Consider the following 46,066-nt stretch of genomic DNA (forward strand, 5'->3'; position numbering starts at 1 on the left):
CACGGGGTTCGGAAATCGCCGCGCCATAATCATAGCTGGTGAACACCACCGGGCCGGGCAACCAGCCCCAGCTTGTGCCGCCATAGGTCATGTAAAAGCTCTGGATGCCGATGCCGTTGGCCAGGTTCGTGCCATAGAAGACCCGCTGAAACCGCTTGCCGCGCTGGATCGCGTTGCACTCATAGCCGCCGTTCGACCCCCAATAGTCGAACCAGCCGCCACCGAACTCAGCCGCAAATCCCGGCGTATCGGGCGAGGCCGACGCGCCGCCCTTCGCCCCGCCCGTGCCATAATAGCCCCAATCGGGCGCGGCGACATCGCGTGTCGGCTGGCCGGTGACGGTGCAGGTGCCGCCGGGATAGCCATCGAACGCATACATATCATTGGGGCCGGTTACGACCTTCTCGACCGTCGAGGATTCCGGCGTCCAATAGCCATTGCGGCCCTGATCATTGTGGAAGATCGGCACGGTGATGCCGTCGGCACGCGCCTTGGCATAGAGATGATCCATATAGCGCCGCTGTGCAGGCGTGGTGAGCGCCAGTTCGTTTTCGATCTGGTGCAGGATGACGCCGCCCTTGCGCCGCTTGTCCGTATTGATCTGGTGCCGCGCGATGATCGGGTTGATCTGGTCCAGCCATTCATCGACCGCCTTGAGATAATCCGGGTCGTCGGTGCGCGCACGCGCGCGCTGGTTGACCAGCCAGCCAGGAAAACCACCGCGCGACAGTTCGGCATTCACATAGGGACCGGCGCGGGTAATGACGTAGAGACCTTCCTCTTCCGCCATGGTGAGCAGCCGGTCGAGGTCGCGGATGCCGGTAAAGTCGTACACGCCCTGCTTGGGACTATGATAGCCCCAGTCGAAATAGAGGGCGACGGTATTGAACCCGCTCGCCTTCATCTTCTGCAAGATGTCGCGCCACAAGTCGGGCGAGGGCAGGCGGAAGGGGTGGAATTCCCCGCCCCAGATGATCTTGCGCTCGCCATCGATCATCAGCGATCGCGCATCATAGGAGACGCGGCCGAAGCTCTTGACCGGAGCGGACAGGTTGGCGGTAGGCTTGGCAACCTGCGCCATCGCAGGGATAGCCAGGGCCGAGCCCAGCAGCAGGGCGGCAAAGAAGGAGCGCATCGGTCGGATCAATCCATGTGGAACAGCAGGGGGAGCGGCCATTCCTTGGGCCGGTTGTCCGGCTCGACCTCCATCAATGGTGCCATATAGGCCCACCATTTCTGCATCACCGGATGATCGGGCAGCGTCTCGCGCTGATTCTCCGCCGCCAGCGTCAGCACCGCGAACAGGCTGAGTGTATCTTCATCCAGAAAGATGGAATAATCGGAGATACCCGACCGGCGCAGCACGTCGGTCAGTTGGGGCCATATTTCGTCATGGCGGCGACGATATTCGTCCACGACGCCGGGCTTCAACTGCATCTTGAAGGCGTGGATCGACATCTCGGCTCTTCCCTTATAAACCACATTATGGAACCTGTGACCTATATTTGGTAACATCGTCCCTATTGTTCGTCAACGTCACAGCCATGGGATTTGTATTGAGAAGGTGGTCAGTGGTTTGGCTCACTTCCCGGCGGGGCGCTGATCGCTGTGGATCAGGCTGGGGGCGATAGCGATCTGCTCCGCGGCCGGCGGGTGGGTAGGGACGAAAGTATCGGCGGTGACATGCGGAGCCAGCGCCGGGATGCCGTCACGGATGCGCTGAGCCACGGTGCTGGCCAGCAGCCACGCGCCATAATTATTATGATGGGTCTTGTCTCTGCCATCATCGTTGAAAGCGGCGGGTGCCCGATCAGGACCAAGCGCCTCATAGATGGCTCGGCTATCCGCGTTCAGGTCGATCAGCGGCACGCCGTCCTCCACCGCCACCTTCCGCACCGCTGCCGCATAGTCGCCCAGCGTATCGACGATCTTGCCCTGCGCATCGAAATTGCGCCGTTCGGGCGATGTCACCAACACTGGCTGCGCGCCGCGCCGCCGCGCTTCGGCGATATAGGCGCGCAGATAGGTGGGGTAGGTCGAATCCGCTGCGACCCAGGTCTGCGGCCATTGCTGCTTCTGGTCATTATGGCCGAACTGGATGAACAGCCAGTCGCCCGGCCGCATCGCCGACAGCAATTTGTCGAAACGCAAGCTGGTCAGGAAGGATTTGAGCGTCTCACCCGACTTGGCGTGATTGGCGACGACGATCCGGTCATCCAGCATCGCGGGCAGCATCTGGCCCCAACTCGCCGCGGGTTCCGCATATTGATCGGTGACGGTGGAATCACCCGCCAGAAAGATGGCCGGGGCCGTGACCGGCTCGATGCGGATCGACCGGACCGCCGGTTGGCCGAGGAACTCCAGCGTCAGCTTATCGTCCCAGGTAAATTCCTGCGCATCACGCGCATCGATCCGCGCCCGGTCGCCACTCGGTGCCGTGGGCGGTGGCGGCGGCAGCGCGGGCGTGCGGACATCCACCAGGAAGCGGCGCTCGACCTCTTCCCCCCTGCGGGTGCGTACAGAGCGCAGCATCAGGCGGCGCGCCTCGGCCTTGACCGTCGTATCGCCCGCCCGTGCCTGGTCTCCCAATTGCAAGGTCACGCGATAGCGACCTTCGGGCAGTGCGATGGAATAGGCGAAGCCCTGTGCACTGCCGCCCGGCTCGACGCCGTGGTTTGCCGCCTGATAGGGTTGCAGCGAGTCGCGGTTAAGGTCGATCGTCTGCCCCCCGGCAGCGGCCGCCAGCATCAGGAAGAGCGCAGCGCTGGACGGCATGACATGACCCTTTGCAGACGTGCAAGAGCGGGGGAGCGCCGCGAGAACGCCACGCTCCCCCCAGAATATCGGCCCGTGCAGAAGCCAATATAAACCCTATAAGTAGGATTATAGTCCATATATAGGGATAAAAACAGGGGTAACGGCCTTTTTAATGCAAATAATTATATCCCACAATGTGGATAAGAAAATCACATTATGATTTCCCTTCCCATCTTAGGGCTTGCAGTATAGAATGATACCACAATCCACATAGTGGGACATTCTGGCGTCGTCGTATGATGGCGATCGGTCAATAGGGGAGGAAGTCATGTTGCACACCCGTTCCGCATTTGCGCGCTGCAGTTCGGCGATCGCGATTGCCACCACGCTGCTTGTGGCGGTCCCCGCCATCGCCCAGGATCAGCCCGTCGCGGATCAATCCGAAACCGCCGATATCGTCGTCACCGGCTTCCGCGCCTCGCTCGACAGCGCGCTCGGCATGAAACGCCGTGAAGCGGCAGCGATCGATTCGATCGTGGCCGAAGACATCGGCAAATTCCCCGACTCTAACCTCGCTGAATCGATGCAGCGCGTGCCCGGCGTGGCGCTTGCGCGCGGCGATGGTGGCGAAGGCCGCAACATCTCGGTTCGTGGCCTGGGTGCCGGGTTCACCCGCGTCCGCATCAACGGCATGGAAGGCACGGCCCAGACCGGCGGCTCGGACATTTATGGCGCGGGCAATAATGGCCGCAGCTTCGACTTCAATGTCTTCCCCACCGAAATCTTCTCGGCCCTCTCGGTGCGCAAGACACCCTCGGCCGATATCGAGGAAGGCTCGCTCGGTGCGACCGTCGATCTGTCGGCACCCAAGCCCTTCGATCAGAAGGATGACTTCGTCCTCTCGATGACGGCGCGCGGCGTCTATAACGAATTGTCGAAAAAGGTCGATCCGCGCGCCTCGCTGCTGGTTTCCAAGCAGTTCGGCGATAGTGGTTTCGGCATATTGGGGTCGGTCGCCTATCAACAGCGCAACCTGCGTGAAGTCGGCTATTCCGCCGTCGATCTGCTGCCTGCCAATATCAATGGCGGCTTCTGTTCACCGCTGGGCGCGCCGATCAATACGGCAGGCCAGACGCCTGAACAATTGGCGACGCGCGGCGTAACGGCCGCAAATTGCAGCAACGGCAACCCGCGCACCAGCACGCAGGCGGCCTATGACACGATCCAGAATCTGCGCCGCGAGGGCGCGGAAGGAACACCAGGCAGCGGCGCCTTCTTCCCCCGCCTGCCGCGCTATCTCAACAGCGAACAGAAGCAGGAACGGATCGGCGGATCGTTGACCCTGCAATATCGGCCGGACGACCAGACCGATATCTCCGTCGATTTCCTCTATTCGCGGTTCGAAGTGACCCGTCGCGACAATTATATCGCCGCCGTGTCCTTCGCGCGTAATGCCTCGAACCTGGGTCAGCCGATGACATCGGTGCGCGAGATCGAATTCGACGAGAATGGATCGCTGGTCCACGGCGTATTCGACGGCGTCGATGTCCGCTCCGAAGGTCTGGTCGACAATTTCGTCTCGACCTTCAAACAGGCCAATGTCAATTTCAAGCGCGAGCTGAACGACAGCCTGACCGTCGACGCGATCGTCGGGTTCAATCGCTCGATCTGGAACGGCAAGAAGCGCCTGCAGACCTTCATGGATGCCGTCGATGTCGATGGTTTCTCGATCGACTTCCGCGACGGCGGCAGTACGCCGGTGCTTGGCTTTGGCACGGACGTCAATAACCCCGCCAGCTTCGCCTATGCGCCGCCGCTCGCCGATGGGACCGTACGCGGCGGCTTCAGCTTCCAGGGCAAGCCGTCCCGCAACAAGACCGATAATCTCACCGCTGGCGCGAACCTGACGTGGAAGGCGAGCGAAGCCTTCTCGATCCGGGCGGGCGGCCAGTATCGGCGCAGCGACTTCCTCTCCACCTTCCTGCGGCCCTTCAATGCCGACACGGTGGTCCGCGCCCTGCCTGCTGGCACGACGCTGGCGGACATCACGACCACCATCGGCGGCGTCGACAAGCTATGGGGCAATGGTGCGCCCAGTGGCTGGGCAGCGATAGATGCTGATAAATGGGCCGATACCTTCGGCTTCGACGCGGTACGTTATTGCGGCGTCGAATGCGGCGGTGGCCGTAGCCGGGTCCGCGAAGAGGTCACAAGCGGCTATGTAATGGCCAATTTCGACCTTCAAGATGCTATCGGTTTCAGCGTGCGCGGCGATGCAGGCGTGCGCTACGTCAAGACCGACATGTTCTCGTCGGGCTATATCCAGGTCGCCAGCGCCACGACGCCCACCGGCCTTGCCGGACGGTTCGCTGCTGCCCGTAATGTCTATGACGACTGGCTGCCTTCGGCCAATATCGTGATCGAACCCGTGCAAAATCTGCTGGTGCGCTTCTCCGGTGCCAAGGTGCTGGCGCGCCCGGAATTGGGCCTGTTGACCCCCACCAGCGGCGTCAACCCGGTCACCCGCGTCGGCAATATCAACAATCCCTTCCTCGACCCGATCCGTGCCAACACGTTCGACGTCGCGGTGGAATGGTATTTCCGTCCCGGCTCGCTGCTGTCCGCCGCCTTCTTCTACAAGGACATCAAGAGCTTCGTCCAGAATGTGAACAGCCTCATTCCGTTCAACCAGTTGGGCCTGCCCAATGGTCTGCTCGAAAACAGCAACACCGACCCCAGCGAACCCTTCAACGTGTCGCAGCCGTTCAATACGCCGGGCGGCCCGCTCAAGGGCATCGAACTCAACGCGCAGATCCCCTTTACCTTCTTCGACGGTTTCCTCGGCAATTTCGGCATGTTGGCGAACTTCACCCATGTCACGTCGAAGATCGACTATATCCTTGCCAGCGTAAACGGTGTGCCGACGGTGACCACCACGGCGGACCTTGTCGGCCTGTCGAAGAACACGGCGTCGGGCACGCTCTATTATGAGGATGAGAAGTTCAGCATCCGCACCACGGGCAATTTCCGCGACAAGTTCATCCGCGGCATCCCCGCCTCGCCGGGCAGCGATCTGGTCGGCAATGCCAAGACCTTCTACATGGACGCATCGGCCTCGTTTGCCGTGACCGATCGGCTCAAGTTCATCGTCGAGGCCCAGAACCTGACCGATGAACAGAACCGCCTCTATACCGACAGCGTGCGGCAGGACACCTTGTTCGAAACGCGCATCGGCCGGACCTTCACCTTCGGCGTGACCTACCGGATGTAAAGACACTCTCCTCCCCCAACCTAAAGGGCGCGATCATCACAATGATCGCGCCCTTATTGTTTACGGGGGCTACATTCGGCTCAGCGGGGGCCGTTATATCCCACAGCGGCACCGATCTGCTCGGCCGATCGCATCACCTGTGGCGCCAAAGTCGCGCGGACTTCGTCGGTCAGATAATGGGCGGCGCTGGCGATCGAGATGGCGATACAGATCTGACCCTTCGCGTCGCGGACCGGGGTTGCGATCGAACGTACGCCATCGCCCAGTTCGCTGTCGTGCCACACTTCGCCGCGCGCCTTATGCGCCCGCATTTCGGCAATGAAGCTATTGATTGCCGCGCGCGATGGCTTGCCACCCTTGGCCGCAACATAGAGCCGCTCCCACGTCGCCTCATCCTCGTCCAGCAACAAGGCCTTACCCAGGCCCGTCTCCGCGATCGGCCGACGATCGCCCGGTGCCGTCGCCACGCGCAGTCGCTGCGTTCCCGTCACCCGGTCGAGATGGCGGGAAAAATCCCCCTCCCGCTTGCCCACGAACACGCAAAAACCGCTGCGTTCGGACAATAATTCCATGAACGGCCGGGCAATCCGCACGAAGTCGATCTGCTCGGTCGCCAGCACGCCCAGTTGCAGCAATTTCGGGCCAAGCGCGAAACCATCAGGTGTTACCGCCAGATAATTGCGGGACTTAAGCGCCTGCACCAAGCGGTGGGCGGTGGTCTTGCTCATCCCCAGCTTGCGTGCCAGGTCGGCGGCACGGATCGGCCCGTCAATCACCTCGTCCATGATGTCGAGCGCGCGCATCAGCGTTTGCGTGCCCTTGACGCCCGGTTCCTTGCTGTCGTCGCTATCGCTCATATCTTGCCCGTCACCCGTCCCAAATAAAGGAACGTCTATCCTTCAAATCGGCCCGCCTGTCAGCAGCTTTTATGTAAGGTCCGCTCACGCCCGATAGTCGAGCGCGCCCCGCCTTGCCAGCTCCCCGCTCGCCGGATCAAAGAGCATGTTGAGCACCAGCCCCGCTGCCAGTATCGCCGCAAACAGCGTCGCAAGATAAAAGCCATAAATGGCATCGCCGAAATAATCGCCGATCAACCCGATCGCCAGCGGCGCGATCACCGCACTGACGCAGGTAAAAAACAGGATCACACCCGAAATCGCACCATGCTGCGGCTTGGGAAAGCAGCTAATGCCTTTGGAATTGAGCGTCGGATACAGCACCGACATGAACAGGCCCGACAAAGGCAGCGACATCACCGCCATCGGCCGCCCGCCAAAAATGGCCAGCGCAAAGCAGAGCAGGATCGCAACGCCGCAAAAGGCCAGTACCGCGGTCCAGTTGAATCGCTCCAGCAGCCAGAAACCTGCAAAACGGCCGATAACGCGCAGGATGAAGAAGATCGACAGCGCATAGGCTGCCCATTGCCAGCCCGGCCCCGCATAGCCCGCCAACAATGTCGGCATCCACACATAGATGGCGGTCTCCACGCCCACATAGAGCATGATCCCGCTGCTGAAGGCCAGCGCATAGCGATTGCGCATCATTGCCAGCATGTCGGCCATCGGCGCGCTTTCCGTCCTCGCCTGCACGGGCGGGTAGGGGACGCGCCAGGCGAGGATCATGAGCAACCCGCACAGCGCGGCGGCGATCAGATAGAGCCATTTCCACGACGCATCATGCGACAGCAGATAGGCGACGATCGCTGGCCCGATGATCGCGCCGATGCCGAAAAACCCCTCGACCACATTCATGGTCGCCGTATGCGCGCGCGTCGATGTCGATATGTCGCCGATCAACGCCAGCGCCGCCGTCTTGAAAATGCCGACCGCAAGCCCGCCGACAAACAGCAGGACCAGGAACAGGCCGAAACTGCTGACCCAGGCGAACAGGGATGCGCTCAGGCCGAACAGCGCCAGGCCGACCAAAATCGTCGGCTTGCGCCCGAACCGATCCGCCAGCGATCCCAGCAACACGCCGCCCAGCGCAATGCCGCTCATCGTCGCATAGTGAAAGGCACCGCCCGCCGTCATGCCCAGGCCAAATTGCCGGATCACCGACGGAATGATCACCCCAACCGATTCCGATGTCATCGCGAACATCAGGAACATCAAATAGGTGAGCCAACGAATGCGTGCCATCTGTCTGCGGTCCTAAACCAGCTTGTACATGCGTATGCGCACGGCGGGGCTGTCCATCTCCGGCACTGCGCCAACGGTTCCCACGAACACGGCTTCGTTCAGCCAGGCATGCGGCCCATTCGGCACTTCGAACACGGCGGCGGTCCTTGCATAGTCCTTGCCCGCCACGCCCCTGTTGCGGATATGGATCACGGTGCCGTCGGCCTCCCGCATCAGATAGGCCGCCTCCAATTCGGTCATCCCGTCCGGGCGGATCAATTGCCAGTCCATGCCTTCGGGGAAAATGGTGCCGCTGATCCGTGGCCCCTTGAACGTGCCGCCGATGATGGGAATGCGCACACGCTTGCCATGCGGCGTCTCGCCAATCTCTTCGGGCGGCCCCAATGTCACGATCGCCTCATAGACGAATTCCGCCTTGGGAATGTCCTCTGCCACGGGCGCAGGCGCGGCCGCTTTTGCCATGACGGGAACGGCCGCCAGTCCGCCAGCGGCCAACAACACACTGCGGCGCGTCTGCGGGTCGCTCGGGAATTGCGTGTCGGCCATGATGCTACCCTTTCCGAAAAAAATGGGACGTCCCTCTGGGACGCCCCATCTTAGCTTAGAATTGCATGCCGAGCCGCACGCCATAGGTACGCGGCGGATCATAGTTGGCGGTGGTCGAACTCCACACCGTCACCAGATTATTGGCCACGCGCTCATTCTCCAGATTGTTGACGAAGCCGGTGATCGACAATTGCCCATCTTCGGTTTCATACCGCAGGTTGAGGTCGGTCTTGGTATAGGAGGCCCGGCGGCTCTGCGCATAATTTTGAATGTCGCTGAACGTCCGCGACTGAACGTAGAAATCCACGCTCGGCGTCAGGCTACCCGCACCGCCCAGATCGAAGATATGCGCATAGCTCACCCGCGCGCTCCACTTGGGCGCATTGGGCAGTTCATTGCCCGACACGTCACGCACGACGTTGGTGGGCAGGGGCAGGTTGCCGAACGCGCCCGTGACGCCGTTATAATTGCCGCTGGCCGAATTGAGATTATCCGATGCCGTCGGGAACGACCGGATCTTCGCGTCGAGATAGGATACAAAGCCGCTGATCCGGTCATTGCTCGTCGGCCGGACGATCGCTTCCAGTTCGATCCCGCGCAACCGCGCCGTCGCGGCATTGGTCGTTACCGCCGACACCTGATTGGTCAGCGGATTGAGCACGATGCTCGATACCTGCAGATCCTTATAGTCCATGTTGAACGCCGTGGCGGCAAGATAGAGCTTGCCTCCCATTAGCGAGCTGCGTGCGCCGATCTCATAATTGGTGACGGTTTCGGGCTGATATTGCCGGAACTGCGGCGCGTTGCCGGTGGCTTCCAACCCGCCGCCGCGAAAACCCGTGCCAACGCTGGCATAGACCAGCGTTTCCGGCGTCACTTCATAATTCACGCCCGCTTTCCAACTGACATTGGAAAATTTGGCCTCCGGCCGGTTGGTGTCGTCGGACAGGGCATAGACGAAGGGGATGCCGGGGCAACTCGTCGCGCTGATATTTTCCAATGTGATCGTGTCGCCGGGGCAAACCAGTTCGATATTGCGCTGGTTGACCTGCTCCCAAGTCGACCGCACGCCGCCCAGGATTTTCAGGCCCGGTGCCAGTTCATAGGTGCCTTGGCCGAACACCGCCTGAGACTTGGTGCCCTGACCGCGATAAGAGGTCACGACATCGACGCCGCTGATGGTCGTGATATTATCGCCTGTGCCTGCGACCTTGGCGAGCCCAGCCGCATTGAGGACACTGCCGAACGGCGCCGGCGCGGTGTCGCCGGCATGCAGCAGGCGCGTGCCCGACGGCTGCTTGTCCTGATAGAGGAAGCCGCCCAGCACCAGGTCGAACCGGCCCGCATTATAATTGACGTTCAGTTCATGCGACTGGGTTTCGGTACGGCGGTTGATATTCTGCTGCGTGAACACGCCGGTCGCGGAATCCACGCCATTATTCTTCAGCACCGAATAGCCCGCCAGATAGGTGAGCGACAGCGCGTCCGTCGCCTGCCAGGTCAGGCGCGACCGGGCGGCATAATATTTCAGGTCCATCTGATTATCGGTGACCAGATCCTGCCCCGGATTGATGACCTCATCATAGATGGTCTGGATCGGGCCGAAGACCCCGGCCGCAATATCCGCGTCGGGATAGACGTTGCGGCTGCGCATATAGGTGAGCGGGATCGTGCCCTTATTTTCCCCATAGTTGAGCGACAGGCGCCAGGTCAGGCTGTCGCCCAGACGCAGGATGCTGTTGACGCGCAAGCCGGCCTGGTCGGTCTTGTTGTAATTCTGCCGAGCGCCATATTTGCCTTCGAACCCGTCATCGACTTGGCGATAGGCGGCGATGCGCAGGGCGAAAGCATCGCTGATCGGCAGGTCAACGGCGGCGCGGGCGCGCACTTCGTTGAACCGGCCATATTGAATATCGGCATTGAAGCCCAGATCCTTGCCCGGATCGGCGGTATTGATATTGACGACGCCTGCGGTCGCATTGCGGCCATAAACGGTGCCCTGCGGCCCGCGCAGCACTTCGACGGAACCAAGGTCGAACAGGCCGAGCGTCAGCACGGCGGCGGACGGATCATAGATGCCGTCAATCTGCGTCGCGACCGTCGAATAACCGCTGAAGCTGTTGTTGCTGCCGATGCCGCGAATGGCAAAGCCGTTCTGGCTTGATTGCAGGCCGGGCACCGTGCTGGTCAGCGCCGCGGCGGAATCAATGCCCTGGCGGGTCAGGCTATCCTGCGACACCACGCTGATGGCGACCGGCGCTTTGGACAATTTTTCGGACGTCTTTTGCGCGGTAACGATGATGTCGCCGCCATAATTGTCGGCCATGTCCGCTTGCGCCTGAGGGGCCGCTGGATCTTGGGCAAATGCTGGGCAGGACAAGGCGGCGATGCTCGCGCCGACGAACAGAAATGAGAAACGATGCACGATACTCTCCCTAGATTTTAGCCGGGATCGTTATAAAAAATCGACCTAAGCTATTGTTATAACACGATGCTAAAAGTTAAAATGATCCCATGCGGCCTTGGCCATGGCGGCATAGCCCGCGTCCGATGGGTGGAGTTTGTCGCCGCAATCATATTGGGCGAGGATATGGTCGGGCGCGGCCGGATCGCGGACGGCGGCGTCGAAATCGATCACGCCGTCAAACTCGCCGCTGGTACGAATCCACTGGTTGATGGCCTGGCGGATCACTTCCTTGGCGGGCGTCGCATAGCCCGGAAAGGTCGATCCGAGGAACGGCGTCAGCGTCGCGCCATGGACCTTGATGTCCTGCGCCCGCGCCCGCGCGATCATCTGGCGATAGCCCGCGATCAGGTCATCGGCGGTGATCGCGTCATGCAGCCCGTCTGAGCGTGGATTGTCCAGTCCGCTCAGCCCCAGATCGTTGATCCCTTCCAGCAGGACGATGTCGGTAACGCCCGGCACAGCCAGCGCATCGCGGTCGAACCGCGCCAGGCCGCTTGGCCCGACTTCCTCGCGCAGCACCCGATTGCCGCCGATGCCTGCATTGGCGACGCCGACATTGGCGATCCCCTTGGCGGCCAGCATCTTGGCGAGTTGCCCCGGCCAACCGCGCAGCAGCGGATCTTTGGCCCCAAAGCCATCGGTGATGGAATCGCCAAAAGCGACGATGGTCCGGGCGTCCTTGTCCGACTGAACCAATACCGATGTCACGATTTCACGGCTCGATACCGGCTTGGCACCGCGCAACGTCGCTGATCCGGTCTGGTCGCTCCCGATCGCCCATTCGGCGCGATGATTGGGGTCGGCCTGCGGCAAAATCACCTTGGCGGGCAGATAGACGCTGACCACCGCCACCGCGCCGGGCTTCACCTGTAGCGACAGCGGGTCGGACAGGAGCGGCGCCCCGGCGGGCAGCCTTGCGGATCGTGCGCCGGAAAAGGTCAAGGGACGGATGCTGGCCGCATCGACCCGGCCCTGCGCATCGGCCAGGGCAATGGTCGCACTGCCGATCGCGACATCAGTCGGCTGGGTGTCGCCCGACAGGCGCACCTGAACCTTCGTCCCACCCGCGCTCAGACGCAGATGATAGCGGATTGTGCCCTGCACTTCCGGTGCCGGTTCCCAGAATTCGAAGGGCAGCTTGGCGACCGGCAAAGACGGGCTGGACGCCCAGCTCGCCACCCAGCGATCATCGTCTGCCGCCACCGCCTGCATCGGCAGCAGCGCCGCCTGCATCGCGATAACCCCAAGGGCAAGCCGACCTATCATCCTCTTACGCATTCGAAGCTTTCCTTTTTCTCGACATCGCCCTGGCCCTTATACCGGGCATAGGCGGGGTATCGGCAGATCGGACGGGTACGACCCGGCCAGGGACTGGCCGCAGGGGCCGCGGCATTGAGCTGTTCGGGCGCACGGCCTTGCTCGACCCAATCGACCATCGCGGCAAAGGCGTCATAGCGATCGGTCGACGGCCCGCCCTCGCAATGGTTCATGCCGGGCACGGGGAAGACGCGCACGGTGTCCGCGCCCTTGCCTGCATAGCGGGCGTCGACCTCCCGATACCATTGCAGCGTGTCGTCCAGCGAGAAGACCGGATCGGCCGCGCCATGCGGCACGATCAGCTTGCCGCCAGCCGCCCGGAAACCATCGATATCGGGCGACCGCGCCGACATCATATCCCAGCCCGAAGCCGGGAAGGGGGCCTGCGCGCGATATATGGCGTCGGCGTCCCGATCGAAATCATAGGCCATCTGCCATTGCATCATGCCCTGCGGATCGGCGGCGACCAGCTTGGGCGGCGTCTGGAAGATGGCGGACAGGGCCGATCCGCCGATCACGATGCTCAGCGCCGGGACGCCTTCCCTGGCCAATCCCAATTTCCACACTGCCCAGCCCGGCTCGCCAATCCCGCCATCCCAGGGAAAACGGACATAGAGGGGCGACCCGTCGCTCTTGCGCGGACCGGCCATGGACCGGACAAGCGCATCGATCTGCAAATTGGACAAACATTGTCCGTTTCGCTGTCCGGTACAGGCAAAACCGCGCAGGACCGGCAGCACATCTTCATTACCGCACTGGCCATAATGCGACACCAGACCATCAGCCACGCCATCCTTGGCGTCGCATGCCTTTAGTATGGCCTTTCGGACGATCCCCAATTCGCTGGTCGAAAATGTGTTCGCCAATTGCCCGAACGGCCGTACGCCATCGGAGCCGGGCGGCACGAGGCGTCCAAATGTCTGCACGTCCCAGGCCTGCGCCAGCGCCGCCCGCGGCAGCGACATGCCCGGCGCCGCCGCAATGATACCGTCAAAGGCGTCAGGATAGCGATGGGCCAGCGCCAACCCTTCCTGCCCCCCCTTGGAACAGCCCGCGAAATAGGAATAGCGCGGCGCGCTGCCATAAAAGGTCGCGATCGCAGCCTTCGCCGCATCGGCCACCGCCCCCAATGACGCATAGGCATAGTTGCGCCGCGCGTCGGGGTCGAAGCCGAACGCCACCGCACCGCCCTTGGCCGGATCGCTATTGACCGTATTGTCATGGCCCGAATCCTGGCTGACCACTGCATAGCCCTGCGCAAGCGCTGGCGTGACCAGACCGACACCGGCCAGCGCGCCCAGGGCATTGCCGACATCGCCATTGGTGCCACCGCCGCCCTGGAACAGGAAACGCCCATTCCACTCCATCGGCAGGCGCAAATGGAATTTGATCGCATAGCTCTGACCGTCCGCGCCCTGCCGTTCGGCCATCACGGCCTGAACATCGCAATGCGCCTTCAAGGGGACCGTGCTGTCATATTGAAAGCCTCGTGGATCAGGCTTGGCCGCTGGCCCTTCCGGCACGAACACAGCACTGGTCACGCGCGTCGAGGCGTCGGGCCAATGGCCTTGCACTGTCGATGCAAAGGCGGCGCACCGATCGCCGATGGCTGCGGTCGGCGCGACAGCGGTCAATGATGTGCAGCCGCTCAGCGCAATCATCGCTGCGGTTATGCCGCAATAGCGCAATCCCCTCATAACTGACTCTCCCTCAATGCATTCTGCCCCAGGATAATCGCTCCTAGCGGCCCCGCATCGCGTCCCAGGGCCGGCGGAACGATGAGCGACTGTAGAGCATCGAGATCAAGACCCGCCAGATAGCCGCCGAGATTGTCGGCAACGGCGACCCGTATTCTGGCAAACAGGGTCGGACGGTAATCCAGCACGCCGCCGCCGATTACCAGGCGCTGGGGCGACACGCACAGGATCAGCATCGCCACCCATTCACCCAACTCCCGCCCCACCCGATCCCAGAGCGGATCGTCATCCGTCATGTCGGCCAATGCACCGTTCGCCCGCGCCGCAAGCGCCGGACCACCGACCAGCCCCTCCAGACAATCGCCATGGGCAGGGCAGGCGCCTGCAAACATATCACCCGCCGTCCGCCGGATACGCATATGCCCCGCTTCGGGGTGCAGGCGGCCATGCACCGCCTTGCCATCGACCACCAGGCCAAGGCCAACGCCCGTCCCGACCGTCGCATAGCCGTGCACCGCACATCCCATCGCCGCGCCCCATTGCCCTTCGGCCAGGGCCGCGCCACCCACATCGGTGTCGATGCCGACGGGCAGGGCGAAACGGCGCGCAAAATGGCCATGCACATCCGCCCCCGCCCAGCCGGGCTTGGGCGTATTCTCCATGTGGCCAAAACGTGGATTGCTGGCGTCCAGGCATAGCGGCCCGAAGCTGCCGATCCCGATCGCCGCGAACGGCAGTTCGTCCTGCCATGCCGCCAAGGTCGCGGAAATCCGGTCCAGCGTCTCCGGCCCTTCGGTCGCCCAGCGCTCCTGCCGCAGGATATCCTTGCCCCGCGCCAGCGTCGCGATACATTTGGTGCCGCCCAACTCGACGCCCGCGATCAGAGTTTTCGGTGCCGTCATGCCAGCCATGCCTTGTCGCCGTCGATCATAAGCCGCAGTTCCGGGGCCGGGGTGCCGCCGAAATGTGCCCGCGCCTCCACGACATCGCGCGGCGGCTCCGCCAATCCGACCAGGTCGGCAAAGCTCTGCACGCATAGATCCGGCAGCACCAGCCAGCTATAGGCCTGAAACGGCGCGGACGGTGGATTGCCGAACACCAGCCCAGACCCATTGAGCGGCCGCCACGGGCCAAACAGCCTGTCCGCCACCATGCCATAAAGCCCAGTCGGTCCAGCCGGACCATCGGCCGCAAACACCTTGGTCTGCGTCGACCAGAACAGATAATAGCGCCCATCCCGCATGATGACATGCGGGCGTTCCAGCTCATTGTTCAGCCCATCCGCCTCGACCAGCGGCGGCAGGATATCCCATGTCTGATCAACGCTCTGCCGCGCAATGCCAACCGCTCCATTCCACGCCGAACGCGACCTGGCTATTGATCCGGCAAACAGGATATAGTCTTGGTTGTCGGCCGGATCGCGGAAAAAGGCCGGATCGCGAAATGCCTTGATCGTGCCGACCGCACCGCCGCCTGCCATGTCGCGGCTATAATGGACATCGTCTGGCGTCAGAAACTCCACAGGCTCCGACCAGGGAGAGAGCGTGATGGTGTCACCCTGCACAGTCAAGGCGGCGCAGCTATAGAATAGCCGCTGGGCAAAGCTGGTTTCCAGCTCGCCCCGAACGCCTGCTACGGTATAATAAAGCGTGATCGTCGCGCCATCGGGCGAAAGGATAGCCGAACCGGACCATTCCCGGCTGCCCGGCGACAGCCCGTCCGGTAAAAGTGGCCCCAAATCACGCCAGTCAGCACCGACGCGATGCAGCAGCCGCATCCGCGCCACCGCATGCCTGGCGTCGGGGTCGGGCAGTATGGGCGCGGACAACGCCACGAACAACATGCCGCCCGCTATCTCGGCCGGGTTTCCGTCCGCCCTCTGCACCGGCCAATAGTCCCAAAGATCAAGCGTCTCGATCACGCGACGCTGCGCCGGAATCTTGGGTGCGCAAGGCGGTGCCGCCATATCTATGCGCCGCACGTCGTCTGCGGTCCAATGGCTCGTGGCGGGCATTTCGCTCATGCGGTGATGCCCGCCCATGTCATGACCCCCGCCAAAGCGTGCAGTCCTTGGCGGAGGTCCGACTTCACCCCGGCGGAACGAACGGCCGGAGAAGATAATAGGAAAGGCCGCGATGCGACGCGCCAGGCTGGATGTTCATTGCAGCCAAGCCGACGCACCAAGCCGGGCACGATTTTAGCGTCAGCCTTCAATGACCCTCTCCTATGCGCAACTATCTTGTTGCACGGTAGATATTTCAAATAACAAACGATTGCAATACTAAATACAAACGATTGCAAAATCGCATTCCAGTAGCGGTATCAGCTTGGTTTTGAAGGAGGTTTACGCCGAAGCGCGCAGCACGAGCGTCGGTTGAAGGGAGATGGACGTGACTTTTTCACCCGCCACGCGCCGGAACAGCAGATCGACCATCATCTGCGCGCCCAGCACAACATCCTGCCGGATCGTGGTCAACGCAGGCATGGTCTGCTTGGCAATGAATACATCATCATAGCCCACCACGGCGACATCATCGGGTACGCGCAATCCAAGATCAGCGATCGCCCGCAGCGCGCTCAGGGCAATGACGTCGGATGCAGCGACGATACCATCAGGCACAGTAGCATCCTTGAAATTGGCTCGTATCGTCGCATAGGATGCTTCTGGCGTGACATGCGATGGCAAGACTGCTCCTGATGGCGCACCAGCCTGCGCGATCGCCTCGTTGAAGCCGGCAAAGCGCGCCTCAAATTCAGGCACCGCCGGATTACCTACGAAGGTCAGTCTTTTTCGCCCTTGCGACAGGAGATGCTGTGCGGCCAAACGCCCGCCCTCGAAATTGTCGGAGCCGACGGTCAACTGGCTGTACCCGGCGATCGACGCCCCCCAAACAACCAGCGGGGCATAGTTGGCCGACACTGTTTCGATCACGTCGATCTGGTCCGACTGGCCCACAATGATGACGCCATCGACTTTGCCGGATTCGACAAAGGCTTTAAGCCATTGATCGTTCGACGGAATGACGCGCGACAACAGCAGGTCGTAGCCGCGATCAGACAGCGCGTCAGCGAGTGCAGCAATCAAGCTCATGAAGAAAGGGTCTGTCAAATGCTGTTCGGCTTCATGGCCAAGCGGCAAGATTACGCCGACAGCACCCGTGCGCTGGAGGCGAAAATTTCGCGCCGCGACATTGATCTGGAAATCATGCTCGCGCGCCAGCCTTTTTATCTTGTCCCGCGTAGCGACCGCGACAAGCGGATTGTCAGCCAAAGCGCGGGATACGGTTGATATGGAAACGCCGGCCAGCGCGGAAAGGTCGGCAAGGCTGGAGGCTTTCTGGCGCTTCATCCACATATCCCAAATCGACCGCCACACATGACTCTGGGTGTCGTCTTCTCATCACAGATGTCTCGACTATAGGGTGATTTGTCGGACCAGCGCAAATGGGGGTTTTCTGCTCACGGCCGCAATGGCCCCTCCCACAGGCCTAAATGTCGCCAAACTGTAAGAGTGCAGCACTAGCTGCCAGTGCGGAATGCAAATGCATCAGATGGCGGGTATAGATTGAGTGAACATAACGCGCTGACACCGTCGCAAGCCTTGGATCGGAGCCCGTATCTTCGGAGGCGATTGCGCGATTGCGTTGGGCGCGAAGGCCGATTGTTCGCTTATTCGTCCGGCAATATGGGCAAGGCGCTGCTCTTTTCCGGGGCCGATCTCACCATCCTGTTTCTTTTGACCGACCTGTTGGGCCAATCGCCGACCAGCGCTGGTTCCTTGATGCTGGTCGCGGTGCTGGGCGACCTCGTCTTTGACCTATTAGCGGCAAAGCTGGTCATCCGCCTGCGTCGCACCGGGCGGGGCTATCGCTGGATGGTCGCGGCCGCCGCCATGCCCTGCGGCGCTGCTTTCGCGCTGCTTTATGCCCTGCCAGCGCTCGGCGTACGCGATCTGTGGATTGTGGCCACAGGGCTGCTCCTGTTTCGCGGTGCCTATGCGGTGGTTGACGTGCCGCACAACGCGCTGATGGCACGTGTCACCTCGGACAGCCGATCGCGCGGCCGCGTATCGGGCTATCGCCTGTTCTTCAGCACGATCAGTTCGCTGGCAATCGCTATCATCCTCACGCCCATGGTTCAGACAGCCGGGCGGACCGGGGACTTCGGCCGGCTTGCCATGGCTGGCGGCATCGCGTGTATCTTGTTTACCGGGACCATGGTGCTGAGCGCGCTGGCATCTGACAGCGGGACGACTGGCCCAGCCGACCTGACGGGCTGGGACGATGGCATCGCGATACCATTGCGCGATCCCCTGATTCTGGCACTAGCCCTGCTCGCCTTCATCACCGGCTTTGCCATCCCGATGTTCAGCCGGATGCTGCTCTACATCGGCACTTATGTAATCGAGCGCCCCGATCTGGTGAAGATGCTGCTGCTGGGCCTCACCATCGGCCAATTTCTGGGCGTTCTAGCCTGGACGTCGATCACCGGCCGTTTCAGCAAGGCGACCCTGTTGGCCGCGGGTCACGCCGTCTGCATCATCGGCATAATGCTGTTCGCCCTATGCCTGGCATGGCCGAACGCCCTGATCGCTTGCACACTGCTGATCGGCTTCGGGTTCGCCAGCATCTTCATGCTGCCCTGGGGCTTGCTGGCCGATGCCGTGGACGTCGTCGCCTGGCGTTACCATCGCCGGTTCGAAACCGGACTTTTCGCCTTCTATCTGGTGGTGGTGAAGGCGAGCGGCGCAGCCTCCACCGCACTGATCGGCTGGACGCTGGGCTGGCTCGGCTATGCGCCTGATACCATCCAACCTGCGTCGGTCCAGGCGGGGATGCTGGTCATGGGACTGGGCGTGCCGATCTTCGGCAGCTTTTGCGCGATAGGACTGATGCGCGCCAACGACATCAGCCACGCCCGCCATGCGCGCCTGCTCACGGCCCTGGCCTACCGAAGCAAGCGCGCCTTACGGCAACAGCGTCGGCTCAACTCGGTGCCGATCCGGTTTCCGGGTTGAAGCGGGGATTGCTCGCGTCGAGCGGTGAGGGCGTGATTTTCGCGGGCGGCGTGGCGCTTTCGGCCCAGGCGCGGCACAGCATGTCGCGCAGCATCGCAGCCCCTGCTGTCGTCCGGTCATAGACGAACGCACGCACATCCTTGTCGGCAAAATCGGCAAAGCCGTTGCGTTTTTCGAGCTTGTACAGATCTTCCACCAGGTCGCCCGCTTCGTTCAGAAAGCCCAGCACAGCGTCGAACATGTCGCCACTTTGGCGGCGCGGCACGCCGATGCGCGGCGCAATGTCCGCTACTGTCAGGCCCATACCGTCGACGAATTGGCTTTCGAACCGGCCATGAACAGACCGATCGGTGGTGTAGCCTTTGGGGTTGTCACCGCGCCACCCATCGGAATGGACAGAGTCGTGATGCGGCTGCGCCCCATCACCGATATAATGGCCCAAACGTATGACCTGAAAGGCGCAATGCTGTTCGGGGATTGACGCATCGCCGCCTTCGGCCTGGGCCTTTCGGACATAGCGCATGCAGGTGATCAACCGTTCATAGGCTTCCATCGCTGCATAGGGCAGGGTGCCGGTCCAGCGCACGTTAGTTCGCTGTGCAGTGTACGGGTCGCTGTCCTTTATCGTCTCATAATGTTTATAGAGCGCCAGGATAAACTCATAGCGTGACCGCGGGATCGGCTTTACGAAAGTGAACTGTTCCCGAAACCAGCCATGATTGGGGTCTTCCTCCATCTTGGAGAAATTCTCCGCATCCCCCCGCCAACTGTCGGGCAGCGAGGCCGAGGCTGCAATATAGTCGATATGCTTGCGCAGGAAGGCCGGCCCGTCCTCCGGAATGGCCTCTATCGCCGCACGGTCGATCACGGCATGGGCGGTCTGGCCCCAGGCATGGGCGGCGGTCGGATGCAGCGCCAGGGCGCTGATCGTGGTGAGGGCAAGGAGGAGGGTTCGCATCGTCTTGGCTCCGAAATCAGGGGTCGAGGGGGTCGCGCGGATCGATCCGCGCCGATGCGCGGGAGGGACGGAACAGCAATTCGGTTGGCGACAGGCGGCGGCCGACTTGCCCCGGCTGATAGCCAAGCTCCCGCTGGTTACGCATGACGAACTGCGGGCTTTCGATCGAAGCGCTCTGGCCGGGGTTGCAGACGATCACGGCATCGCGATCCATCGGTGCCTCCATCGCCATCAACAGGCGCGTCGCATTGCGCAAATTGGTGGTCGTGTGCCGGGCATAGGGTTCGATCAGGATCGCGTCGGCCGCTATGCCATAACGGTCGATCAGCGCGTTGCGCATCTGCTCCGCCTCGGCAAAGCGGGTCGCGCGGGGATGCGCCTTGCCCCCGGTCACGATGATGAAGGGCGCGTCCCCTTGCGCAAAGCGGCTGGCGGCCAGCCGAAGATGATATTTGCCAAAGGGGCTGATCGCCATGTCAGGCACTTCTGGCCCGACGCCCGTAACGATCAACGCTGAATAGCGATAGCGACGCCAGTCGAGCGTTCGCGCGCGCGCCATGGCGGCTGCATTCACGCCCCCTGTCAGCGGTTCGAAGCCGATTGCATCGGTCCGGTCGCTGCCGTCCAGTAAGGCCAGTGCATAGTCGATGCTGGGGTCCAATGCTTGTGCCGACATGTCGCGCGGGGTGCGTGACAGCCAATAGGCCGCTTGAAGCCGGGCCTGGCGTTCTTGCGGGTCGATCATTCCGGCCCCATCAATCTCCGCATAGGCGGCTGGCGCGCCCAGGCCATAGGTGCGCACTATGATGTTGATGCCTTCCATCTCGCGCCGGGCCTGCGCTGTCAGTCCATCGCCGGGCACCGTCAGGCCAGCAGGCGCGGTCAGGGACTTGGCCATGGCGTCGATCTCCGATTCCGCCCAGATCAGCGCCTGGGTGGCGCAGAACATATCCTGCGCGCAGCCATCGACACGCCGCTGCCGACTGGCCAGCAGGGCGGCGATGTCTGCCTTGGAAACAAGTGCCCGAACGGCGGCCGGGTCGCGCGCTATCCCGTCGAAAAGCGGAAAGAGCCGCTGCGAAAGCCGTTCGGTCACGACATCGCGAACGGCCCCGGCTTGCGCCGGGACCGTCGCGATCGCAACCGCAGCGATAGTGGCGAACAGGGTCGCCATCCGTGCCACGGTGCGCATCATTACCAGGACTTGCTGATGACGAGGCGGAAGTTACGGCCAAAGATCGGCCGACCGTAAATGGCTTCCGCGCTGCCCTGGCCGCTCAGCGAGTCGGTGCGGGTATTGCCTTCGGTCAGGCCATGCGCATTGAACAGATTGTCGCCCACAATCTGCATCTGCCAGCTACCATGGCGCGCCGTCACGCCTGCGCCGATCGTGCCGTAAGCGGGCAGCGCGGTGTTGTTGTACAGATCGACGAAGCGCTTGCCCATATAGGTGTAGCGACCATAGACCGAGATGTCCGTCTCGCCCGTCTGGAAGTCGAAGCTTGGACGGATGTTGCCGTAGATTTTCGGCTGGCGGACGATCTGGTTGCCCTCGGCCTGTTCCGGGTCGGCCCCGGTCGCGCTCTGGAAATTCTTATATTTGGGATCGCTGATCGTCAGCGCGCCGTTGAGCGAGAACCAGGGCGTGACCGCAACCGACGCGTCGAACTCCACGCCCTTCACCTGCGCTTCGCCGATGAAGGGGATGTTCACATCGTTGCGGCCCGTCGTCGGATCGAAGGCGAGGAACGAGGCGTTGAGCGGGTCGAAATTGGTGTAGAAGCCTGTGACATAGAGGTAGGAGCGACCCGAAGCGAGCTTCAGCCCGACCTCGAACTGGTCGGCGACTGTCGTGATGATCGTGGGATTGATGCTCATCACCGTCTGCACATTGGGCGGCGTTTCCAGGTGCGACGCGCGGCCATAGACGCCGACATTCTGGCTGAAGTCGTAATTGGCGCCGACCGTCCAGTTGGTGACGTTGGGCTTCCGCTTGGAATTGACGATGACGCCGGTGAAACCGCGCGTGGTGTCGTCGGCCAATGTCGTGGCATCGCCCAGATTGACCTGCTCGGTCAGCGCGGCCCAGCCCTTATAGCTGTAGCGTTCATGACGGACGCCCGCGTCGACGCGCAGGCCGGGAATGATCTCCCAGGTGTCGTTGGCATAAAGCGCGAACATCGTCGCGTCCGAATCGCCCTGGCTCAGCGTCGCGGCATAGTTCAGCACGCCATTGTCGGTGACGCGGCCGATCTCCGCACCCGCCGCATTATAGGCAACCAGGTCGAGTGTGCGCGGCTGGCCCGCCACTTCGATCAGGTAGTTCTGAAACGTGGTTCGGCTGCTTTCGCCATAGGCACTGGTGTAGAGGCCGAGCTTAATGTCGTGGCTGCCGATGCCGGTCTCGAACTTCTTCGCGACCGAGAAATTGCCCTGCGCCGAATAATATTTGGAATGAATGTCGCGATACTGGCCCTGCATGATGAGGCCGGACGCTGTGTTGGGATCATAGACGGTGTTGGTTCCTGCCAGCGTCAGGCCGAAACGGCTCGCCGTGCCGAACGCGCTGTTCGCCCTGTTGCGGATGCTGGTGGCTCCACCGGCATCCAGAAAGGCGGTCAGGGTCGTCGGGTTGGTGGTCGAATAGAAAGCGGTGAAATCAAGCTGTCCCTGGGTATAACCGGCCTTGGCCGACACCAGCCAGCCGTCGAACTCGGCTTCATATTGCGCGCCGATATTGATCATCTGCATGTGGCGGCCGTCAGCCAGGTCGCTGGTGCGGCTCTGAATTACGCTCGCACCATCGCGATACTTCAAATTGACGTTGCGCAGCGCAGGCGAGTTCATCGTCCCTGTGAAAAAGTCGATATATTGGTTCAGCGAAACGCTGGGGTCGCGCGGGTCTGCGGTCGGAATCGGCAGGTAGAAGACGTTGTGATCGTTGACATAGTTCAGGCTCAGCTTGACCGAGCCATTGTCCAGGTCATGCTTGATGTTCGCGCGGATCTGGCCGCCCTTGTCGTTAGGAAAGCCATTGTCGCGATAGCCGTCATGCTGACGCAGGAAGCCGCCGATCGCATAATAGGTATTCTTGCCAAGCGGTCCGGCCTGATAGGCGTCGAGCCGATAAAGGCCGGTATCGCCCAGCGTGACCTGCGCCTTGCCGCGCGGCGTATCGCTGCCCGTCACGGTGATCGCGTTGATGATCGCGCCCGAATAGCTGGCATAGACCGGGGCCGGGCCGCCGCGCACGACCTCGACATGGTCGGTCATCAGATCTTGCTTCAAGATCGCGTCGCCCCGGAAGAAGACGCCGTCATTTTCGTGGAACAGCGGCAGACCATCCTGCTGGAAGCTCACAAAGCCGCCATCATTGGGCAGGCCGCGGATGCGATAGATATTCTGCACTTCGCCGCCGGTGATTTCGGTTTGGAAACCGGGCAGTTGCCCGATCAGATCGGCGAAGTTGACAGGTGCGATCTTCTCCACATCCTCGGCCGAAATCGTGTTGATCGCATAGGATACTTCGAAGCGACGTTGCGCGCGCGTTGAGCCTGTAACGACGATGTCGCCTGGTTCGCTGCCCATCTCGGCAGCCTGCTCGACGGGAGCGGTCTCCTGCGCGAAGGCTGGCGTAAGGAAGGTGGAGCACAGCGCTACAAGCGCGGTGCCGGTGGCCAAAACGGTCTTGATCATGGAAAGCCCCTCTGTGGTGGTCGAGCGGCCCGTGATCGACGAACGTGACATTTTTAATTATTGTTGTGAAAATAAATAAACCTGCTTAGCGCACTCCCGTCCGCCAGCTTGGTCGGTCAAAGAGAGCCAGTGCTATGCAATTTCCCTCTATCGATAAGGACCAGCGCCGCATCCTGCAAAGGCTGCGCAAGTCCGGTCCGCTGTCGCGTTCTGCGTTATCGGCGGCGCTTGAAATCAGCGGCACAGCGCTGACCCGGCTGTCCCGCGACTTGCTCGCGCTCGGCCTCGTCGAGGAAGTGCCCGACATCGATGTGCAGCGCCGGGGCAGGCCCGCCATCCCGCTCCGTCTGGCTCCGCGCGGGGGATATGCGGTTGGCGCGACCGCGCACAAGGGGTTGATCGAGATCGCATTGGTGGACTTTACCGGCTCCACGATCGCGATCCATCATGAGGCGACCGAGCCGATCGACCCCAAGGCGTTCGCGAAAAAGGTCCGCCGCATCACCCATATGCTGGTCGATCAACATGGGCTGTTAGGGCAAAGGATGCTGGGTATCGGCATTGCCGTCCCTGGTCCGGCACTGTCGCTGGCGGGCGATCGGTGGGCGGTGGTCGATGTCCTGCCCGACTGGCGGGACGTGCCCCTGCACGACATATTCGCTGCCGAACTGGCTTGGCCCTTGTGGATAGAGAATGACGCAAACGCCGCAGCGATCGCCGAATATTATCTGGGTGGCCTGATCCGCGATTTTTCGTCCATGGTCATATTGCTGCTTGGATTCGGTATTGGCGCTGGCGTGATCGTGGATGGGCGTCTCGTGCGTGGGCAATTTGGAGCTGCAGGCGAGATTGGTGCCTTGTTCCCCGGCGATCGGCCGCGCCCCAGTCCGCTGGACCTCCTTGCCGTCCTGCGCACGAGTGGTTGTGATATTTCTTCCGTCACGGAGATTGATTTCGATGCCGCTGATCAGGCACCGATGATCGAAATCTGGCTTGATCGCGCGGCGCAGCAACTGGAGATTGTGTGCAATTCCGCCTTTGCATGGTTCGATCCGGGCGCAATAATGCTTGCCGGTACGTTGCCCCGACCCATCCTAGAGGGTCTCGCTGACCGTCTCCATCACGCCGATCTGGTCACCATGTTCGGCCATCGACGCCCCCCGGTGCAGGTATCAACTCTTGGCAGTTCGCCTATCACATTGGGCGCGGCGCTGTTGCCCATCCATGCCTTATCTGCTGAGATATAACGGATCGATAGAGCAATCCTCAACGTCCATACCGACATGCGCTTTAGTTCAGCCTGAATATGCATGTTACTGTGCTGCATGCCGTCCTTCTGCGCAAGCCCTTCCGCATCGCTTGCGCTTCTGGTTACGATCGACCGAACGCTGTACGTCCGCCACAAGACAGCGGCTCTCACACAAGCGCGCCCATCCTTCAACTTGGTGCAGGTGCCAACATCCCGGTAGTCATGTCCAGCACACCAACAAGTGCATTGATCTTAAAGGGCTTGCGCAAGATATGGCTGATCAGGCTCGTGTCGGCCGACACGCCCTCTTCGGCATAGCCCGTCACCATGATGATCGGCAGATCAAGTGTCCGGCTTCGCGCTGCTTCGGCCAGTTCGATTCCTGTCATGCCCGGCATTGCAAAGTCCACGATCATTATGTCGGGGAGTGCGGCATTCAGCATGGTGATCGCTTCCGCCCCTGACGCTGCCTGAGTGATATGATAGCCGAAGGTTTCAAGGCCTTCCGCGACGAACCGGCGCACGCCTTCATCATCGTCGACGACCAATATGTTTAGCTTTTGGCGCACCCGATCTGACGCAGATATCGACGTGACCCGCTCAATGTCTTGCGTGGGCGGCACGGCAAGCGGCAGCCAGATGCTGACCGTCGTGCCCTTGCACTCGACGCTTTCGATCTGCGCGATCCCGCCGGATTGCCGGGCGATCCCGAACACCTGGCTCAGGCCAAGGCCGGTGCCCTTGCCCAACGGCTTGGTCGTGTAAAAGGGGTCGAACACCTTGGACAGAAGCGGTCGGGGAATGCCCACGCCATTGTCGCGCACCCGCACCACGCCATAGCGTCCGGGCGTCACGCCCTCTGGCGCATGTCGCCCGACGTCCGTTTCGATCGTCAATATGCCGCCTTCCGGCATCGCGTCGCGCGCATTGATCGCCAGGTTCAGCACCGCCAGTTCTAGCTGGTGCATGTCGGCCATCACCCAGGGCTGACTGGCCGCCAGCGACCGCCGCTGGTCGATGCGCGGGCCGATCGTCCTGGCCAGAAGGTCGCCCATGCCCTCGACCAGCGCATTGAGGCTGAGCGGCGCGAGCGCCAATTGCTGGGTGCGTGAAAAAGCGAGAAGCTGGCGCGTCAGCTTCGCCGCGCGGTCGGTCGCTTCCGCCGCAAAACGGGCATGTCGCAAGATCCTCTCGTCCTCGCTCCGCCGCTCGATCATTTCGAGGTTGCCGGACACGACGGTCAGCAGATTGTTGAAGTCATGCGCGATACCGCCGGTCAACTGGCCCACCGCTTCCATCTTCTGCGACTGGACAAGCGCCGTCTGTGCGCGCTCGCGCTCCGCCACTTCCTCCATCAACATATTGTTGGCGCGCGACAATTCGCTCGTGCGCTCGGCAATCCGCGTTTCGAGATTGGCGTTGAGGTGCGTCAGCCGCTCTTCGGCCAGTTGTAGCGCGGCCAGCCGCTCGCGCGCTTCATATTGTCGTCGCCGCACCCGCATCGCCGACCGCACGGCGCTACCCAGCGTTTCGCTATGGATCGGCCGCTCCAGCACGATGACATTGCCTAGTCGCTCCAGCACCAGCATCGCGTCGCGCGGCCGATGCCCGGCCCGGCGGGTGGCGAGCAGGATGAAGGGAAAGTCGGACCATGGCGGCTGTTGCGCGACCCAGGCGTCTAGCGCGCTGCGATCCGCTCCAGCGAGCGACTCTTCTGTGATGATCGCGGTGGCCGCGCCTTGCACCAGTTCGTCGCTTAGCGCGCGCGCATCGGCGCAGGTCGTGCAGGCATAATCCTGCTTCGCCAACAGCGTTTCCATCACTGCCGCGTCTCTACCCCTCAGCGCCAGAACAAGGATGCGATCTTCCATCCTTATGTCTCGCTCGCCGCCGGCTCTGCTGCCAGCAAGGGCGTCTTGCCGCTATAGGTGGGCACGCCCGTCAGAACGCCGTCGAAATCCTTGAGCGGCTCGCCCACTGTAATGCCGTTGCGACCCAGGCGATATTCCCTGATGGTCGCCTCGTGCGGCGTGGTGCGGCTCTTCACGACCGATACCGCCTTAAGCATTTCCCCCTTCGCCTCGAAGTAGCGGAAGAGGACGATCGTGTCGGACAGATAGCTCAGGTCAACATCGGACCGGACCTCACCGATAATACCATGCTGCCCCAATATGAGGACGGTGATGACGCCCTGCTGGTTCAGATAGCTCAACATCTCGTGCATCTGCAGCACCAGATATTTCTCGCCGGGCATGGCCTGCAAAAAGGCGTTGAGGCTGTCGATGACGACGAAGCGCACGCCATCCTCTTCCACCGCGCGGCGGACCCAACTCGCAAATTCGCCCGGCGACATTTCCGCGGGGTCGATCTGCGTGACGGTCAGCGCGCCGCTGTCGAGATGCGGCTGCAAATCCATGCCCATCGCGCGGGCACGGGTGATCATCGTCGGCCGTCCTTCATCGAACAGGAAATAGGCCGCCTTTTCGCCGCGCGCGATGGCGCTCAGGCCAAACTGCACCGCGGTCGTCGTCTTGCCTACGCCCGAAGGCCCGTTGAACAGCAAATTGGTGCCTACCGAAATGCCGCCACCCAGCATTTGGTCCATGCGCTCCAACCCTGTGGACACCAGATGCGCGACATAGTCGCCATGATGTTCATTCGCGACCAGACGCGGAAACACGGCCACGCCGCCGGTTTCGATCACGAAGTCATGATAGCCACCGCGATATTTCACGCCGCGCATCTTCACGACGCGCAGACGGCGGCGTTCGGTGCCATAATCCTGCGCCGCCTGTTCCAGCGTGATGACGCCATGGGCGATGCTGTGCAACTGCAGGTCGTTGGGATCAGAACTGCGATCATCGAGCATCAGCACCGTGCAATGGCGCTGCGAGAAATATTGCTTCAGTGCCAATATCTGGCGGCGATAACGCAGCGAATTTTGCGCCAGCAACCGCATTTCCGACAGGCTATCGAACACCACCCGGACCGGCCGGATGCGATCGACGCACTCCATCACGCCTTTGATCGTCTCGCCCAATTCCACCTCGGACGGCTCCAGGATGGATTGCTCCGCATCGGGGTCCAGCCCTTCGCCGCTGACCAGTTCGAACAGGTCGATATCGTCCAGCACCCAATTATGGCTGCGCGCGACTTCCTTCAACTCCGCCGACGTTTCCGACAGGGTGATGTAAAGGCCGCGCTCTCCCTGGCGTGCGCCTTCCAGCAGGAATTGCAGGGCGATCGTGGTCTTGCCGCTGCCGGGCGTTCCTTCCAGCAGATAGGCGCGATTGGCCGTCAGGCCGCCGCCCAAAATATTGTCCAGGTCCGCAATGCCAGTGGAAATCGTCACCTTGCGGTCATCGGTGGCCAGTTCCGTCATATCGTCCTCAAACTCTTGCGCTCACTAGGAGCCGGTTGTTTCAGAAACGATTTGATCCCGATTTTGGTCCATGAACGGCTGTTCACATGACCGGGCGTGGGCCAAAATCGCGCTTTTCATCGCAGGAAATCCGGCTTGGCGACGCGCATCCGGCGATAGCGTGCTTCGATGAGGCTGAAGACTCCGAACAGCCCCAGGCCAAAGGCCACGACGCTCAAAATGATGGTGCCTTCTTCCTGCGCCCGCAACTGTTTGAGCGCTTCGCCCAGCCCACCCGCCTGATCGGGATCATGGTTCAGCGCGGCCGAAATGATGAACCAGCCGATGAGCGCGAATATCAATGCGCGCGCGGCATAACCACACCGTCCGATCCAGCGCACATAATCGGGGGCGGGGGTATGGCCATCCAGCTCGTGGAACTCCGCCTTATAGGCTTTGATCGCCTGCGTCGCGGCAACGGCAAAGAGAATGAGGCCGACCAGTACCAGAAGGAACACGCCGCCCGGCTGTGACAAGACCCAGGCGGACCAGCTTTCAGCGCTCGCGTCGCCGGGACTGCCTTGCTGCGCCGATGTCTGGCGCAAGGCCAGGCGCGCTGCGGCGACCGCCAGGATGACATGGGAAATGCCGCTCATGGCATAGCCCACCCGCTTGAATTTGCCCTTGAGCGTCCGGCTGCAATTTTCCGGGTCCATCGCCGCTTCGGTCAGTCGCCATATGGCGTAACCGGCAAACCCCAGCGCGCAAATGGCCAGCAGCACATGGCCCAGCGGCGCATCGACCATGCTGCCTAACGCACCCTGATTATCCTTCACCTCGCCGCCGGTCGACGCGACGTCCAGTGCGAACCAGCCGATCAGGATATAGACGAGCCCGCGCGCCGCAAAGCCAATGCGCGCGAATAGGGTCATACGGTCACTATAAGTCATGAGGCCTCCTGTCGGGGAGGCTAATGCGCGGTAAGTGCGGACGTTCCCTTGGAATCTTTTTCCATAACCGGGCATGATCAGTGAAACGCTAAGCGATGGCCCCCTGTGCGGCGCGGGCAATGTGCCCGGCCCATAGCGCCTGCCCCCCGGCGTCCCGGATCAGGTCTTGCCGCACCTCGATTTCCGCATAGCGCAACCCGTTGGGAAAGGCGTGCAATGGCACCGTATAGTCGGTGGCATCCATCGCATAAGGTTCATTGTCGCCGACGACGACACCCGCAATCGACCGCAATTGGTCGAGCATCGACAGCGCGAAATCCGTACGCCCCTGCCAATATAACATGCCGATATCCCAGGGACGCACATCACCGTTCAGCACCGGGGTAAAACTGTGCAACGACAACAGGATCGTCTTGCGTCCGGCGGTCGTCCGGGCCGCGATCAGGTCCGCCATCGCCTGATGATATGGTCGATGGATCGCTCTCACCCGCTCTGCCTTCTCCGCCATATCCAAGTCGGCATTGCCGTCAATCACGGTGCCATCGGATAGGGCGGGTATTGCGCCGGGATGCATTGGGTCACGATTGCAATCGATGACCAGACGCGAATAGATCTGATGCAGGAACGGCGCGTCCAGCCGCCGCGCCAGCGCATGGCCCAGCCCGTAAACCCCGATATCGACGGCGATGTGGCGCGCTCGATCAGCCGCGCTCAATCCCATATCGCGCAGAGCCACCGGAATCGCCGCCCCCGCATGATCGCCGATCAGCAGGAACGGGGAGCCGCCTTCTGCGTTGAACAGCGCGAACGGCAACGGATCGCCCGGACCCAACAGATTTTCTGCCGTGCGCCCGGCCATCAGGATATGACCCTATGCCGTTGCTCACCATCCGACACAGTACGACGTATCACTATCAGCAGCCGGTATCCCTGGGTGAACATCGCATCATGATGCGCCCTCGCGAGGCATTTGACCAGCGCTTGCTGTCGGCGCGCCTCGACATCGATCCTGCGCCGAGCGAGTTGCGCTGGCTGCATGACGTCTTCGGCAATTCGGTCGCCATCGCCACGTTCAAGGCGCGCGCCGCGCAACTGGTCATCAATAGCGAAGCCACATTGGATCATGCACCGCTCGCGCAGAAGCAAGTGGACGTCGAACCCTATGCCCGCCTCTTTCCCTTCACCTATTCGTCGGAAGACATGCCCGACCTGCTCCGATCGATCGAACGGGAATATCATGATCCCGAACGCATCGTCGACAATTGGGCGCGCAGCTTCGTCAGCAATCATGGCAATACCAGCACAATCGCGCTGCTGACGGAGATCGCCACGGGCATACAGCGCGAGTTCACCTATGTCCCGCGCCATGAAAAGGGCACCCAGTCGCCCATAGAAACGCTCAAGCTGCGCCAGGGCACCTGTCGCGACTTTGCCGTCTTGATGATCGAAGCGGTGCGCGCGCTGGGTTTCGCCGCGCGGTTCGTTTCCGGTTATGTGTATAATCCTTCCCGATCCGAAGATGTGGTGGGCGGCGGCAACACCCATGCCTGGGTCCGCATCTTCCTGCCCGGTTCAGGCTGGGTCGAATTTGATCCCACCAACGGCATCATCGGCAATCGCGGCCTCATCCGCGTCGCCGTCGCGCGCGATCCCTATCAGGCGCTGCCCCTGTCGGGCACATGGTTCGGCCCGCCCGGCAGCTTCCTGAACATGGATGTGTCGGTCGACGTGCTGCGCGCCGACCCCAGCCTGTTCCCCTCGACCACCCATGGTGCCATCAACAGCCGACATATCGGCGCTTCAGGAAAGTAACCGTCCATGCTGATCCGCTGCGGATATGATATTGCCTTCAATACCGATGCGAAGACCGCGATGGTCGCGCTGCTGAGCGTGCATCCCTCGCGGCATCAGGATCTGCGCACGCCTCAGCGGCTGATGGCCAGCCCCGACATTCCGCTTTATCAGTTCGAAGACGGGTTCGGCAATGTTGCGACCCGCTTCGCCATCCCGCCCGGCGGCGTGACCCTGTCCTGCGATTTCGTGATCGAGGATAATGGCGAGCCGGACGTCCGCGCGCCCGATGGCCCGCAAATTCCGGTCGAGGATCTGCCCGACGCGGTGATGCCCTTCCTGCTCGGCAGCCGCTATTGCGAAACAGATCGGCTGATGGACGTCGCCTGGGGCAATTTCGCCCATTATGCCTTGGCCCGCGACCGGGTCGATGCGATCGTCGATTTCGTCCACAACCATATCGAGTTCGGCTATCATTATGCCCGGTCGGACAAGACCGCCTGGAACGGCTATCAGGAACGGCGCGGCGTGTGTCGCGACTTCGCCCATCTCGCCATCACCCTGTGCCGCTGCATGAACATCCCGGCGCGCTACTGCACCGGCTATCTGGGTGATATCGGCATCCCGCCGGTCGATGCGCCGATGGACTTCAGCGCCTGGTTCGATGTCTATATCGACGGCAACTGGTACACCTATGACGCCCGTCACAACCGCCCCCGCATCGGCCGCATCCTCATGGCGCGGGGACGCGATGCGACCGACGTCGCCCTGACCACCGCGTTCGGCCCTGCCAATCTGGTGCGGTTCGACGTCCATACCGATGAAGTGCATTCGATAGAGTAAGGGGCCACGCCACCCCGTTCCTCGTCATGAAAGGCCGAGCATCGATCTTGCAAAATGCACGACGAGCCGCCATTTGCCGCGCCGTTGACGCATTCAAAGGGTAAACCTGCCATGACGACTGAAACCGCTACCGCGCCCGAAACCCATGCTTTCGAAGCGGATGTTTCGAAGCTGCTGCGCATGATGGTGCATTCGGTCTATTCCGACCGTGACGTCTTCTTGCGCGAACTCATTTCCAACGCCGCCGATGCATGCGAGAAGCTGCGCTATGAAGGCATCGCTACGCCCTATCTGCTGGGCGATGACCCGCAACCGCGCATCCGCGTTCTGCTGGACGTCGACCAGAACCGCCTGACGATCGAAGATAATGGCATCGGCATGACTGCCGCCGAAATGGGCGAGACGCTGGGCACGATCGCTCGGTCGGGCACCAAGGCGTTCATGGAACGCCTCGCCGCCGAAGCTGGCAAGGAAGGCTCGCAACTGATCGGCCAGTTTGGCGTCGGCTTCTATTCCGCCTTCATGGTCGCCAGCCAGGTCGAGGTGTTTTCGCGCCGCGCCGGATCGGATGAGGCCGCCAGTTGGACCTCGGACGGGCAGGGCACTTACACCATTGCCCCGGTCGATTTGGCCGACGCTCCCACGCGCGGCACCCGCGTCGTCCTGCACCTGATGGAAGACGCCAAATCCTATGCCGAACGCTATACGGTCGAGCGCATCATCAAGGCGCAGTCGGGCCACGTCCCGGTCCCGATCATGCTGTTCGAAAAGCCCGATGCCGACGGCGTCGACATCGCCGATGGCGCGGCATTGTGGCTCAAGCCCAAGTCGGACATCAGCGAAGAGGATTATGCCGACTTTTATCGCAGCGTCGCCGGCCAATATGACAAGCCCGCGCACACGGTCCATTATCGCGCCGAAGGCCGCTATGAATATTCGGTCCTGACCTTCATCCCCGAAACCAAGCCGTTCGACCTGTTCGACCCGGATCGCAAGGGGCATATCAAACTCTATGTCCGTCGCGTCTTCATCACCGACGAAGCACCGATCCTGCCCCGCTATCTGCGCTTCGTGCGCGGGCTGGTGGACTCCGCCGACCTGCCGCTTAACATGTCGCGCGAGATGATTCAGGACAGCCCGGTGCTGGGCGCCATCCAGAAAGGCGTGACCGGCCGTCTGCTCGGCGACTTGCAGAAGCTGGCAGACAATGATGCGGAGGCCTATCAGCGCATCTGGGAGAATTTCGGCCCCGTCCTCAAGGAAGGGCTGTACGAGGATTTCGAACGGCGTGAGGCGCTGCTTGGCCTCGCCCGCTTCAAAAGCACGACATCGGGGGAGGGCTGGCGCTCGCTCAAAGACTATGTCGCGCAGCTTAAAGAGAACCAGACCGCCATCTATTATGCGACCGGCAGCGACCTTGACCGGCTGTCCACGTCGCCACAACTCGAAGGCTTCCGCGCGCGCGGCATCGAAGTGCTATTGCTGCCCGATCAAGTCGATAATTTCTGGACCACCATGGGCGTCGATTATGAAGGCAAGCCCTTCAAGTCGGTGACACAGGGCGGCGCGGACCTGGGCCTGATCCCGCTGGTCGAAGGCGCGGACAAGCCGACCGAGCCGGAAAATGCAGCCGTCGCCGACTTCCTCGCCTTCGCCAAGACGACCCTGGCCGACGCGATTTCCGATGTGCGCGCGTCGGACCGGCTGACGACCAGCGCTGTATGCCTGGTCGCGCCCGAAAGCGGCATAGACCGGCAATTGGAAAAGCTGCTCGCCAGCGCAGGCCAGCTCCCGACGGCGGCGCTCCCCGTGCTGGAGATTAATCCGCGCCATGCCCTGATCCAGAAACTCGCGACGAGCGACGATGCGGATGGTCTCAAGTCCGACCTCGCCCATTTGCTGCTCGACCAGGCCCGCATCGCCGATGGCGAACAGCCAACCGACGCGCGCGCCTTTTCGGATCGGCTCGACCGGCTGATGAGCCGCGCAGTCGGCTGAAAACGGTGTTGACCCGTCATCCATGCGATGACGGGTCATCCTCGCTGGGGTAGGGTGGTAATCATGGTCAGCACATCGCCCTACCGCCGGATCGGCATTATCGGCACAGGCCGGGTCGCGTCCGCCATCGGCCGTGCGATCGCCGCCCAATCCAACGACCCGCTCCTGATCTGGGGCCGGAACCCCACGAAATGCGCCGAGGCTGTCGCCGTCATCGGACGGGCACAGACGGCCGAAGATATGGCCCAGATCGCGCACGACTGCGATCTCATCATGCTCGCCGTCGCGGACGATGCCTTGGCGCACGTCGTCGCTGCACTGGCACAAACCGAACCCACCGACCGACCGCGCTTCATTTTCCACGTTAGCGGGCGTAGCGGCGCGGCCATATTGGACCCACTGCGCAGCGCATCGTCGATGACGGCCGCAATCCATCCCGCCATGACCTTCACCGGCAATCCGACGAACGAAGTCAAACATATGGTCGATGCCCGCTTCGCCGTCACCGGGTCGACCGAGCAGGCAAGCGCCGCAGCGCAAGAGGTCGTGGCCTTGCTGGGCGGCATCATAGTTCCCATAGAAGAGGCACAGCGAGCGCTGTATCACGCCGCTTTGTGCCACGGTGCCAACCATCTGGTCACGCTGATCGCCGGTTCCTGCCAGGCACTAGCCGCCGCCGGCGTCGCCGAACCATCGACACTACTGGCCCCTCTGGTGCGTGCCGCGCTGGAAGCAAGCCTTGATCGCGGTATTTCTGGCCTGTCTGGTCCCTTACTCCGCGGCGACGACGAAACGATCGCCGAACATCTTTCGGCGCTGGAACAACATTGCCCAACACTCATGCCCCCTTATCGAGCAATGGCGCTGGCGACCCTTGGCCAACTCGGCAGACTGCATGGAGAAGGGCAGTCGTTCACGTTCACTCTGTTTCAGGCGAGTATGGAATAGGAACGACGATCATTTGGGGCTCAATAGCTTGATTTGGCTGGTCAATAACAGTCCGTCACCCCTTATTATTGAGCGCTAATGTTCCGACGATAGCGTAACCGGCCCGATCAAGCCCGACAAACGCAACGGTGCCTCTGGTCGATAGGTTGGTGCGGCGGTGAAGGTTATCTTCTGCACACCGGGCTGCTGATCGCCGATCAGCCGATTGACCCATAGATTGGCGACCTTCACTTCCAATCGGTTCTCGCCTGACTTGATCAGCTTACGAATGTCGACGCGATGCGGTGTGAACCAGACGGTACCAGCCGACTGTCCATTGACCCTTACCTCCGCGACGTCGCCCACTTTTCCAAGATCCAGCCACAGTGGCGCACCGGACTTCGCGCCCTGAGGCAAGGTGAAGTCCGTCCTATAGGTGGCGATGCCAGAGAAATATTTGACACCCTTGTCGTTGCTTGTTTCCAACGGTGCAAGGGTTGCCATTTCAAGCCGTTCCGGGGCACCGCGGCCCGACTGGAAGCTGACGCTCCATGGACGACTGAGGGTTGCAATCGTGAGCTGCGCCTTTGCTGGCAGGATCATGGTTTTGCCGGTCGCTGGCTTGCGGAATAAGATGAAGAAGGCGTCCTCCGCTCCTACGTCAAGCGGGATTACAGTTTCGCTGTTCTCAATATTGTACGCGACAGGGGTAACGCTGCCGTCGATCGCGCGCCAGATTTCTGGCTGCTTGCCCGTCACGCGGAATCGTGCCTCTATATGGACTGCCTTGTCTGTACGGTTGTTGACGAAATAGAGGTCGCCATCAGCCAGCTTGCGATGGACGAAACGATAGTCGGTATCCGCCGCGCCAGCCGTGATGCGGAAATCCGGGCCGACACCGATTTCTGCCAATGCCGCCTCGACATCGGTATTGGCGATCACACACCCCTTGGCGTTCAGCGATCCGCCCCACAGCCGGTCGGCCAGTGCCTTAAACGCCGATGCATCGTCCAACAGCCCTGGCGCGCGCTGCGGTGCCATGCCAATCACCGTCGCGCCTTCATCGACCAGAGCGGCAATCCTGCGCAATGTAGGCAAGGTCATCACCTTGCTCGACGCGCCCAGATATAAAGCCCGATAGCGAGCGCCGCTCCTGGCAACCAGTTCACCATCCTCGACGGTCAGTTGCTTTGCCAGAATATCGGCATTGACGAAGTCATAGGCGTAGCGCGTCGGCAAGTCGACCGGCACGCCATGTTCAAACAGCGACGTGATCGGCTGATCCTCGCCATAGAAATAGGCGATATCCGCGCTGTCGCGGCCCTGCTGGAGCAAATATCCGGTGCGCGCCATATAATCGACCCAGGGCTTGGCCATCTCCGCCCAACTTTCATGCCGGTTGAAATATTGGCCGAAGATCATGAGGCTGAGGCCCGGCACCTTGTCATCCACTGGCTGATGGACGGAGGTGTGGACGATCGGCCGGTTGATCCCTGACGCGAATTCCAGGTCGATGATGCGCTTCAGGTCCGATGGCGCGAATGCCCAAGGCGCAAAGGCTGATGTCATGCTTTCGGCCGACACGATATTCTGGCCATAGATATGCGCGACCGATGCCGCGCCCTTCATGTCACCGATCAACGTCGGGCGCGGCTTGCCGCCCCGGTTGAACGTCCACAGCGCCGCCATCGGCACGTCGGCATGGGCACGCATCGCCAGATCGTCGCCTAGTACCGGCCGACCATTTTCGAGCGCTTCGCCATAGACGGTCAGGCCATGTTCGTGCGCAACCTTGGCCACCGTGCCATAATGGGCATCGGCCATCAGGTCGGCCAGCGTCTGGCGGAAATCATAGAGGAAAGCGTCGCTGCGCGCGGGCGATCCGACCACGGCTCCGGTCAGTGCAGGCAGAAATGGTACCGGGTCATAACCGCGGCGCGTCCTGAATTCCTCGACCATGCGCGGGGTCCAGTTCGCTGCGCCAACCTCGATACTGTCGGTGAGCAGCGCACGGATGCCCTTCTTGCCGATCCATTCCGTACCCACCGTATCTCGATACATGCCGAGATAGGTTTCCAGGTAACGGCGCACGGCGGCGGCGTCATATTTATCGACTTCCAGCCCCGTTGCTTCGGGCGTGGCGGGGTGATTGGTCTTGCCGGTCAGTGACCAGCCCATCCGCACAATTCGCCAGTCACTGCCTGCAGGAGCGGTCCAGTCCAAGGTGCCGTCAGGACGCAGTTTGTCGGTCAGGTCGATGACTTTGGCGGGATTGATCGCATCGCCATTGCCCACCGGCTTCAACACACCATAATCGGGCAGGATAGTATAGCCTGCCTTCGCCTCGAACCGATCCAATTTCGCGTCGCTATGCAAGCGGAAGTCGCCGATCGCCAATGTCGGCGTCTTGGGTTGCGCGAAGATGTCGATCTGGATCGCACCCGGCGCGCCATCTTCCAGCGCAGGGGATTTCGGCCCGCTGTTGAGCGCCATTACCAGACGGAAACGGCGCGCCATCACCGCATCGAAACCGATCGTCGTACTGGCTTCCGCCAGCGGAAAATCGCCCAATCGACGCCACTCGCCATCCTGCTCGACTTGCAGCACCGGCTGATACAACGGGTCGCGGAAGGGTGGCTTGGCGTTGGGAATATAGAGCGTTGCGCTGCGCACCGTGACGGGCTTGCCATAATCCAGCAGCAGCACGTCGGGTTGCGCATCGGTGCCGACCGACAGCATGACTGTGCTTTCCATATCCGCGTCGATCAAAGCGTCCAGCGCCACCGGCTTGCCGTCCCTCTGCGCGGCCGTGGGATGCGGCAGGGCCGCGCCCTTCATCGGATAGGCGAGCACTCGCGCGTCGCGATAGAGCGGATCAAGCTGTTTGCCCTTAGCCAGAAAGCCGTCCTGCGCCTCATGCGATTTTCCGCTCTGGAACGGGCCTATGACCGATGGCGGCATGGGCAGCGCGCCCTTGACCCGCTGCCCTCCGCGCAGGTCCGCTTGCGCCCAGACCAGCTTCTTCATGCCATCTTGCGGTTCTACCCACGGCCCGCCTGTTTCGCTCCAGCCCGGCGACGCGGCGATGGCGAATTCCAGCCCTTTGGCATCCGCCGTCTTTACCGCATGGCGGAAGGCATCCTTCCACCCTTCGGTCATATAGGTCAGCCTGTCCGGTACGATTTGGGGCGTCATCAGATTGGCGTCGAAATTCTGAACCCCGCCAATACCCATCCGCGCCATCCAGTCGAGATCCTTGGTGATCCCGTCCTTCGTCACATTGCCGTTCATCCAATGCCACCAAACGCGCGGGCGCGCTGACTGGGGCGGATTGATGAACCCGTCGGCCAGATCGTCGGCCAGCGATGGCGACGCGAAAGCGGCACAGGCCAGCAGGGCTGCCAGACGAAGAGATTTGGACATCGGGCTATGCTGCTACTGTTATTTGGGCGCGGACAGAAGGCCGCGTGTCTCCATCCAGGTAAGAAATTGCGGCATCAGGCCCATTGTCGTGGTGCCCGGCTTGCCCGCACCAAAACCATGATCGCCCCGTTCATAGGCGTGTAGTTCGACAGGGCGGCCAGCCTGACGCCATGCTTCGATGATAGCGAAGCCCTGCCGCTTGAACAGACCATCGTCCATGGCGATGGCACTGAACATTGGTGGCGCATCGGCGGGCACAGCTACCTCGGTCATAGGGCCATAGATATAGCCGATGAAGGCAGGTCGCTGATCGCCTTTGCCTTTCAACGTTGCGTTCAGCGTCGTCACTGCCCCCGCTGAGAATCCAATCATCCCCGTGCGGGACGGGTCGATACCATAGCTTGCCGCGCGGCTGCGCACGATCGCAAGTGCCGCCAGCGCATCCTGTGTCGCGCGGGGTTCTTCGATCGTGCGGACCGCGCCGGGCTTGGCTGCGTCGGCGAAACGCGCCCCCATCATGCTCAGAAATGCCCGGTCATCGCGCGGCGTTTCGTTCAACCGATATTTCAGGACGAAAGCGGCGACGCCATGATCGGCCAGCCAGCGTGCAACATCGCTTCCTTCCCCCGTCATCGATAACGACAGGAAAGCACCACCCGGCGCGACGATGACCGCAGCGCCCGTCGCCTTGGCAGGATCGGGCAGATAGGGAGTGATGGTCGGCCGCACGACATTGCGGACGATCACATTGTCCATGACGTTGGTGCCGATCGTCACCAGCATCCGCGACCATTGCTCATCCTGCCTCATCTTGCCCGCTGGCTGGTCGGGATAGAGCAGGATCGCAGCGCTCTGGTCGGGCGCTGGCACGTTGTCTATCTCGACGCCGGGCTGTGCCAGAACAGGCGTCGCGATGGCCAGTGCCAAAGCCAAGGCACGCAATTTCATCGGGTCATCCTCTTTAACATCATGCTTGTTATCAAGGCACCAAGTATACCGCCATAAAGCAGTTTCAGGCCCAGCGCAGCGCCCCAGCCTATGGCGCGAAGGTCCGCCTGCGTCGTCGCAACGGCAAGTCCGACGCCCAAGGCACCGCCAGCCAGCGCACAACCGAACGCCCGCAAGGCGATGACCCGGACCGGCAGAGCCAGCGATAATCGGCTGCGCGCTATGAGGGCTGGGATCAGCGCACTCATGAGCGACACCGCAATGCTCTGCGGCACGAAATCCAGCGCCAGCGCATCGGGTGCCGTCCACCCCAGCGGACGGACCGCTACGCCGAACACCGCCAGAAAGAAGGCAAGGCTCAGCACCGCATTGATGCCAAAACTTACGCCTGCCTCACGCCGGATAGATATAATAGGGGTCGTCATGGCTGGTGCCTACAGCGCGTTGCGGCGCGCGATCGCGCCATAGACCGCCGCGCTGGGCTTGGCCACCCTTGCGAACGTAACCGGATCGACGCTGTGCAGGCCGAATTTCGGTTTATAGCCGAAGATCCATTCGAAATTGTCAAGCAGCGACCAGTGGCAATAGCCCTGCACAGGCACGCCATCGTCGATCGCCTTTTTCAAGTCAGCAAGCGCGGCCGGGATGAACGCCTGACGGACGCTGTCGTCGGTGGTGCCAACGCCGTGTTCGGACACCAGGATCGGCACACCTGTCGCCTGATGTGCATAGCGCACCGCACCCGCCAGCGAGGGTGCCCATACTTCCGTGCCGCCCCAGTTGACGATTGATCCCTTGGGCGCGGGTAGCCTGTCCTTGTCCGTCCATAGCGCGCGCTCATAATTTTGTACGCCCAGGAAATCGTCGGTCTTGGCAACTTCCAGCCATGCGCCATAAAATTCCTGCCGCATCGCGTCACGGATGCTGTTTTTGCCTACGGCCTGATCATCCATCATCGCGAGCGAAAAGCCGACGGGCAGGTCGGCGCGCACCGCCTTGATCGCGGCTTTGCCAGCTTTGTGCGCAGCGAGCATTCCCTTTTGCAGCGCAGGCAGATCTTCTACCCCCGCGACATTAGCGGACACGAATTTCGGCACGCCCAACCGCTTCGCTGCTGTTTCCAGCGTCAATTTCTGGATGTCCCACACCTGCGGCGGCAACATGGGTTTGAGCAATAACAGGATATTGGGTTCGTTAAAGGTGATGACGCTATGGATGCCCTCGCCCAGCGCCCGCATCGCCCGGTCGCAATAGCGCGCGAACAATTCCGCGCTTTCCGGGTTGGTCCAGCCACCCTGCGCACTGAACCAGCGTGGCGCGGTGAAGTGGCTCATCGTCACCACCGGGGCCAGCCCGCGCGCCCGGCAGCCTTCGATCACCGCTTTATAATGGTCAAGCATCGCCTGGCTGAACAAGCCCTTTTCCGGCTCGATCCGGGCCCATTCGATGCCGAAGCGATAGCAGGTCAGGCCCAGATTCTTGACGATGTCGAGGTCGGTTTCCCACAGCGCAAAACTGTTGGACGCATCGCGCGAAGGCTCGGTAAAAATGGTCGGCTGCTGATTTTCCAGAAACCACAGGTCACTGGCGACATTATTACCCTCTATCTGATGCGGCGCGGTCGCCACGCCCCACAGAAAATCCTTGGGGAAAGCGAGGTTAGCCGCTGCCTTGCGCGCGGCAATCGCTGGCGCGGCCATTGTGCCGACCGCCGCCATTCCGGCTGCCAGCATCGTCCTGCGATCAAGCATCACATCATCTCCTATATTCAACTGCTTATGTCGCGCACGAAGGCGCATATCTCGTCAGCCAGCCGCCGGTCGGCGGTGCCAAGATGCATCGGCATCGTGTAATGATTATGCCCCGTCATGATGACCGCGCGCGGTAAGGTGCCGTGCCGTGCCAGGCGGTCCTGCATCAGTCCCAGAAACTCCGCCTGAAACCGGGGCGGATCATATTGCGCGCAGGCAACGAGCAGCGGCCGCCTAGTCGCGGCCACGGCCTCCATCGGCATCCGGTCGGGATAGAGCGCCGCGTCGCCATAATAAGCCAGATCCCGTTCATCCAGCGGCGTGTAGCCATAGAGGCCCGACAGCAGCACTGCGCCGCTTATATTCGCGTCCCCCGCCAGTTTCAGATAGCCCGCAACATGAGCTGCTCCGGCGGACGTCCCCGCCAACACGATACGGTCGGGATCGCCGCCATGCTGCGCAGCATTCGCTTTCAGCCAGGCAACGACCGCCGCGACATCCTGCGCGCCTGCGGGCCACATATGGTCAGGGGCCAGCCGGTAGTTGATGACCACGCCGACAAATCCCGCCTGTGCCGCCATCCGCCCGACATTGGCGTTGGGCCAGGCATCCGCGCCGCCCTTGTCGCCCTTCAAAAAGCCACCGCCATGGACGAAGACCAATACCGGCGCGGGGCCGATGATGTCCACCGGCGCGTAGATATCCAGCCGGTGCCGCTCATGCGGACCATAGGCAATGTCGCCCTGCGTGACCGGAACAGCCACCTGAAGGGCGGACTGTTCAGCGTCGAACAGCGCGCGGCATTGCGCCAAGACGTCAGGGCCAAGGCCTGTCCCTATAGCAGCGACAGCGACCTGCATCACTGGCAACCTACGTCAAAACTGGAAAGATCAAGCGCAAGATCTACCGGACCACCATATGCTTTGGCGATCCCGCCGCGAAGCATTGGTTCGGAATCTTTCAGCGAGCCAGGAACGGCGTAGTGGGTCAATACAACCCTTTTCACCTTAGCTGTTCCAGCCATCAACCCAATGTCCGACGGAAGAAGATGATGAGTTGACAGGTGCTTCTGCATTGATGCGAGCATCTCCGCAGAGGTGTCGACACGACGCTGGCGAATGTCGTTCAACAGTCTGTCGAGATCAATTACCTCGCTGACCAGCATGTCAGTACCGGCCGCCAATGTGGAAACTGCCTCACTCGGCCCCGTATCGCCCGTGTAGGTAATACTGCGATTACCGATCCCAAAACGATAGCTGAGCGAAATATTCGCCTGGTCAGCCGCGCCATCATGGTCGAAATGGGTGTTAGCCGCCGCCCTGACGATCAGACCTTTGCCTAAATCAACGGATTGCCCGCCGCGCAATTCAACTGCGCGCACAGAATGAGTAGGCGCGGGAGGAAGCGCTCCAAGGCCGAATCCAATCCGGGCAGGTGGTCCCATGGACGCGACAATGCCATCTACAACTTCCTTAATACCCGGCGGCCCATACACGGTGAGTTGGCCAGAAAACTGGTTCATCCAGCGCAGACCGATAACTGCGCCAAGCCCTCCGCTATGATCAAGATGAAGGTGGCTGATGAATATCGTCTGGATCAACCGCATGTCCTGCCCGGAACGCGCAAGCTGATTGACGGTGCCATCACCTGCATCCACCAAGATTGCCTGGTCCCCCGCCACCAGCAAGTTGGAAGGTTCCGCACGGTCGGTGGTCGGGGCTGGGCCGCCCGCTGTACCCAAAGTCGTCCATCGCAATGCCGGGCAAATTGACGCCGCCAATGTCGTTCCGCTCGTCAGGAACAGTGCGAAAGTTGCGGACCATGCGATCGTTCGTAGTACGAACATAACGATACTCCAGTATTTATTGAGCGCGCAGACCGTTCTCTACATGGAAAAGGGGCGGTGCGAATGACCGCCCCTCTAAATCAGAACTTCATTTCCGCTGATACGCCGATTGTGCGACGTCCTTCACGGGTCAACCAGTTCACATAACCGCCTGGATCGCTGAACGGCAGAGTGATGACCGCCGAATGAAAGCGCTGATCAAGAAGGTTACGGACGAACATCCCGACCCGCCATCTGCCGTCTGCCTCACCAATGCCGGCATTCAGGCCAATCGTCCCATAGCCAGGTTGTGCCGCAAATGCGGTCGCAGCGGCATATTGCACCCGGCTGCGATAGTAGAAATTCGCTGACCAATCGAACGTCAGATAGTCGTTGATCGGCAATCTCACATCCGCTCCAGCAGTAGCGCTATATTTTGGTGCGCCCGACAAAGGTTCACCTGCGGCCTGCACCAGACTGGTCGTTCCGCTAAGATAGCAACTATATCCCGCTTTCACGATACCGGGACAAGCGGTGACATAATCCGTGAATTTAGTGTCAGAATAGGTGAACGACCCATTGATGGAGAATTCAGGCGTGACTCGCCACGACCCTTCAACCTCGAAACCATTGGCTTCGAAACCGCCGGCATTTTCAGTCAGGAACTCCAGACCGTTGAAAACCGAGGTCTGAAGATTATTATATTTATCGAAAAATACGTTAGCGTTGAGTGTCACGGCACGATCGAACAATTGTGATTTTACGCCGAACGTTATGTCACGCACCGTTTGTGGTGCTACTTCGACCCGTTGCCCCGTCAAACCAGAAAAGGTCACCGTTGGCCCCAAATAGCCACGGGCAATCGTGCCGTAGAACATCAAGTCCCGGTCTGGCTTGAATTGGAAGCCGACACGACCGGACCAGTCACCTTTCTTGGTCGAACCCGTGGTGAGCGCGCGAGGGGCGTAGAAATTCACTTGGCCCGCGACCGGCGGTCCCGGAGGGTTTGGCGCGAAGGCGGGATCGATGATCGAGAAGCTAGATGAATCAACCCAATCATACTGATAGCGTAGGCCACCGATGACGGCGAACTGCTCGCTCACGTTGAACTTGCCATCGAAAAAGGCTGCCAGCGAATCCGAACGTGTTTGGGTATTACTCTGGCCGCTGGAAATGTTGACGATGAAAGGATTGAACGGGGCGGCGGGGCGCAACTGAGCGCGGTTGAAGTCGTTATCGTCGCCAACCTTGCGGCGCGAGGCATAGACGCCCGACGTAAACTCCAAAGCACTGCCGGCAGGGGACGTTACGCGCAATTCCTGCGACAGAAAACTCTGGTCTACACCTGTCGGCTGGGCCGTGAATACGGTCGCGCTGCTGCCGTCGATCGCAAATCTCTGATCGCCCTCGTCAAGTCGCCGTATCGCAGTAATGGAGGTTAGATTGTAGTCACCCAGCGCAAGATTGATTTCCAGTGAAGCACCGTAATTTTGTTCGCTACTATAGCTTTCATATTCTTCCGCCGACTTGCTGTTATCAAAGCCTGGTACAATGCCAAGCGATCGCAGATTACCGAAGCGAGCAGCCATCAACGGATTCGCAAAGCTTGGCAAACGCGCAATACTCCACAATTGCCCAGGCCCGGTACGATCGATCTTGGAATAATCTGCGATCAGATAGAAGCTGAGCGCATCGCTCGGTTCAAACAATAGCTTGGCGCGTGCGCCATAGCTTTTTTCACCGCCCCAGGCCTTATCTAGTGTTACATTGTGCAGGAAACCGTCATTACGACGGAAAAAGCCGAACAATCCAAGCGCGCTATTGCTATTGAGCGGTACATTGATACTGCCGTTGACATTGACTTCGTTCAATTCGGCATAAGAAGCAAAAAGCTTTCCGTCTATCCTGTCAAAAGTTGGCTTTTTGGTGGTGATGTTAACAACGCCAGACGAGGCATTCTTGCCAAACTGAGTGCCCTGCGGGCCCTTGAGTACTTCAACCCGTTCCAGATCGCCCAAGCTATTAATGGGATTGCCAAAAGGAATGACGACATTGTCGACTACCGTACCGACATTTTGCTCCGATGAGCTGGAAAAGCCGCCTGCAGTTCCGACGCCCCGAAGGCGAAAACCGCTGTCATTTGGCGATGTCCCGAACTGGACACCGGAAAACTGGTATTGAATATCAGTAAGGCGCTGAAATCCGCTTTCAGCCAACTGTTCGCCGCCGATCGCGGATACGGCGAGAGGAACATCTTGTAGGCGCTCGGAACGACGTGTTGCGGTCACAACAATGTCTGCTCCACTTCCATCTGCGGTGTCGGCGGCCACCTGCGGCGCAGAATCCTGCGCTATGGCCGGTGCGCTCAGCGCCATAGCGCTCGCGCTGGCGAGCGCCGCGATGGTGATATTGAACTTACGCATGGTAACTCCTCCCCTTCTTATCATTGGGTCGTCTATTGTTTGGTTATGCTTCGTCGATGATACGGTTGGTCAATGTTCCGATCGTGCCGATCGAAACTTCCACTTTGTCCCCGGCGTTCATGTAAAGGGGCGGGGTACGCTTATCGCCGACGCCGCCGGGCGTGCCGGTGGCGATGACATCGCCAGGTGCCAACGGTGTGAAGGCGCTGACATATTCGATGACCGTGGGGATATCCCAGATCATGTCGGCCACGGGTTGATCCTGCACCAATTCGCCGTTGAGACGAGTCTGAACCCGCAGCGCGCCTAGATCGTCAATCTCGTCTGCTGTCACCAGAGCGGGGCCGAAGCCGCCAGTACCGGGAAACGTCTTGCCCGGTGTGAACTGGATATTGTGGCGTTGCCAGTCGCGTGCCGAGCCGTCGTTGAATGCGCTATAGCCTGCGACGTAGGCCATAGCATCGACAGCGACGACCTTGTGGCACGGCTTGCCAATGATGATAGCCAGTTCGCCTTCATAATCGAAGCGCTCGGTCACGGTCGGCTTCACCATCGGTTGGCCATCGGCCACCAGGCTGTCGGCATAGCGCACGAAGATGGCGGGATGGGCCTTCTGCTCGCGCCCGGTTTCCTTGACCCAAGTTGGACAGCGCTGGCGGAACGCGCAGTGAACACGAGATCGTAAGTACTTGATTTTGCTAGGGTCGAGTTTG

34 protein-coding genes (1 of these 34 only partly in view) are annotated in these 46,066 nt (G+C 61.2%); 7 read left to right on the forward strand and 27 right to left on the reverse strand.

Annotated features, from left to right (window positions below; genetic code table 11):
• The 3 genes from V2I08_RS02275 to V2I08_RS02285 all read right to left on the reverse strand — a co-directional run.
• A protein-coding gene (locus tag V2I08_RS02275; protein ID WP_349633763.1) for a beta-galactosidase crosses the window boundary here: on the reverse strand, positions 1-1,135 show its beginning. It extends 1,865 nt beyond the left edge of the window; only the first 1,135 of its 3,000 coding nucleotides appear in the window; the start codon lies at positions 1,133-1,135; its stop codon lies beyond the left edge, outside the window.
• An 8-nt stretch (positions 1,136-1,143) separates the two neighbouring features.
• The gene (locus V2I08_RS02280) at positions 1,144-1,458 is read right to left on the reverse strand and encodes an L-rhamnose mutarotase (protein WP_349633722.1); all 315 of its coding nucleotides are present in this window, start codon (positions 1,456-1,458) and stop codon (positions 1,144-1,146) included.
• 123 nt (positions 1,459-1,581) lie between these two features.
• Positions 1,582-2,775, reverse strand: a complete 1,194-nt coding sequence (locus V2I08_RS02285) for a rhamnogalacturonan acetylesterase (RefSeq protein WP_349633723.1) — start codon at positions 2,773-2,775, stop codon at positions 1,582-1,584.
• A 310-nt stretch (positions 2,776-3,085) separates the two neighbouring features.
• Between V2I08_RS02285 and V2I08_RS02290 the strand changes: the two genes are divergently transcribed.
• Positions 3,086-6,028, forward strand: coding sequence for a TonB-dependent receptor (locus V2I08_RS02290; RefSeq protein WP_349633724.1), 2,943 nt, complete (start codon positions 3,086-3,088; stop codon positions 6,026-6,028).
• Between the two features lie 80 nt (positions 6,029-6,108).
• Here V2I08_RS02290 and V2I08_RS02295 read toward each other — a convergent pair whose 3' ends face one another.
• From V2I08_RS02295 to V2I08_RS02335, 9 genes are all read right to left on the reverse strand, one after another.
• A complete protein-coding gene (locus V2I08_RS02295; protein WP_349633725.1) occupies positions 6,109-6,885 on the reverse strand; it encodes an IclR family transcriptional regulator in 777 nt (258 codons plus the stop codon).
• A gap of 84 nt (positions 6,886-6,969) precedes the next feature.
• On the reverse strand, positions 6,970-8,166 hold the full coding sequence (locus V2I08_RS02300; protein WP_349633726.1) for an MFS transporter: 1,197 nt from the start codon (positions 8,164-8,166) through the stop codon (positions 6,970-6,972).
• A gap of 12 nt (positions 8,167-8,178) precedes the next feature.
• Entirely contained in the window at positions 8,179-8,712 is a 534-nt protein-coding gene (locus tag V2I08_RS02305; RefSeq protein WP_349633727.1) for a DUF3237 domain-containing protein, read from the reverse strand.
• Positions 8,713-8,767: 55 nt separating this feature from the next.
• Positions 8,768-11,137 carry a TonB-dependent receptor domain-containing protein gene (locus tag V2I08_RS02310; RefSeq protein ID WP_349633728.1) on the reverse strand — a complete coding sequence of 790 codons (2,370 nt, stop codon included), beginning with the start codon at positions 11,135-11,137 and terminating at the stop codon, positions 8,768-8,770.
• Between the two features lie 69 nt (positions 11,138-11,206).
• Positions 11,207-12,457 carry an SGNH/GDSL hydrolase family protein gene (locus V2I08_RS02315; protein WP_349633729.1) on the reverse strand — a complete coding sequence of 417 codons (1,251 nt, stop codon included), beginning with the start codon at positions 12,455-12,457 and terminating at the stop codon, positions 11,207-11,209.
• On the reverse strand, positions 12,442-14,193 hold the full coding sequence (locus tag V2I08_RS02320; protein WP_349633730.1) for a tannase/feruloyl esterase family alpha/beta hydrolase: 1,752 nt from the start codon (positions 14,191-14,193) through the stop codon (positions 12,442-12,444). Before V2I08_RS02320 ends, V2I08_RS02315 begins: the two co-directional genes overlap by 16 nt.
• Positions 14,190-15,095 (reverse strand): ROK family protein, encoded by a 906-nt coding sequence (locus V2I08_RS02325; protein WP_349633731.1) that lies wholly within the window; start codon positions 15,093-15,095, stop codon positions 14,190-14,192. The genes V2I08_RS02320 and V2I08_RS02325 overlap by 4 nt, the downstream gene beginning before the upstream one ends.
• Positions 15,092-16,216, reverse strand: coding sequence for a glycoside hydrolase family 68 protein (locus tag V2I08_RS02330; protein ID WP_349633732.1), 1,125 nt, complete (start codon positions 16,214-16,216; stop codon positions 15,092-15,094). The genes V2I08_RS02325 and V2I08_RS02330 overlap by 4 nt, the downstream gene beginning before the upstream one ends.
• Before the next feature lie 321 nt (positions 16,217-16,537).
• Positions 16,538-17,548, reverse strand: a complete 1,011-nt coding sequence (locus V2I08_RS02335; RefSeq protein WP_349633733.1) for a substrate-binding domain-containing protein — start codon at positions 17,546-17,548, stop codon at positions 16,538-16,540.
• 246 nt (positions 17,549-17,794) lie between these two features.
• Between V2I08_RS02335 and V2I08_RS02340 the strand changes: the two genes are divergently transcribed.
• On the forward strand, positions 17,795-19,210 hold the full coding sequence (locus V2I08_RS02340) for an MFS transporter (RefSeq protein ID WP_349633734.1): 1,416 nt from the start codon (positions 17,795-17,797) through the stop codon (positions 19,208-19,210).
• Here V2I08_RS02340 and V2I08_RS02345 read toward each other — a convergent pair.
• From V2I08_RS02345 to V2I08_RS02355, 3 genes are read right to left on the reverse strand one after another with little or no spacing between them, the layout of a single operon-like run.
• The gene (locus tag V2I08_RS02345) at positions 19,179-20,168 is read right to left on the reverse strand and encodes a nuclease (protein ID WP_349633735.1); all 990 of its coding nucleotides are present in this window, start codon (positions 20,166-20,168) and stop codon (positions 19,179-19,181) included. The two genes, V2I08_RS02340 and V2I08_RS02345, sit on opposite strands and share 32 nt — an antisense overlap.
• Positions 20,169-20,184: 16 nt before the next feature.
• A complete protein-coding gene (locus V2I08_RS02350) occupies positions 20,185-21,363 on the reverse strand; it encodes a YdcF family protein (RefSeq protein ID WP_349633736.1) in 1,179 nt (392 codons plus the stop codon).
• Entirely contained in the window at positions 21,363-23,864 is a 2,502-nt protein-coding gene (locus V2I08_RS02355) for a TonB-dependent receptor domain-containing protein (protein WP_349633737.1), read from the reverse strand. The genes V2I08_RS02350 and V2I08_RS02355 overlap by 1 nt, the downstream gene beginning before the upstream one ends.
• Before the next feature lie 134 nt (positions 23,865-23,998).
• Here V2I08_RS02355 and V2I08_RS02360 point away from each other — a divergent pair, with 134 nt between their 5' ends.
• Positions 23,999-25,111, forward strand: coding sequence for an ROK family transcriptional regulator (locus V2I08_RS02360; protein ID WP_349633738.1), 1,113 nt, complete (start codon positions 23,999-24,001; stop codon positions 25,109-25,111).
• A gap of 190 nt (positions 25,112-25,301) precedes the next feature.
• Here the strand turns inward: V2I08_RS02360 and V2I08_RS02365 are convergent, their stop codons facing one another.
• From V2I08_RS02365 to V2I08_RS02380, 4 genes are all read right to left on the reverse strand, one after another.
• Positions 25,302-26,984: a response regulator gene (locus V2I08_RS02365; protein WP_349633739.1), complete on the reverse strand. Its 1,683-nt coding sequence runs from the start codon at positions 26,982-26,984 to the stop codon at positions 25,302-25,304.
• 2 nt (positions 26,985-26,986) lie between these two features.
• A complete protein-coding gene (locus V2I08_RS02370) occupies positions 26,987-28,495 on the reverse strand; it encodes an ATPase domain-containing protein (protein WP_349633740.1) in 1,509 nt (502 codons plus the stop codon).
• A gap of 116 nt (positions 28,496-28,611) precedes the next feature.
• The gene (locus V2I08_RS02375) at positions 28,612-29,424 is read right to left on the reverse strand and encodes a DUF1206 domain-containing protein (RefSeq protein ID WP_349633741.1); all 813 of its coding nucleotides are present in this window, start codon (positions 29,422-29,424) and stop codon (positions 28,612-28,614) included.
• 88 nt (positions 29,425-29,512) lie between these two features.
• Positions 29,513-30,283, reverse strand: coding sequence for an N-formylglutamate amidohydrolase (locus V2I08_RS02380; protein WP_349633742.1), 771 nt, complete (start codon positions 30,281-30,283; stop codon positions 29,513-29,515).
• A 14-nt stretch (positions 30,284-30,297) separates the two neighbouring features.
• On the opposite strand from V2I08_RS02380, the gene V2I08_RS02385 reads away from it, so the two are divergent.
• From V2I08_RS02385 to V2I08_RS02400, 4 genes are all read left to right on the forward strand, one after another.
• The gene (locus tag V2I08_RS02385) at positions 30,298-31,236 is read left to right on the forward strand and encodes a transglutaminase family protein (RefSeq protein WP_349633743.1); all 939 of its coding nucleotides are present in this window, start codon (positions 30,298-30,300) and stop codon (positions 31,234-31,236) included.
• A gap of 6 nt (positions 31,237-31,242) precedes the next feature.
• Positions 31,243-32,058, forward strand: coding sequence for a transglutaminase family protein (locus V2I08_RS02390; RefSeq protein ID WP_349633744.1), 816 nt, complete (start codon positions 31,243-31,245; stop codon positions 32,056-32,058).
• Between the two features lie 111 nt (positions 32,059-32,169).
• Entirely contained in the window at positions 32,170-34,056 is a 1,887-nt protein-coding gene (gene htpG / locus V2I08_RS02395) for a molecular chaperone HtpG (RefSeq protein ID WP_349633745.1), read from the forward strand.
• Between the two features lie 63 nt (positions 34,057-34,119).
• Entirely contained in the window at positions 34,120-35,004 is an 885-nt protein-coding gene (locus V2I08_RS02400; RefSeq protein WP_349633746.1) for a DUF2520 domain-containing protein, read from the forward strand.
• Positions 35,005-35,079: 75 nt separating this feature from the next.
• On the opposite strand, the gene V2I08_RS02405 is transcribed toward V2I08_RS02400, so the two are convergent.
• The 8 genes from V2I08_RS02405 to V2I08_RS02440 all read right to left on the reverse strand — a co-directional run.
• Positions 35,080-38,406: a glycosyl hydrolase gene (locus tag V2I08_RS02405; protein ID WP_349633747.1), complete on the reverse strand. Its 3,327-nt coding sequence runs from the start codon at positions 38,404-38,406 to the stop codon at positions 35,080-35,082.
• A gap of 18 nt (positions 38,407-38,424) precedes the next feature.
• Positions 38,425-39,354, reverse strand: coding sequence for an alpha/beta hydrolase (locus tag V2I08_RS02410; RefSeq protein ID WP_349633748.1), 930 nt, complete (start codon positions 39,352-39,354; stop codon positions 38,425-38,427).
• Complete coding sequence (locus tag V2I08_RS02415) at positions 39,351-39,779, reverse strand: hypothetical protein (RefSeq protein WP_349633749.1); 429 nt, start codon at positions 39,777-39,779, stop codon at positions 39,351-39,353. The genes V2I08_RS02410 and V2I08_RS02415 overlap by 4 nt, the downstream gene beginning before the upstream one ends.
• Before the next feature lie 9 nt (positions 39,780-39,788).
• Positions 39,789-41,105 (reverse strand): family 1 glycosylhydrolase, encoded by a 1,317-nt coding sequence (locus V2I08_RS02420; RefSeq protein WP_349633750.1) that lies wholly within the window; start codon positions 41,103-41,105, stop codon positions 39,789-39,791.
• A 17-nt stretch (positions 41,106-41,122) separates the two neighbouring features.
• Positions 41,123-41,965, reverse strand: coding sequence for an alpha/beta hydrolase (locus V2I08_RS02425; protein WP_405053611.1), 843 nt, complete (start codon positions 41,963-41,965; stop codon positions 41,123-41,125).
• Positions 41,965-42,951: an MBL fold metallo-hydrolase gene (locus V2I08_RS02430; protein ID WP_349633752.1), complete on the reverse strand. Its 987-nt coding sequence runs from the start codon at positions 42,949-42,951 to the stop codon at positions 41,965-41,967. The genes V2I08_RS02425 and V2I08_RS02430 overlap by 1 nt, the downstream gene beginning before the upstream one ends.
• 80 nt (positions 42,952-43,031) lie before the next feature.
• A complete protein-coding gene (locus tag V2I08_RS02435; RefSeq protein ID WP_349633753.1) occupies positions 43,032-45,353 on the reverse strand; it encodes a TonB-dependent receptor domain-containing protein in 2,322 nt (773 codons plus the stop codon).
• Positions 45,354-45,396: 43 nt separating this feature from the next.
• On the reverse strand, positions 45,397-46,066 hold a 670-nt coding region (locus V2I08_RS02440), incomplete at its 5' end, for a fumarylacetoacetate hydrolase family protein (RefSeq protein WP_349633754.1).

The sequence above is a fragment of the Sphingobium sp. MK2 genome (assembly GCF_040170545.1).
Taxonomy (GTDB): domain Bacteria; phylum Pseudomonadota; class Alphaproteobacteria; order Sphingomonadales; family Sphingomonadaceae; genus Sphingobium.

Excerpts from the sequence above, each read along its gene's own strand:
- V2I08_RS02280 (WP_349633722.1), bottom strand. The coding sequence starts at position 1,458 with ATGTCGATCCACGCCTTCAAGATGCAGTTGAAGCCCGGCGTCGTGGAC.
- V2I08_RS02285 (WP_349633723.1), bottom strand. The coding sequence starts at position 2,775 with ATGCCGTCCAGCGCTGCGCTCTTCCTGATGCTGGCGGCCGCTGCCGGG.
- V2I08_RS02290 (WP_349633724.1), top strand. The coding sequence starts at position 3,086 with ATGTTGCACACCCGTTCCGCATTTGCGCGCTGCAGTTCGGCGATCGCG.
- V2I08_RS02295 (WP_349633725.1), bottom strand. The coding sequence starts at position 6,885 with ATGAGCGATAGCGACGACAGCAAGGAACCGGGCGTCAAGGGCACGCAA.
- V2I08_RS02300 (WP_349633726.1), bottom strand. The coding sequence starts at position 8,166 with ATGGCACGCATTCGTTGGCTCACCTATTTGATGTTCCTGATGTTCGCG.
- V2I08_RS02305 (WP_349633727.1), bottom strand. The coding sequence starts at position 8,712 with ATGGCCGACACGCAATTCCCGAGCGACCCGCAGACGCGCCGCAGTGTG.
- V2I08_RS02315 (WP_349633729.1), bottom strand. The coding sequence starts at position 12,457 with ATGCGTAAGAGGATGATAGGTCGGCTTGCCCTTGGGGTTATCGCGATG.
- V2I08_RS02320 (WP_349633730.1), bottom strand. The coding sequence starts at position 14,193 with ATGAGGGGATTGCGCTATTGCGGCATAACCGCAGCGATGATTGCGCTG.
- V2I08_RS02325 (WP_349633731.1), bottom strand. The coding sequence starts at position 15,095 with ATGACGGCACCGAAAACTCTGATCGCGGGCGTCGAGTTGGGCGGCACC.
- V2I08_RS02330 (WP_349633732.1), bottom strand. The coding sequence starts at position 16,216 with ATGAGCGAAATGCCCGCCACGAGCCATTGGACCGCAGACGACGTGCGG.
- V2I08_RS02335 (WP_349633733.1), bottom strand. The coding sequence starts at position 17,548 with ATGTGGATGAAGCGCCAGAAAGCCTCCAGCCTTGCCGACCTTTCCGCG.
- V2I08_RS02345 (WP_349633735.1), bottom strand. The coding sequence starts at position 20,168 with ATGCGAACCCTCCTCCTTGCCCTCACCACGATCAGCGCCCTGGCGCTG.
- V2I08_RS02350 (WP_349633736.1), bottom strand. The coding sequence starts at position 21,363 with ATGATGCGCACCGTGGCACGGATGGCGACCCTGTTCGCCACTATCGCT.
- V2I08_RS02355 (WP_349633737.1), bottom strand. The coding sequence starts at position 23,864 with ATGATCAAGACCGTTTTGGCCACCGGCACCGCGCTTGTAGCGCTGTGC.
- V2I08_RS02360 (WP_349633738.1), top strand. The coding sequence starts at position 23,999 with ATGCAATTTCCCTCTATCGATAAGGACCAGCGCCGCATCCTGCAAAGG.
- V2I08_RS02365 (WP_349633739.1), bottom strand. The coding sequence starts at position 26,984 with ATGGAAGATCGCATCCTTGTTCTGGCGCTGAGGGGTAGAGACGCGGCA.
- V2I08_RS02370 (WP_349633740.1), bottom strand. The coding sequence starts at position 28,495 with ATGACGGAACTGGCCACCGATGACCGCAAGGTGACGATTTCCACTGGC.
- V2I08_RS02375 (WP_349633741.1), bottom strand. The coding sequence starts at position 29,424 with ATGACTTATAGTGACCGTATGACCCTATTCGCGCGCATTGGCTTTGCG.
- V2I08_RS02380 (WP_349633742.1), bottom strand. The coding sequence starts at position 30,283 with ATGGCCGGGCGCACGGCAGAAAATCTGTTGGGTCCGGGCGATCCGTTG.
- V2I08_RS02385 (WP_349633743.1), top strand. The coding sequence starts at position 30,298 with ATGCCGTTGCTCACCATCCGACACAGTACGACGTATCACTATCAGCAG.
- V2I08_RS02390 (WP_349633744.1), top strand. The coding sequence starts at position 31,243 with ATGCTGATCCGCTGCGGATATGATATTGCCTTCAATACCGATGCGAAG.
- htpG (WP_349633745.1), top strand. The coding sequence starts at position 32,170 with ATGACGACTGAAACCGCTACCGCGCCCGAAACCCATGCTTTCGAAGCG.
- V2I08_RS02400 (WP_349633746.1), top strand. The coding sequence starts at position 34,120 with ATGGTCAGCACATCGCCCTACCGCCGGATCGGCATTATCGGCACAGGC.
- V2I08_RS02405 (WP_349633747.1), bottom strand. The coding sequence starts at position 38,406 with ATGTCCAAATCTCTTCGTCTGGCAGCCCTGCTGGCCTGTGCCGCTTTC.
- V2I08_RS02410 (WP_349633748.1), bottom strand. The coding sequence starts at position 39,354 with ATGAAATTGCGTGCCTTGGCTTTGGCACTGGCCATCGCGACGCCTGTT.
- V2I08_RS02415 (WP_349633749.1), bottom strand. The coding sequence starts at position 39,779 with ATGACGACCCCTATTATATCTATCCGGCGTGAGGCAGGCGTAAGTTTT.
- V2I08_RS02420 (WP_349633750.1), bottom strand. The coding sequence starts at position 41,105 with ATGCTTGATCGCAGGACGATGCTGGCAGCCGGAATGGCGGCGGTCGGC.
- V2I08_RS02425 (WP_405053611.1), bottom strand. The coding sequence starts at position 41,965 with ATGCAGGTCGCTGTCGCTGCTATAGGGACAGGCCTTGGCCCTGACGTC.
- V2I08_RS02430 (WP_349633752.1), bottom strand. The coding sequence starts at position 42,951 with ATGTTCGTACTACGAACGATCGCATGGTCCGCAACTTTCGCACTGTTC.
- V2I08_RS02435 (WP_349633753.1), bottom strand. The coding sequence starts at position 45,353 with ATGCGTAAGTTCAATATCACCATCGCGGCGCTCGCCAGCGCGAGCGCT.